Annotated in this window: 58 protein-coding genes and 3 pseudogenes; 22 read left to right on the forward strand and 39 right to left on the reverse strand. The window is 33.4% G+C overall.

Annotated elements, in window-relative coordinates:
- Positions 1–176: 176 nt before the first annotated feature.
- Both V6M85_RS07615 and V6M85_RS07620 read right to left on the reverse strand, forming a co-directional pair.
- Positions 177–452, reverse strand: a complete 276-nt coding sequence (locus tag V6M85_RS07615; protein ID WP_338598482.1) for a hypothetical protein — start codon at positions 450–452, stop codon at positions 177–179.
- Positions 453–478: 26 nt separating this feature from the next.
- A complete protein-coding gene (locus V6M85_RS07620; protein WP_338598484.1) occupies positions 479–1,081 on the reverse strand; it encodes a metallophosphoesterase family protein in 603 nt (200 codons plus the stop codon).
- A 41-nt stretch (positions 1,082–1,122) separates the two neighbouring features.
- Here V6M85_RS07620 and V6M85_RS07625 point away from each other — a divergent pair, with 41 nt between their 5' ends.
- Together V6M85_RS07625 and V6M85_RS07630 are read left to right on the forward strand one after the other, a co-directional pair.
- The gene (locus V6M85_RS07625) at positions 1,123–1,536 is read left to right on the forward strand and encodes a secondary thiamine-phosphate synthase enzyme YjbQ (protein ID WP_338598486.1); all 414 of its coding nucleotides are present in this window, start codon (positions 1,123–1,125) and stop codon (positions 1,534–1,536) included.
- A 753-nt stretch (positions 1,537–2,289) separates the two neighbouring features.
- Complete coding sequence (locus V6M85_RS07630) at positions 2,290–2,760, forward strand: hypothetical protein (protein WP_338598488.1); 471 nt, start codon at positions 2,290–2,292, stop codon at positions 2,758–2,760.
- A 7-nt stretch (positions 2,761–2,767) separates the two neighbouring features.
- Here the strand turns inward: V6M85_RS07630 and V6M85_RS07635 are convergent, their stop codons facing one another.
- The gene (locus V6M85_RS07635) at positions 2,768–3,919 is read right to left on the reverse strand and encodes an IS110 family transposase (RefSeq protein ID WP_338598490.1); all 1,152 of its coding nucleotides are present in this window, start codon (positions 3,917–3,919) and stop codon (positions 2,768–2,770) included.
- Between the two features lie 324 nt (positions 3,920–4,243).
- Here V6M85_RS07635 and V6M85_RS07640 point away from each other — a divergent pair, with 324 nt between their 5' ends.
- A complete protein-coding gene (locus tag V6M85_RS07640) occupies positions 4,244–4,951 on the forward strand; it encodes an RNA-guided endonuclease TnpB family protein (RefSeq protein ID WP_338598492.1) in 708 nt (235 codons plus the stop codon).
- A gap of 103 nt (positions 4,952–5,054) precedes the next feature.
- Here V6M85_RS07640 and V6M85_RS07645 read toward each other — a convergent pair whose 3' ends face one another.
- Positions 5,055–6,293, reverse strand: coding sequence for an FAD/NAD(P)-binding oxidoreductase (locus V6M85_RS07645; RefSeq protein ID WP_338598494.1), 1,239 nt, complete (start codon positions 6,291–6,293; stop codon positions 5,055–5,057).
- A gap of 399 nt (positions 6,294–6,692) precedes the next feature.
- Here V6M85_RS07645 and V6M85_RS07650 point away from each other — a divergent pair, with 399 nt between their 5' ends.
- The gene (locus tag V6M85_RS07650) at positions 6,693–7,088 is read left to right on the forward strand and encodes a SelT/SelW/SelH family protein (RefSeq protein WP_338598496.1); all 396 of its coding nucleotides are present in this window, start codon (positions 6,693–6,695) and stop codon (positions 7,086–7,088) included.
- On the opposite strand, the gene V6M85_RS07655 is transcribed toward V6M85_RS07650, so the two are convergent.
- The 4 genes from V6M85_RS07655 to V6M85_RS07670 form a co-directional block, all read right to left on the reverse strand.
- Positions 7,071–7,334, reverse strand: coding sequence for a hypothetical protein (locus tag V6M85_RS07655; RefSeq protein WP_338598498.1), 264 nt, complete (start codon positions 7,332–7,334; stop codon positions 7,071–7,073). The genes V6M85_RS07650 and V6M85_RS07655 overlap by 18 nt on opposite strands.
- Before the next feature lie 596 nt (positions 7,335–7,930).
- The gene (locus V6M85_RS07660; protein WP_338598500.1) at positions 7,931–8,446 is read right to left on the reverse strand and encodes a DUF1286 domain-containing protein; all 516 of its coding nucleotides are present in this window, start codon (positions 8,444–8,446) and stop codon (positions 7,931–7,933) included.
- 278 nt (positions 8,447–8,724) lie between these two features.
- Positions 8,725–9,813 carry a hypothetical protein gene (locus V6M85_RS07665; protein WP_338598502.1) on the reverse strand — a complete coding sequence of 363 codons (1,089 nt, stop codon included), beginning with the start codon at positions 9,811–9,813 and terminating at the stop codon, positions 8,725–8,727.
- A 412-nt stretch (positions 9,814–10,225) separates the two neighbouring features.
- The gene (locus tag V6M85_RS07670) at positions 10,226–10,801 is read right to left on the reverse strand and encodes a hypothetical protein (protein WP_338598504.1); all 576 of its coding nucleotides are present in this window, start codon (positions 10,799–10,801) and stop codon (positions 10,226–10,228) included.
- Positions 10,802–11,189: 388 nt separating this feature from the next.
- Here V6M85_RS07670 and tnpA point away from each other — a divergent pair, with 388 nt between their 5' ends.
- Complete coding sequence (gene tnpA, locus V6M85_RS07675) at positions 11,190–11,591, forward strand: IS200/IS605 family transposase (RefSeq protein WP_338598506.1); 402 nt, start codon at positions 11,190–11,192, stop codon at positions 11,589–11,591.
- Positions 11,578–12,860: pseudogene (locus V6M85_RS07680) on the forward strand (RNA-guided endonuclease InsQ/TnpB family protein); the annotation flags it as partial. The gene tnpA and the pseudogene V6M85_RS07680, both read left to right, overlap by 14 nt.
- Here V6M85_RS07680 and V6M85_RS07685 read toward each other — a convergent pair.
- Complete coding sequence (locus tag V6M85_RS07685) at positions 12,860–13,003, reverse strand: hypothetical protein (protein WP_338604858.1); 144 nt, start codon at positions 13,001–13,003, stop codon at positions 12,860–12,862. The pseudogene V6M85_RS07680 and the gene V6M85_RS07685 sit on opposite strands and share 1 nt — an antisense overlap.
- A gap of 520 nt (positions 13,004–13,523) precedes the next feature.
- On the opposite strand from V6M85_RS07685, the gene V6M85_RS07690 reads away from it, so the two are divergent.
- Together V6M85_RS07690 and ssh7a are read left to right on the forward strand one after the other, a co-directional pair.
- Positions 13,524–13,700 carry a hypothetical protein gene (locus V6M85_RS07690; protein ID WP_338598508.1) on the forward strand — a complete coding sequence of 59 codons (177 nt, stop codon included), beginning with the start codon at positions 13,524–13,526 and terminating at the stop codon, positions 13,698–13,700.
- 210 nt (positions 13,701–13,910) lie between these two features.
- Positions 13,911–14,105: a chromatin protein Ssh7a gene (gene ssh7a / locus V6M85_RS07695; protein ID WP_338598510.1), complete on the forward strand. Its 195-nt coding sequence runs from the start codon at positions 13,911–13,913 to the stop codon at positions 14,103–14,105.
- A gap of 299 nt (positions 14,106–14,404) precedes the next feature.
- On the opposite strand, the gene V6M85_RS07700 is transcribed toward ssh7a, so the two are convergent.
- Together V6M85_RS07700 and V6M85_RS07705 are read right to left on the reverse strand one after the other, a co-directional pair.
- Positions 14,405–15,574 (reverse strand): ATP-binding protein, encoded by a 1,170-nt coding sequence (locus V6M85_RS07700; protein ID WP_338598512.1) that lies wholly within the window; start codon positions 15,572–15,574, stop codon positions 14,405–14,407.
- Between the two features lie 416 nt (positions 15,575–15,990).
- Positions 15,991–16,431 carry a HEPN domain-containing protein gene (locus V6M85_RS07705; RefSeq protein ID WP_338598514.1) on the reverse strand — a complete coding sequence of 147 codons (441 nt, stop codon included), beginning with the start codon at positions 16,429–16,431 and terminating at the stop codon, positions 15,991–15,993.
- 132 nt (positions 16,432–16,563) lie between these two features.
- On the opposite strand from V6M85_RS07705, the pseudogene V6M85_RS07710 reads away from it, so the two are divergent.
- Positions 16,564–17,361, forward strand: a pseudogene (locus V6M85_RS07710) (transposase).
- A 283-nt stretch (positions 17,362–17,644) separates the two neighbouring features.
- Here the strand turns inward: V6M85_RS07710 and V6M85_RS07715 are convergent.
- The 9 genes from V6M85_RS07715 to V6M85_RS07755 form a co-directional block, all read right to left on the reverse strand.
- Complete coding sequence (locus tag V6M85_RS07715) at positions 17,645–17,737, reverse strand: AbrB/MazE/SpoVT family DNA-binding domain-containing protein (RefSeq protein ID WP_338598516.1); 93 nt, start codon at positions 17,735–17,737, stop codon at positions 17,645–17,647.
- A gap of 549 nt (positions 17,738–18,286) precedes the next feature.
- Complete coding sequence (locus tag V6M85_RS07720; protein ID WP_338598518.1) at positions 18,287–19,957, reverse strand: FAD-dependent oxidoreductase; 1,671 nt, start codon at positions 19,955–19,957, stop codon at positions 18,287–18,289.
- 229 nt (positions 19,958–20,186) lie between these two features.
- Positions 20,187–21,512, reverse strand: coding sequence for a hypothetical protein (locus V6M85_RS07725; protein ID WP_338598520.1), 1,326 nt, complete (start codon positions 21,510–21,512; stop codon positions 20,187–20,189).
- Positions 21,513–21,516: 4 nt separating this feature from the next.
- Positions 21,517–22,083: a hypothetical protein gene (locus V6M85_RS07730; RefSeq protein ID WP_338598521.1), complete on the reverse strand. Its 567-nt coding sequence runs from the start codon at positions 22,081–22,083 to the stop codon at positions 21,517–21,519.
- 186 nt (positions 22,084–22,269) lie between these two features.
- Positions 22,270–23,073, reverse strand: a complete 804-nt coding sequence (locus V6M85_RS07735) for an FkbM family methyltransferase (RefSeq protein WP_338598523.1) — start codon at positions 23,071–23,073, stop codon at positions 22,270–22,272.
- Between the two features lie 196 nt (positions 23,074–23,269).
- Entirely contained in the window at positions 23,270–23,962 is a 693-nt protein-coding gene (locus V6M85_RS07740; protein ID WP_338598524.1) for a class II glutamine amidotransferase, read from the reverse strand.
- Between the two features lie 37 nt (positions 23,963–23,999).
- Complete coding sequence (locus V6M85_RS07745; protein WP_338598525.1) at positions 24,000–24,800, reverse strand: PaaX family transcriptional regulator C-terminal domain-containing protein; 801 nt, start codon at positions 24,798–24,800, stop codon at positions 24,000–24,002.
- A 219-nt stretch (positions 24,801–25,019) separates the two neighbouring features.
- Positions 25,020–26,612 (reverse strand): benzoate-CoA ligase family protein, encoded by a 1,593-nt coding sequence (locus tag V6M85_RS07750; RefSeq protein WP_338598527.1) that lies wholly within the window; start codon positions 26,610–26,612, stop codon positions 25,020–25,022.
- Between the two features lie 69 nt (positions 26,613–26,681).
- Positions 26,682–27,386 carry a Phenylacetic acid catabolic protein gene (locus V6M85_RS07755; protein WP_338598529.1) on the reverse strand — a complete coding sequence of 235 codons (705 nt, stop codon included), beginning with the start codon at positions 27,384–27,386 and terminating at the stop codon, positions 26,682–26,684.
- A gap of 101 nt (positions 27,387–27,487) precedes the next feature.
- On the opposite strand from V6M85_RS07755, the gene V6M85_RS07760 reads away from it, so the two are divergent.
- From V6M85_RS07760 to V6M85_RS07770, 3 genes are all read left to right on the forward strand, one after another.
- On the forward strand, positions 27,488–28,258 hold the full coding sequence (locus tag V6M85_RS07760; protein WP_338598531.1) for a Phenylacetic acid catabolic protein: 771 nt from the start codon (positions 27,488–27,490) through the stop codon (positions 28,256–28,258).
- 14 nt (positions 28,259–28,272) lie between these two features.
- Entirely contained in the window at positions 28,273–29,076 is an 804-nt protein-coding gene (locus V6M85_RS07765) for an enoyl-CoA hydratase/isomerase family protein (RefSeq protein ID WP_338598533.1), read from the forward strand.
- Between the two features lie 333 nt (positions 29,077–29,409).
- Entirely contained in the window at positions 29,410–29,652 is a 243-nt protein-coding gene (locus V6M85_RS07770) for a sulfurtransferase TusA family protein (protein ID WP_338598535.1), read from the forward strand.
- Positions 29,653–30,025: 373 nt separating this feature from the next.
- Here the strand turns inward: V6M85_RS07770 and V6M85_RS07775 are convergent, their stop codons facing one another.
- The 5 genes from V6M85_RS07775 to V6M85_RS07795 all read right to left on the reverse strand — a co-directional run bounded on the left by V6M85_RS07775 (position 30,026) and on the right by V6M85_RS07795 (position 34,877).
- Positions 30,026–31,168 (reverse strand): peptidase U32 family protein, encoded by a 1,143-nt coding sequence (locus V6M85_RS07775; RefSeq protein ID WP_338598536.1) that lies wholly within the window; start codon positions 31,166–31,168, stop codon positions 30,026–30,028.
- A 368-nt stretch (positions 31,169–31,536) separates the two neighbouring features.
- A complete protein-coding gene (locus V6M85_RS07780) occupies positions 31,537–32,250 on the reverse strand; it encodes a hypothetical protein (protein ID WP_338598537.1) in 714 nt (237 codons plus the stop codon).
- A gap of 1 nt (position 32,251) precedes the next feature.
- Positions 32,252–33,295: a nitric oxide response protein gene (locus tag V6M85_RS07785; RefSeq protein WP_338598539.1), complete on the reverse strand. Its 1,044-nt coding sequence runs from the start codon at positions 33,293–33,295 to the stop codon at positions 32,252–32,254.
- A 658-nt stretch (positions 33,296–33,953) separates the two neighbouring features.
- The gene (locus V6M85_RS07790) at positions 33,954–34,397 is read right to left on the reverse strand and encodes a hemerythrin domain-containing protein (protein ID WP_338598540.1); all 444 of its coding nucleotides are present in this window, start codon (positions 34,395–34,397) and stop codon (positions 33,954–33,956) included.
- A gap of 30 nt (positions 34,398–34,427) precedes the next feature.
- The gene (locus V6M85_RS07795) at positions 34,428–34,877 is read right to left on the reverse strand and encodes a hypothetical protein (RefSeq protein ID WP_338598542.1); all 450 of its coding nucleotides are present in this window, start codon (positions 34,875–34,877) and stop codon (positions 34,428–34,430) included.
- A 175-nt stretch (positions 34,878–35,052) separates the two neighbouring features.
- Here V6M85_RS07795 and V6M85_RS07800 point away from each other — a divergent pair, with 175 nt between their 5' ends.
- From V6M85_RS07800 to V6M85_RS07810, 3 genes and pseudogenes are all read left to right on the forward strand, one after another.
- Positions 35,053–35,337 (forward strand): ferredoxin family protein, encoded by a 285-nt coding sequence (locus V6M85_RS07800; protein ID WP_338598544.1) that lies wholly within the window; start codon positions 35,053–35,055, stop codon positions 35,335–35,337.
- Positions 35,338–35,613: 276 nt separating this feature from the next.
- A complete protein-coding gene (locus V6M85_RS07805) occupies positions 35,614–36,774 on the forward strand; it encodes an IS110 family transposase (RefSeq protein WP_338598546.1) in 1,161 nt (386 codons plus the stop codon).
- A gap of 40 nt (positions 36,775–36,814) precedes the next feature.
- Positions 36,815–36,880 (forward strand): annotated as a pseudogene (locus tag V6M85_RS07810) (4Fe-4S binding protein); the annotation flags it as partial.
- 160 nt (positions 36,881–37,040) lie between these two features.
- Here V6M85_RS07810 and V6M85_RS07815 read toward each other — a convergent pair.
- The 3 genes from V6M85_RS07815 to V6M85_RS07825 form a co-directional block, all read right to left on the reverse strand.
- Positions 37,041–37,577, reverse strand: coding sequence for a hypothetical protein (locus V6M85_RS07815; protein WP_338598548.1), 537 nt, complete (start codon positions 37,575–37,577; stop codon positions 37,041–37,043).
- A 317-nt stretch (positions 37,578–37,894) separates the two neighbouring features.
- Positions 37,895–39,877: an acetate--CoA ligase family protein gene (locus tag V6M85_RS07820; RefSeq protein WP_338598550.1), complete on the reverse strand. Its 1,983-nt coding sequence runs from the start codon at positions 39,875–39,877 to the stop codon at positions 37,895–37,897.
- 394 nt (positions 39,878–40,271) lie between these two features.
- Entirely contained in the window at positions 40,272–40,898 is a 627-nt protein-coding gene (locus tag V6M85_RS07825) for a DUF981 family protein (protein WP_338598552.1), read from the reverse strand.
- A 216-nt stretch (positions 40,899–41,114) separates the two neighbouring features.
- Between V6M85_RS07825 and V6M85_RS07830 the strand changes: the two genes are divergently transcribed.
- Entirely contained in the window at positions 41,115–42,446 is a 1,332-nt protein-coding gene (locus V6M85_RS07830; protein WP_338598554.1) for an APC family permease, read from the forward strand.
- A 176-nt stretch (positions 42,447–42,622) separates the two neighbouring features.
- Here V6M85_RS07830 and V6M85_RS07835 read toward each other — a convergent pair whose 3' ends face one another.
- Complete coding sequence (locus tag V6M85_RS07835; RefSeq protein WP_338598556.1) at positions 42,623–43,312, reverse strand: class I SAM-dependent methyltransferase; 690 nt, start codon at positions 43,310–43,312, stop codon at positions 42,623–42,625.
- Positions 43,313–43,876: 564 nt separating this feature from the next.
- On the opposite strand from V6M85_RS07835, the gene V6M85_RS07840 reads away from it, so the two are divergent.
- Positions 43,877–44,431, forward strand: a complete 555-nt coding sequence (locus tag V6M85_RS07840; RefSeq protein WP_338604680.1) for a hypothetical protein — start codon at positions 43,877–43,879, stop codon at positions 44,429–44,431.
- A 34-nt stretch (positions 44,432–44,465) separates the two neighbouring features.
- Positions 44,466–45,653 carry an ABC transporter permease gene (locus V6M85_RS07845; protein ID WP_338598558.1) on the forward strand — a complete coding sequence of 396 codons (1,188 nt, stop codon included), beginning with the start codon at positions 44,466–44,468 and terminating at the stop codon, positions 45,651–45,653.
- Between the two features lie 456 nt (positions 45,654–46,109).
- Here the strand turns inward: V6M85_RS07845 and V6M85_RS07850 are convergent, their stop codons facing one another.
- Positions 46,110–47,300, reverse strand: a complete 1,191-nt coding sequence (locus V6M85_RS07850) for a metal-dependent hydrolase family protein (protein WP_338598560.1) — start codon at positions 47,298–47,300, stop codon at positions 46,110–46,112.
- 616 nt (positions 47,301–47,916) lie between these two features.
- Between V6M85_RS07850 and V6M85_RS07855 the strand changes: the two genes are divergently transcribed.
- Positions 47,917–49,947: an ABC transporter substrate-binding protein gene (locus tag V6M85_RS07855; RefSeq protein WP_338598562.1), complete on the forward strand. Its 2,031-nt coding sequence runs from the start codon at positions 47,917–47,919 to the stop codon at positions 49,945–49,947.
- Between the two features lie 129 nt (positions 49,948–50,076).
- Here V6M85_RS07855 and V6M85_RS07860 read toward each other — a convergent pair whose 3' ends face one another.
- Positions 50,077–50,823, reverse strand: coding sequence for a plastocyanin/azurin family copper-binding protein (locus V6M85_RS07860; RefSeq protein WP_338598564.1), 747 nt, complete (start codon positions 50,821–50,823; stop codon positions 50,077–50,079).
- A gap of 147 nt (positions 50,824–50,970) precedes the next feature.
- Positions 50,971–51,135: a hypothetical protein gene (locus V6M85_RS07865; protein ID WP_338598566.1), complete on the reverse strand. Its 165-nt coding sequence runs from the start codon at positions 51,133–51,135 to the stop codon at positions 50,971–50,973.
- A 305-nt stretch (positions 51,136–51,440) separates the two neighbouring features.
- Between V6M85_RS07865 and V6M85_RS07870 the strand changes: the two genes are divergently transcribed.
- The gene (locus V6M85_RS07870) at positions 51,441–51,707 is read left to right on the forward strand and encodes a hypothetical protein (protein WP_338598568.1); all 267 of its coding nucleotides are present in this window, start codon (positions 51,441–51,443) and stop codon (positions 51,705–51,707) included.
- 544 nt (positions 51,708–52,251) lie between these two features.
- Here V6M85_RS07870 and V6M85_RS07875 read toward each other — a convergent pair.
- On the reverse strand, positions 52,252–52,770 hold the full coding sequence (locus V6M85_RS07875) for a hemerythrin domain-containing protein (RefSeq protein WP_338598570.1): 519 nt from the start codon (positions 52,768–52,770) through the stop codon (positions 52,252–52,254).
- A gap of 356 nt (positions 52,771–53,126) precedes the next feature.
- Between V6M85_RS07875 and V6M85_RS07880 the strand changes: the two genes are divergently transcribed.
- On the forward strand, positions 53,127–53,402 hold the full coding sequence (locus V6M85_RS07880; protein ID WP_338598571.1) for a hypothetical protein: 276 nt from the start codon (positions 53,127–53,129) through the stop codon (positions 53,400–53,402).
- Between the two features lie 36 nt (positions 53,403–53,438).
- On the opposite strand, the gene V6M85_RS07885 is transcribed toward V6M85_RS07880, so the two are convergent.
- The 5 genes from V6M85_RS07885 to V6M85_RS07905 all read right to left on the reverse strand — a co-directional run bounded on the left by V6M85_RS07885 (position 53,439) and on the right by V6M85_RS07905 (position 56,372).
- Positions 53,439–54,053, reverse strand: a complete 615-nt coding sequence (locus V6M85_RS07885) for a helix-turn-helix domain-containing protein (RefSeq protein ID WP_338598573.1) — start codon at positions 54,051–54,053, stop codon at positions 53,439–53,441.
- A gap of 14 nt (positions 54,054–54,067) precedes the next feature.
- The gene (locus tag V6M85_RS07890; RefSeq protein WP_338598575.1) at positions 54,068–54,415 is read right to left on the reverse strand and encodes a DUF488 domain-containing protein; all 348 of its coding nucleotides are present in this window, start codon (positions 54,413–54,415) and stop codon (positions 54,068–54,070) included.
- A gap of 84 nt (positions 54,416–54,499) precedes the next feature.
- Positions 54,500–54,727: a C2H2-type zinc finger protein gene (locus V6M85_RS07895; RefSeq protein ID WP_338598576.1), complete on the reverse strand. Its 228-nt coding sequence runs from the start codon at positions 54,725–54,727 to the stop codon at positions 54,500–54,502.
- A gap of 248 nt (positions 54,728–54,975) precedes the next feature.
- The gene (locus V6M85_RS07900) at positions 54,976–55,917 is read right to left on the reverse strand and encodes a hypothetical protein (RefSeq protein WP_338598577.1); all 942 of its coding nucleotides are present in this window, start codon (positions 55,915–55,917) and stop codon (positions 54,976–54,978) included.
- Positions 55,914–56,372, reverse strand: coding sequence for a molybdopterin-dependent oxidoreductase (locus V6M85_RS07905; RefSeq protein WP_338598578.1), 459 nt, complete (start codon positions 56,370–56,372; stop codon positions 55,914–55,916). Before V6M85_RS07905 ends, V6M85_RS07900 begins: the two co-directional genes overlap by 4 nt.
- A gap of 344 nt (positions 56,373–56,716) precedes the next feature.
- Between V6M85_RS07905 and V6M85_RS07910 the strand changes: the two genes are divergently transcribed.
- Positions 56,717–57,052, forward strand: coding sequence for a hypothetical protein (locus V6M85_RS07910; protein ID WP_338598579.1), 336 nt, complete (start codon positions 56,717–56,719; stop codon positions 57,050–57,052).
- Positions 57,053–57,329: 277 nt separating this feature from the next.
- Here V6M85_RS07910 and V6M85_RS07915 read toward each other — a convergent pair whose 3' ends face one another.
- Complete coding sequence (locus V6M85_RS07915; RefSeq protein ID WP_338598580.1) at positions 57,330–57,563, reverse strand: hypothetical protein; 234 nt, start codon at positions 57,561–57,563, stop codon at positions 57,330–57,332.
- Positions 57,564–57,671 lie beyond the last annotated feature (108 nt).

Below are 57,671 nucleotides of genomic sequence, written 5' to 3' on the forward strand. Positions count from 1 at the left end.
ATATCAATACAGACTCCATTATAATCAGTTAAAAAGAGTGCTTGTGGGGGGTATTTGTAAAGCTATCTGGTCTAAACTCTCTTTTTGCTATGTAGATAATGTAAAAGGTAACATAAGATTTGGAAAAACCTCACAAAGTACAAAAAGAAAAGAGAAGAAAAAAGATGTTAGAAATTTTACCACCAACCCTTTCTGTGATGTAACCCCCTATGCCAGTCAATAATACCAGTTAAATAGCCCTTACCCAGATCAGTTATCTCTAAATACTCTACACCACCCTCAATACTTCTTTTAGCTAATCCAGTAGAGAGAAGAACGCTTATTGTAAAGTCGAAAGCTGATCCATATAGTGGCAAACTCTTCTTTAGTTCCTCTACGCTTTTCTTTCCTTTTGATAACTCTGTTAATGCTTGATAGGTCCACATTCTGAAGATTCCAAACAACTTCTTCACTAATATCAAATTCGATATCAAAATATTTAAACTCGCCTATTTACCACTCTAATACCGTCTCTGTCAATAACAACATATCCTTTATCGTTGTAAAGGTTCTGTAAACTGGTCAAAGTACCCGCATTTGCGCACCTTATACTTTTAAAATATCTTAAAGCATGTGAGTGCCCCAGAACTAGGGTATCCTTAAAGTTTCTTAGCATTACTCTGAAAAATACACAAAAGAGAAAAGGTGGAATATCTTCGTTTATTTTTCTCAACTTGTTAGCTATACTGTACTCCTTTTCCTCATTTACGAACTGATGTCCATGAAGAAGAGTATAATATTTCCCATTATTTTTTACCCTAATAATATCGAAATCGCCCCTACATTTATCCTCATCGCCTTTAACGTAAATTATGTTTTTTCTTATTTTTAAATTTGAAAGAAACTTTCTGTAATCTTCTTCGTTAGAAACTATTATATCTCCTAGAAGGATAATCAATGATGGTTTCTCATTCACTATAATCTCATTTATTTCATTAACGTCACAAAAAGGGTAATGGATGTCAGATAAGATTAAGATTTTACCATTCCATTCTAGTTCAAGTCGCCTCCACCTTTTACGTAATTTTCTAGTTCCTATCAAAGTTTTTATCCCCTCTATCTTATTTATTCGCGTGGTAAAAAATGAAAATTCACTTTGAAGAAATATACGTTTCCACAACGAAACAGTTTGAGTTAATTGATATAACTGATCAAGTTGAAGAGATAGTGAGGAAGAGTGGAGTTAATAATGGAATTTGTTTAGTTTTCGTAGCTCATTCTACTGCTGCAATTATTGCAAACGAGCATGAGAGGGGATTAATGGAGGATATCTTAACAAAAATAAAGGAGTTAGTAGAACCAAATAGAGGATGGAAGCATAATTTAATTGATGATAACGCTCACGCACATCTTGGCGGAACCTTATTAGGTGCAGATAGGGTTTTTCCAGTTAGAAACGGAAAATTAGTGAGAGGAACCTGGCAGAACATTTTCCTTGTAGAATTAGATGGTCCAAGAAGTGAAAGAAGAATCACTGTAGAAGTTCTAGGTGAATAGAGTACTAACGCTTTGTCTGGGATTTCAGAACTTATGTTAATTTTTAAGATCTCCCCAAGATAGCAGAAATGTAACGAACCAGACAGTTTTACAAATATCCCACTAACAGCGTCTTTGATTAAAGGGTTTAAATACTAAGAGAAATTTTCTTTTATGATTTATCTAAACTAAGCTATACTATCTCGATTTCGAATCTAGCTAATAATGTAAAAATTTTATATTATCTTTTGCGAATATTCACATATGAGTGATATTGTTGATAAGTTAAAGAATGATGCGGATTTCATTAAAAAGGTAGCTGATGCAATAGCCTAAAATATTATTGTTGCAGAATAGATCAGAACTTTTTGAGGAAAAATTATCATACCAATAATTTTCACTATGAGACCAAAATATATCGAGAAGGAGTGTAAAGAAAAAGGAATTTTCCTAACCGATGGTTATAATGACTATACTGAGTTAAAGGAGATAATGAAAATAAACAGTTAAATTAGGGGATAGACTGCGTTAATCTTCAACATAAATATTTGTAACCGTACTATACTTTGTGGAGTATATTCGTAAACTATCTTAATTTTGTACGTTATTTTTACTACGAAGAGAATATGAAATAGTAAGGTAAGTTTTGAAAAATCCCATAAAGTAACCGTATTATTCCTATTTACAAAAATGCGGGCAGAAAGCTTCGCCTTTTTAAGATGGAGATGAATACCCGCGTAATGTTTTTTAAACAGTTTCTTCAGAAATAAGCATGTGCTGAGGGCTTCAGAGCGAGCTGTCCGCGAGGACAGTTCCATCGAGGAGGAGATCGTGACAATCAAAATGAAGATCTCCTCCTCGGCTCTGGAGCCCATAGCTATGAATTATATGCAAGCTAAGAGGTTCGTTCTACAATGGTTATATGAACACAAAACCACTTCTCTAAAAGAAGTACATAATGCATTGTATGAAGTCCTCAGGGAGAAATTTGGTTTGAAATCAAAACTTGCTCAAGATTGCTATCGTGATGCTATTGCCGTGTATAAGAGTTGGCTAAAGAATCCCAAAAAAGGGAGATTTCCGATCTTAAGAAACGTTTCCTTATGGTTAACGCCAAAAGCTAGTTATACTGTTGATTTCAACACGATGACAGCTAAGATACTTGGAGAGGAAGTGAAAATAGTGGGATATCCTCACAATCTTTCACAGTACAAGGCGTTACATGCTTCGCCTCTAACAATTTAACTATTTTTCATAACTTGTCTAAGGCTGAAGACAAGGTTGAATCCCCATCAACACTTGGCTCCCTCCCTTTCCTAACCCTGACCACCTTCTTAGAATCACCTTTATAAACACCATCACGTAAAACGTGAAACACAATCCTAGCAAGCTTATTAGCAACAGCAACAAGAGCCTTCTTACCACTCCCACTCCTCTCCTTAATTCTAGTATAAAACTCATTAAACTTACCATCAACCCTAACAGCAGCAAGAAAGAAAACACGCCTCAAATACTTATTACCCGGAATCAACCCATTGTGGCTCAAGAACTCACCACTCTGCTTAGTTCTTGGAGAAAGGCCTGCATAAGAGCAAAAAGCCTTAGAGTTTGAGAATCGAGAAATATCACCAACCTCTCCCAAAATAGTTGAGGCTGTGGTAAAACCTATTCCGGGAATTTTGAGTAGTTCTGCAAGAGTAGCCTTGGGGATTAGAGTGGCAATCATGTCATCAATCTCCTTAACTTGCCCTTCAACCATATTCATCTCTTCTACTAGTTGTTTCAAAATTAATACTTCACCCTTGTTTAGTTTTCTCCCTAATAAGTTCTTTAGTTTCTCTTTCTCCTCATTGGTTAGTTCTTGTCCCTTTACTAGTTTGTCTAGTATTTGTCTTCCTTCTTTGTTGAATGGTTCTATCTTGTATCCTGCTGTTTGTAATGTTTTTCTTATCATGTTTTTTATTTGTGTTATTCTCTCCTCTAGTTGTTTTCTGTGTCTTTCTAGTTCTCTTAGTTCTCTTTCGTTTTCTTTTGGTATGTATGATGTTTTTATCGCTCCTATTGCGTATGCTAGTGCTAGTCTTTTTGAGTCTAGTTCGTCTGTTTTCTTTCCAAGTATTTCTCTTAATTGTAATGGGTTTACTACTCCTATGTTGTATCCTTTTTGTGTTAGCTTGTCGTATAGGTAGTAGAAGTATACTCCAGTTGCTTCCATTATTCCTTCCTTGTAGTCTCCTAGGAAGTTTATGAGTTGTTGTATTCCTTCGTTGTCGTATTTGAATTCTCTTGTCTCACTTTCTCTCTCTATTAATTGTTCCCCTTGTTGTTCTAGTTTTACTTTTGTCACTACTATTTTTGATTCTCCAACGTCAATTCCAAAGGTTTTTAATTTTATTTGTTGCACGTGTTATATTGTTTTTCCTCTCGTATTAGGTTTTCTATCATAATACTTCTATAGAATATCAGACTATTTTTCACTTGTTTTCCTAGTTATGACTACTTTTTGCTCCTTGTAAAAAAGGTGATATTCTCCTACACGGGGTTTTAACCCCATTTGTTAGATTATTGAGGGGATCGTGAGCCAGCCTTGTACACGGGGTTTTTAGCCCCTACTTCGCTTTTGGCTTATGTTGATTTTTTCTTGAGTGCTTATTTGTTTTTCTGTTATAATACTTGGAGTGTTAACCTTGGTGAATGCCTTGCGTGAAAAACGTAGGAGGACTTCAAAGTGAAAGAAGCAAGACTAGTCAAGAGAGGAGATGATTGGTATCTTAACGTGACAATGAAAAAGAAAGTACAAGTAGAGAAGCAAGTTAAAGGGCTTATAGCTGTTGATATAAACATGGACTTCATCACGTTAGGTAATGATAAACAAGTTATAGAAATTCCGACACGTCTAGATGATTCAGTGCATTATAAGAAACTTGCTGAGAATCTGCAGAGAAAATACCCCAAGAGGTGGAGGGAGAATAAGAGAATTCTCGGTAGGATTAGGAGTTTTCATATAAAGGCGAGGAATATTGTGCAGGACTTTGCTAAGAAAGTGGGGAAGTGGGTAGTTGATGAAGCAAGGAGACTGGGTGCTAACTACATAGTCCTAGAGGATCTGAATAAGATGATTTCTCACGTGAAGGGGTTGAAGAAAAGCTATAGGGAGAAACTATATTTGATGCAATACAGACGTGTTCAACAATGGGTTGAGTGGGAGGCTAAGAAACAAGGATTAAACGTAATATACGTTAAACCAGCGTATAGTTCAACTACTTGCCCTAAGTGTGGAGAGAAAATGGTTGAATCTGGGTATAGGATGCTTAAGTGTGGGAAATGTGGTTTTGAGGATCATCGTGATTATATAGCTGTGTATAATCTTTGTGCGAGGGGGTCTCTGACCCTCTTAAGTGCCCCTCAAATGAGAGATGTAATTCCGAATCGATGAGGGGAATCCTCGCCATTTTGATGGCGGGGAGGAAGTCAGATGCTTCTCGTTTATATAACAAATGATGTTTACCCAAACCAAAAATATGAAATTTAAAATATGGTTATTGTGTCTCGATGAGTCTTTTAAGGTCGAAATTCTCATCTTGTAACGAGCTTTTCTTATTTGAAACGTCAATACCTAGCTCTATCATTTTATTGAGCACTTCTAACTCACTATAATCCCTATTTATTGCTACATAGCCTTTTACTGCTCCTCCTTTTAAGTATATTACATTAAAATTCGGATTATTAACGTCAAATTTTCCTCTAATTACGTATTCATCATATCCCATTGTATCTCCAGCTGATTCTATATGCAGATCGAATATATCCGACCATATTGACGATATGAAGTTATATGACTCTTGACCTCCACTCATGTTTCTAGCTGATAATTTTCCAGTATATTCTGCGTTGTTCCAATGTTCAATTCTCTTTCTTCTCTTCTCTCTAGGATCGTATATGTTTGCAACATCACCTGCTGCGTAAACGTCTTTTGCACTAGTTTGCAAATATTCATTTACTACGATTCCGTTATTAACTTCAATACCGCTGTTCTGGGCAATTTCAACATTTGGAATTATACCAACTGCTATTAAAACGAGGTCAGTTTCGATATTCTTACCACCTGAGGTTTTGGCTATTAATCTTCCGTTATTCTTCAATATTTCCTTTACGGATTCATTTAATATGAATCTCACGCCTTTACCTTCAAAGTATTGTTGGATAAGTTTCGATATTTTTTCATCAACAAACGTATTCCAGATGTATGGTTTCACTTCAATTACCGTAGTTTTAACTCCCAGTGTAGTTAAACTAGACGCTACCTCAACTCCTATGAAACCTGCTCCAATAATTAAGGCTTCTTTAGCTCTACTAACGGCATTCTTTAACTTATCAGCGTCATCCAAGCTTCTCAAATAATAAGCGTGCTCCTCACCGGGAATGTTTAACTTTCTTGGTCTACCACCAGTTGCGATCAAAGCTTTATTGAATTTTATTGTGGTACCATTCTTTAAAATAGCTTCCTTGTTCTTAGTATCTATTCTCTCTACCTCGCTGTTTAATTTAACTTCAACGTTATCTGCTTTGTAAAAGCTAGGATCTTCAAAGAACAGCTTATCGCGTGGCATTTCTCCTCTTAAATAATATTTAGATAGAGGAGGTCTATCATAAGGAAACTGTGAGTCGCTAGATACCATTATTATCTTCGCCTTGGGATTCACGTTCAATAATTCCTTTAATGCATTATACCCTGCTATTCCACTTCCTATAATTAGGTATTCATAGGATTTCTCCAATGGCTACACCATATTCCTTTTTGATCAATAAGCTATAAACTTTCGTTTCTAAGTTTACCTAAACGTTATTATTTTTGAATATCTACGAATTCACAGTGCGAATTAGTTCAATTGCTAGAGGCAATAGTATGTAAAGTCTCGTAGTATCGTGTTTTGGTATAAATCATTGATTAAAAATACATTTAACGATTTGAGGGAATTACGTAACGGAATTAAAATAAAATTAGTTAAAAGCGTTTGTCTGTACATACGATGCAGAGTTGTGATGCCATATTAAGGTTCCACGTTTTTGTTAATATTCTTAGCTTCATGAAGATAATAATTGCAGTTCGTAACATAATCTACGTTACTAACTTATTATGGGAAAGTTTTAATATTTAACAGATTCTATTCTAACATATGCAAGATCCGGTATGTAAGATGGAAGTTGATAACACAACGAAATATAGGATAAACTATAAGGGTATAACATACTATTTCTGTTCACAAAAGTGCTTGGACGAATTCAAAAGTAACCCATTAAAGTATGTATCACCAGTGGATCTGAACAAAAAGATAGACATTAAAATAGTTTATTGTAGGCCTTGTAAATTCATGGATAGGGCATTAAACTTAGCAAGGGATATATTGTCTTACTTTGAGGAAGCTAATGTGGAACTGGTGCAAGGGGATAAGGGAATATTTGACGTCTATGTTAATGATGAGTTGGTGTTTTCAAGATATATAGAGAAAAGGTTCCCAGAGAGTGAAGAAATATTAAAAACTTTGAGTAATAAGTTACAACTTGCCAGCTAATCTTAGTATATCCATAATAATACTATCTATATTATTTATGTTACTATATCTCTTTTTTACATCCTCTATTGTCATTTTATTTTCGGTTAAATGCTTAACTAGTATATCGGTAGCTATTTTAGTTAAAGTTTCAATGCCTACCTCTTTATACTTATCCTTTAACTGTCTTACTGCTTCATCAACTGTGCAAGTCTTTACATCAGTTGGTGTAGATAATCCCTTTAAATCCTTTAATTTCCAGCTCATACAGCAATATTCTCTCCCTCATTTTTAAATATTAGCGTCTAAAATCTCCATAAGAGAAAATACGGTGTATAATGATATCGTTAAATAGTGTTATGTCAATCCTTTAGAAATCTACTAATATAATGATACCTTTATGGAAAGACAAAGTTAAGAAGGTAAGGAATAGATAACTCATTATTGAGAAGGTACAATTAATATGTGCAAGAAATAAATTGATCCCGTCAAAAATCAACACAGTAGAGGTACTAAATCATGAATTTGTATTAGGTGAGTTATAATAAGAACTAGAATGAATTAGTTTGTGGCGTATCTGAAAATTGAGATTCTTCTCTTAATCAGAACTATTCGTAGAATTAGCGTTAAGTATTCAAATGCTACGCACTATTAATGAATTAGAAAGACAAGCTCATTGTGTCACCATAAAGGTATAAAATAATTTTCTCAAAATTTTAAATACTATTTAGTAATTTTACAATATATATTATTTAGGACTATGCAAGGAAACTCCAATCCTTAAAATTTATACCTATCTGGCAACACTATGAGACAACTGATAAATAAAGTTACTATAAATACAAAATTAAAAAAAACAGTTATTAAATAATTCTCGCAGAATAGAGCAACATTATTATACCTGCTAAGATTGCTAGTCCATTTACACCAGGATTATTATATTTAAAGTGGGCTAAAGCATACCTAGCCCATCTTCCCTTCTTCTTCACGTAAATACCTCTTTCAGTGAATACGTCTAGCAACATATGCGATGGACCTACAATTAAACCATCTATTACTATGATAAAGAGTAGAGAGGTATCATAAATAAAATTATGACTCTCATAGTCATAAAATGCCAATAATGCTATTATTGGAGTTATAGATAATAAACCCCAGACAATGCTCCTAAACCATGTGTGCGTTAAAGGAGTTCTTACTGGAATATAACCATATCTAGTTATGATTTCTTTATGGCCTATCCTATCAATAAGTGTGTTTGCAATTACTGAGACTATGCCAGCAACTATTAATATATAGTAAAAATATTCGTGTGATAAAATGGAGTCTACTAAAGCTAACAAACCTATTGAAAAAATGTAATGTGTTCTAAGTAGCATGACTCATAAATTCTTTTATAACTTATAAACTTCACTAGAGAGTGTCCGGAATGAGAAAAATTCAGTGAATAATTATTTGAAATCTGTCTCGTTAACGAAAAACTGAATAATACTTAAGTTGGGCAAACTGATATCTAAGTTAGTCAATTTAACATTGGATCAAGGTAATAACTTGGAACATAGAGTTAATTTTATGCCATACATATATTAAAACAAGCTGAATTTTATACAATCTTGACACTCTAACTAGTTTAGAGCACAATTTCTCTGATAGTTGGTCATCTATGGGGATTCCTTACTCCATCGAAATTAAATACCTCATTACCATTTTCTCTTACTGCAATATCATCTCGTTTTATCAGTAAAATTTCGGGCTGAGCGATTATCATTAGGATTTCTCCTTCTTCTCCATACTTAACTACTTCCATTTCCTCGTTAATAACCGAGAAATTCGTAAATGGAAGGCTAGGATAGTACACTATTCCTTTACTATCAACAAATCCTATTGACGATTTTCCCGCAAAATGACCATATGAGGGAATCACTACAATCTCCTTTTCTTTAGATACTTTCTCAATAGTTTTGTTATCCACTTCAGTTCCGGAAATTTTCAAGATCTCTATGTGCTTAAGCATATCCCCTGGGAACATGGAAATAGCCTCTTTAGAGAGAGTCATTAGCCCTACTCCTCCTCTCTTTTGAAGATAATTTATCGCAATTTCATATTTAGGCGCAATTCTTCTGTTCATCTCTTCTCTTGAAGCTAGTTTTAATCCTGTAGTATCAAAACCTAAGTCCACATATTTAAGTCCCAATAAGTTGGAAAGATACTCATGCTCCTTTTGAAAAGCTCCTACGGGTCCAAAAGCTAACAGCCTTTTACCGTTTCCTTGATATCCATTAACGTAAAATTGTATTCCAGAATATTCATTAACTGCAGATACTGCCAATGGGACTTCACTATGGTAAATTATTTTAGCTGGGCCAGTGGTTCCAGAGGATCCACTCCTATAGAGCTTTAGTTCACTTAATCCTTTAGGCTTGTAGTATTCTTCATAACCATTCTCCCTAGTTAACAACGAATAATCACTTTCCCCTAACATATTAATTAACTCTGTAACTGAACTTATTCCTTCAATATCCTTAGCTTTTATATTTCTCTCTCTAGCTCTCTTAACCCAAAAAGGAGAACCTGTACTTTCGGAAATATTGAAGAGAACTATTTCTTTTAGCCATTCCTTATAGAATTCATTAACGTTCTTATTCCTTAAATTCTGTACTATGTAATTTACTAATTCCTTACTGTATTTATTATCGAAATCAAGTTTAGGTAATAATTCTCTTATATTTTCCTCATACTTTGCCATTTGGTCACCATTATAAAATTATTGGTTATCACAATATTCATATATATCTTAAAGTAGAATATGTTTGCAATTTTTTAAATAACCTTTAAGGATAATGATAGTTACAGTAACCCTTAAATGAGTTTAAAGTAGCTTGCACTTACGTGATACCATAAGGTCCTTCCAAGAATATTAAAGGACCAGAAATTGCAAGGGTAATGCTGATTAAGATGATAAAGAAAAACTTCAGACTGTTATATACCTATATTAAGACACTATGAATGATGGGTTTTTATCAATAAAGTTATGGAATCGTTTTTAGGGAGTACAATAGAGAAGCTTGCCCTACTTTTTATCAAATAACTCAAAGATATCTCAAAAAAGTCACCTTCTAATGTAATATTTTTTCTCATTTACGTAAAGTATTTATGATTCATTGTCTTAACCATTTTTTTGCTGAAACTCTTAACCCTAATTTAGTTGGCATATCATTGGGTAATGAATAAATCCCAAGTTTTACCTTGATAACGAATCCATAATTAATTAGAGTGTCAATTAACTCCTTTACTCTTCCCTCACTAACATTTTCCTTTAACAAAGTGGAAAGGTACGAGGTTATTTCTTTTAGCCTAGCTTTCCTCAATTCACTAAGAGAAAGAACAATACCAGCATATCTATAAGGTGAATTAGAAGTCTTCAAAAACCTTTGGAAATCTGAAGTAACTTGCTTAGATGCCTCCTTTACAATCTCCTTAATATCTGGGTTTAAGCCGTGTTTTAATGAGTACGTATAACTTCTTCCAAAGTATGCCAGCCAACCCGGAATACCGTCAAAATATTTTACCGCTTTTTCTACTACATCTTTACTTATTTCAATTCCTTCTTCCTTAAATCCTCTTATAAGGAACTCCTTAGATTTTTCCACCTCAAACCTATCGAGATAAATTCTGATAAAATTTCTTCCATAAAAAGGTTTTTCAGCCTCAACTTGCTTTAGAACTTCCTCCATAAGGCCTACAATACTCCCAGAAACTATAACGGTTGTATTATCACACCAATCAAATATATCATGAAGAAGTGAGGAATAATTTAATTTCACTTTTTTATATACTGAAATTCGTCAAAGAATAGAACGAAAGTTCTTTTATTGTCCTTACTAATCCTATCAAATTCCTTAATTATCTCGATTATGTCATCACTTTCAATCTTTTTAAGTGTTAATCCTACCTTTATCCAGTTAGTTTCTAATAAGTCACTTTCATTTAAACCGAGTTTATTTGAAATAAGCCTTGCTACTTTTCCAAAGAATGTGTAACTTTTAATGACAAAAGAACGGACAAGCCTCGCCTCTCTGAGACAGGGTAACGCTTTTAATCTCTGAATACTTTAAAGTATTCGTGAAATACAAATCAACCAGGCATGTAAAATACCTATGCAATTACCATTTCGTATGGATACCAAAATACCGTAAAGCTGTACTAGAGCCCATAGCAGAGGAACTAAAACAAACACTCATAAACATTGCTGAAGAACTAGGATGCGACGTTTTAACCATCGAAATCATGCAAGACCACATACACCTTTTCGTCAATTGCCCACCACGATATGCTCCCTCTTATTTAGCAAACTACTTCAAGGGCAAGTCCGCTAGACAAATCCTTAAGAAACACCCAGAACTCAAGATAAAAGACGGTCTGTGGACTAGAAACTACTTCGTTGCAACAGCTGGCAATGTAAGTACTGAGACGATCAAAAAGTACATTGAAAGCCAGAAAGTGAAAGAAGATGAAGAGGAGTAACATCGTTAGACTAGTAGTAGACAAAAAGACTAGAGAAACGCTTGAGAAACTCTCTGAAGTATACAAAGCTTGTTGGAATACTGTTAATTGGTTAAGAATGCAACAGTATAAGAATCATGAGAAAATAGACTTCAACACAACAGAAAAACAAGTTTATCAGCAATTTAAAGACAAGCTTAAGGTTAATACACAACAAGTATCTAGGAAAAATGCTGAAACATGGAGATCCTTCTTCTCATTATCTCATGATAAAAAGGAAGGGAAGTTACCTAGGTGGTTTAAGCCAAGACCACCAGGGTACTGGAAACAAGGGATAATACTCGCAAGAAATGATAGATATGTGATAGATGAAGACAGTAGAACGATATATCTCAAGGATTTCAAACTTTCATTAAAGTTCAGAGGAATGCTGAAATGGAAGGGTAAACAAGGTAGACTAGAAATTTTCGAAAGGAATGATAAATGGTATGCGATGATACCAGTAGAGGTCGATTTCACACCGAAACAGCCTAAGGGCGATTTGAAAGCTTCAGTAGACTTAGGTATTGTTAATCTTGCCACTATCTATGTTGAAGATGGCTCTTGGTTCCTATTCAAAGGAGGTAGTGTGTTGTCTAGGTATGAATATTATTCCAAGAGGATTGCAAGAGTTCAAAAGATCCTCTCTATTCATAAGCAAAGGAGGAGTGAGAGACTCTCTCGCCTTTACGAGAAAAGGAGTAGATTTCTTAGACACGCTCTGAACTCCATGATTAGAAAGATAGTAGAAATCGCATATGAGAAAGGTGTTTCAGAGATTGTAATTGGTCATCCCAAAGACATTGCTAGGAACAGAGGAAATAAGCTAACTGTGAATTTCTGGAACTACTCTTATATTATACGTCGCTTTAGTGAGGTTACTGAAGAATACGGAATCAAAGTCAAAGAAGTAGATGAAGCATGGTCTTCTAAGACGTGCTCCCTATGTGGGGAGATTCATGAAAATGGTAGGGTTAAAAGGGGTTTGTTTAAGTGTCCCCACATAGGGGTAATAAATGCTGATTTAAACGGAGCAATGAACATTTTACATATTCCCGAGTCCCAAGGAAGTGGGAGTGGGGGGCAACTCCCACTGAGGGATAGGGGTAATGGGCTTAAGACTAAGCCCGTGGTCTACCGCTGGATGAATGGAGCGGGGTGGGGATTTTATCCTCTACCAGCAATGAAGTGATGAAAGTGAAGGCGGTAAACCACAAACCAATGATCCGCCCTAGGGGAACCCTTTCCCTTCAGGACGGGGAGGAAGTCAGTTCTTTTGCCCCTTCTAGAAAAAGCTTAGTGAACATATCAGTTGAGTAGTTCCTCTTTCCTTCTAATCTTGCTAGATTTATGTTAAACGATATAATCTCCTCTCTTAGCTCATTTAGTCCCACCTTGACTAAACTCGTTTTTCCAATTCTCCTTATTCCTACTACCGCTCCGAAATCCTTATGTCTAATAACGTCTATTAAGCCTTCCAGCTCTTCCTCTCTGTCAAACAGATCCTCCCTTTTACTTTTCGGCCTTGTGTCAAATAAAATTTTCCGCCACCGGAATCATTCCGCCACCGGAAAATTTAAACTTCTCTTAAGTCCTATTAAAATGTATGACTGATAAAGGAGTTGTAATTGAGGTGTAATCATCTCCTCCTTACCTAAAGGATGAGAGTCTCCTTAGGGTTATCATAGGTTTAGTTAATTATCTTCCCTTACGAGGACACTTCTTCGAAATAGAGTTGTTCTTTATAGGCCTTGATGAGAAAGGCTTGACTACTTTTTGTCAGTTATCTTTATTTAGCGTATTATTCATTTAGAATTGGAAAGTATTCCTAAGGTTTTATTTGTTTAAGCCCTTATAACTTATGTTAGATAAATTTATAAAATAGGAGTTATATATATACATAGGGTGAAATATATGATAAGTCTCAAAATTGGTCACAAGAAGGAACAAAAACAAAATGTTACCTTTAACATTCCCGTTTATGATATATCAAAGTTACCTGAAGAATATTTGAGGAATGAGTTCCCGGAAGAATGGAAAGCATTACAAAAGGAGAAGAAATCATATTATGGATGGATTTGGTATTCCTAACCTAAATTAAAACCTTTTTATACTATTGTATTCTTCTATATCTTATCTATTAAACACTTGTTATCTATTTTATTTATCTCTAAAAAGGAGTTATAAGGTTAACGTTAAGGAATCAACTTTTTCTAATCTTATGATAATACCTTAAGTTATACTTATCTAAAAACCGTAAAGTATATTTAAGAGAGTAACATAAGGATATCTTGAAGAAATATGGTAACAGTAAAGTTCAAGTACAAGGGAGAAGAGAAACAAGTAGATATCAGTAAGATAAAGAAGGTTTGGAGAGTTGGCAAGATGATAAGCTTCACCTATGACGAGGGTGGAGGAAAGACTGGTAGAGGAGCTGTGAGTGAGAAAGATGCTCCAAAAGAATTGTTACAAATGTTAGAGAAACAAAAGAAGTAAATATTAAGAGAGAAGGAAGTGTCTTAATTTAAAAGCTATTGTTGTTTTTCTTGGCTAATATCTGTTTTTTCCCATTTTATGACGATTTCTGAAATATATAAAATTTAGCTAATTTCATATTAATAAATAAAACGGATTTTGCTAGGAAAGTAGGTAAATGGATTATTGGGAATGTCGTCATATAGGCATAAATTATTTCTCTAGAGCATTTCAATAAAGCATTAATTTCCATAAACTAATGATTTAACTTTAACTTTAATTCCTAAGATTTCATAGCATATAATAAAAATTCCTAGTATTTATTTCTCTTCTTTTTTCTTATTTAACTCTTTGGAAATTTCTATCAGTTCCTTAGGACCTATTGAAACATCACCAATTTCTGGGGGTTTATCTTTCAGGCTTATCAACCCTACTTTTTCTGCAACTTTACTCATTTTCTTTATTGCTTCCTTAGCTTCTGATGTTGTTATTTCTCCCATTTTAACCTCAAATGCTATAATTCTTTTCTTTCCCTTCATAACTATCATATCAATGTCTTCTTTTGGAGAGTAAACGAAATCTCCTCCATAATATTTACTTATCATTTCACCTACAGAAAATTGGACCTCTAACCCTATGGGTAATTCGTATATTTTGACGTCTCTTTCTGTGATTAAATATTTTGATTCAGCATATAAAGATAAGGAAATTACTGGGGAAACATGTCTATAATAATATTCTTTCCCTAAAGTTCTAATCTTCTTTATCAACCCCATTTTGTTCAGTTTATTCATTAAGGAAGAAACAGTGGCTTCTCCTCCTTTTACTTGTAAAATTCCAGCCAATTCTGAAGTTCTCCAAATTCCTTCTGCTACTCTCAAAAGTAATTGATAATATGTTTCTGTCAAACTTCTTTCTTCTTCTTTAAATACTTCTCCTATTAATCCCTTTGAAATTAAAGAGAATTCCTTTATCCTGTTCACAAATTCTTCATAAGAGTTTATAAATGGAATAATCCAGGGATCTCTAAAAAGAGTAGAAAGTAATGGATCTTCAAGTTGGGATAAAACTTCTTCATAGCTGATAATTGGAATTTCCTTTGGGGTTATCAACCCTAAAAGTGGAGAGTTTCTATCAAAGACTTTATTAAGAATTCCATAACTAGAGCCGGACAAAATTAAAATTCCACTCTTATCAAAAGTGGAAATGTCTACGTAAAATTTTTCCGGTAATCTTTGAAATTCATCAATAACTACTTTATTCCCCCTTTTAAGTTCAGAACGTACTTCTTTTAATAGCTCTTCTATCTTTATCCTTTCACCACCTTCTAATAATCCTTCTGTTTCGTTTGCTATTGTTACAAAATAATCATATTTAATGCAATTTTTTATTAATGTAGTTTTACCAGTTTTTCTTCTACCGTAAAGCAATAACCAATAATCAACATTTTTTAGTTCTTCACATTCTTTTCTTTTCAGGACTAGTCTCATAGGACTAGTCTCAGCAGACTATAATATATAAAGTTATTCATTCCGAAAACGCTCAAAGAAATTATTCTTTAAATACCATTACGGCTTTTATTTCAGTGAGAGCAGAAGCTTATTGTATCTAAGGGAATATTCTACAGATAAGCGCTAAGCTTTCTCTTGTTTAGACAATTTATTAGAAAGACTTAAATATTTCAAGACTTTCAGCTCAAATTCATTTTCAGGCTACCTAATTCCCTCGTCATTAGAATCCTTTAACTTAAAGTGGAATTACATAGAAAAAGGTCTTTCAGAAGCTTCAATTCCAGCGAAGGGAATAGAATAAGGAGCAACTATCGGAGGATTAAATGCTATTGTTAGGAGAGTAGGAAAAAGCCATAGGGAAAAGGATAACAACAATACCTAGCTGTGCGAAACTATTAACTTAAAATATTTTCTCTTATCCTTTTTATTAAAGGCAATAATTTATTTTCTACAGTATTTATACATATTTCAGCATCTTCTTTCGTTATATCAGAATATTGCCCTAAGTTTCTAGAGTTTTCTACTATTATAAATTCTTTTCTATTTTCTCTTATTATTTTTCTTATCTCCCCTTCGAAACTTGGAATATGAAAGGACAAAGATGAAAGAATTTTTCTGATATTATGAAAAGAATAATACGGAGGATCCTTCCTTATTAGACTATAAACTGATCTTATCATTAATTCTGCTGAAATTGCGCAATTAGTGGAAGAAACGTCATAAAATGATTTTTCTAAAGCAGTCTTAGAAATAATTAAGTATCTTAAAGATCTTTCATATAAGTCCATGCTTATATTAAAGGAGATAAGGATAGTAAATCTATTGCTGTTCCACATAATATTCACTCTATTAAATTAGTTACTGGAGTTTCTGAAGAGTTAACGTTAAGATGTCATAATACCAATGATAATCATGTCCTCTGAGAAAGGAAATAAACTAGAGATTGGTCAAAGTACGACGAGAACCTCATAACTAGATACGAGATGATATTCCCTTACTACGTGTTCGAACATTGGTACGAACTTCTAGAGGAGGACAATAAGAAGGCTAAATCAAGACCCTACAAAGCACCACTCATGTTAAACGAATTCCTAGCCTTCCTCTGGAGGGATTCTAAGAGCATTCCACGAAGTGAGAATAATACCAGTCTACCTCGACTACAAGACCATCCACCTAAGACTAAAAAACATGCAACTAGACTACAACAAAGTCAAGGATGAAGTAGAACTAATAAGCGACGGCACGGGAATAAGCGTTGAACAAGGAGGTAGGTACATAAGGGCAAAGTGGAAAAAGAGTGAGAAGAGGAAGTTCCTCAAAATAGTAGTTCACGTTGATGCTAATTCCATGAAGGTTTTGAAGGCTGAGGTTGAGAACTCTGAGGTTAAGTCGGCAGTTAAGGAGGTAAGTGAAGAGGGCGGGAGGTTACGAAGTTTTATGGGGATAAGGCTTATGATTCTAATGCTATTTATGATCTAGTTCCTGAGGTTGTGATTCCGCCTAAGAGGTCGGCTAATGTGGATAGGGCTAGTCCGAGGAGGCGTGATACAATTCTAGATAAGGAGTCGTCACGTGATTGGAGGAGGGGTTGTGGTAGGAGATGGTGGGTTGAGGTTGTGATATCTGCTGTGAAGAGAATTTTTGGTCATGGGATTCGTGCTAGGGGTGTTCTTTAAGCTACTTTTTTAAAGTTTTGGCTTTATCACGTTATGAGGGAGATGGCTGATTTCTTGGTGGGTGAGGTTCACGCGGTTCGCGTAGCGTAGTGTGTAGTCTAATGAGTTTAGTTTAGAGGAAATTTAGTGAAACAAATATATACTTTATGAAGAGATAATTCAGATACCACACACTAAAACTTTTCTCATGATATTCAGTATCTTGAAACATTGAGTAGACTAGAATATTTGTATCAACTATTATAATCATCAGTAAACGCCTTATTCACTATTTCATCAATCTCCTCAACACTTAATTTTCTACCCAAACTTCTAACAATCCATGGTCTTCTCATAACCTTCATAACTACCTCCTCTCCTCTTACTTAAAAAATCACGTAATCGCCTTTTTTATTCCTAGCTTCTCTCTTATTTCTGCAGGGATAGTAATTTGATAATTCCTTGTGACTTTGGTGAATGCTTTCATAGTAATTTTACTGTTAACTATATATGTAAACTTTTCTAGTAGGAAATAAGATTCACGTATTTAGCCTGACGTTTTCACTCTACATTATGATAAAAGCAGAATTCATCATTTCATAATGTCATTATGAAGTTATGAATTCAAATAACTATGATTTCTACTCATAACCCTATATTGTGATATTTACTTGTTATCGAATTATGAAATTTCAGGGCGATTTGTTTCATATCTATACGACTGCACTGTGGATATACTCACTTACAATAAATGTAAAAAACTGCAATTTTCTACACTTCTACATTACTTATAAAACTAAAATTTTAATAATTATCTATTCGATATATTATGCAAATTATCTATAAAAGCTATTTATTCAATTTTATACAAATTTGACGCTCTCGAGAATAGTGGTTAAGATTAATACTTTGACTCTCACTAACTTCATCTCTTTTACCCCCATTAGAGTTAAAAACTAGCAAAAAGTGATTTTTAGTCAGATGATTAAAGTGGCCAGGGCTGAAAGAAAAAGTGATGACATGTTTTTAAGATGAACTAAAATTGTAATTTGTATGTTCTACCTATCCAATAGCCTCTTTGAATTGCCTTACCTATAGTTGGTTGGTCATCCACAATATTGTGTATCTCAAGATCGAATTTCATACCATTACTTTCTTCTATGAATTTAACTCCTGCTTGAGATAATGAGTTTCTTAACAAGTACTCTCTAGTTCTATCCAAACCCTTAAAAGACCTTTCAGTCATGTAAACCTCATTATATTTGGCTAACTCGAACGCATAGTCGTGATATGCGTATATATTGGAGTCTATCAGGATTCTCTCTCCTTTAACTTCTGGCATTTTAGGTATTTCATAATCTGGTACTGCTAATATACAGTCCGAGCATTCCATCTTAGTGTTAAGTTTTATCTCGACGTTAAGTCTTCTTAATTCCCTTTCATAATACTTTATCAGTTCATTAAACTCATTAATTTTCCAAGGATCCTTAAGTAATAAGAATTGTCCACCTAATTTGTTGTTCTGCTCATATAAAGTTACGGTGAAACCTCTTAATGCTAAGACTCTAGCAGCCTCTAAGCCCATTACACCTCCTCCCACTACCGCGACCTCACCTTTTCCTTTTTCAAGAGGAGGTAATAACTCCCAACCTAATTCTGGATTAACATCGCATCTAACTTCCTTATACACTACACCTCTGCACGATTGGTTACACCTAATGCATGGCCTTATTGGTAAGCCCTTAATTGCCTTATTTAACCAATGAGGATCTGCTAATAATTGCCTTCCTAATACGACAACGTCAGCTACATCCCTAACCTTTAAGGCTTCCTCTGGAGTTATTATTGACCCTACAAGGAATAATGGAACCTTAATAGCGTCTCTTACGACTTTAGCGTATTCTAGGAAAGATACTCTTTTGTAATAATAAGGCATGCTTGAACCCAAAGGACCATCTCTACCGGCAGATAAGTGAATGTAGTCTATCCCAGCTTTTTCCAATCTCTTACTTATCTCAGCTACCATTTCAGGGGTTAAGCCTTCATTGTCAAACTCAGTTACGCTAATCCTTATACCAACGGTAATCTTAGCCTTCTCCTTTATACTTTTAAGAATCTCCTCAGCGAACCTAACTCCATCTTTATACTCATCCGCCCTTTTATTAGTAGCTGGTGAGAAAAATTGTGCCAATAAGTAACCATGTGCTCCATGAAGTTCTATTCCATCAAAGCCTGCTCTCTTAGCTCTTATTGACGCATTTACAAAATCGTTCTTCACTCTCTCTATATCGTCTTTTGTCATTTCTCTTACTTCATCCATTATTGGAATAGGTGAGGGAGCGATAGGTGTATTTCCCCAGATGATATCCCTTCTAGTTTTCCTACCAACGTGAACCAATTGTACGAAAATCTTACTTCCTAATGCGTGTATCATCTCAGTTAATCTCATAAATTTTGGTGTCAATTCATCAGAATACATACCTAGTTCATTAACTGATCCTCTGGCATCTGTGCGATTAACGTAGGTATATTCAGTTATTATTAATCCAACTCCTCCTTTAGCTCTTTCAGCTAGATATGCTATATGGGCATCGCTCGGGTACCCCTCTGGAGTTCCTAAATTACTTATCATTGGTGACATTGCTATTCTGTTCCTTAAGATGACCTCACCAACCTTAATTGGCTCCAGTAGCTTTGATAGGTCCATGAAGGTAGTTATATCGTAATAGTTAAAAAGTTAACTATATTCTATCCCTTTTTTAAAATATTAAATAAACGAAATCAAAGATAAGCTCATAGTACAAGCATCTAGGTAAAATTTTGCACTATTGCTATCTTTCTTCAGAGACCTAAGATAAGTCTAGTTTAGTTATCATCCTTAAAATTTCTATAAAAATAATTCATACCTTCATGGTGACACTATAGATAAGCTTAAGTTATGTTGGTGTAACTTCAAGCTCTTTCAAGATTCTTCTAACCAATTCATTTCTTTTCTCTCTGTTACTATTCAAGATGTCTTTAATGGTTCTATTATCAACTGTAATGATTTTAAACTCATTTAAGTCAACATTAGTAGAATTTGTAACTATGAACTTTCTTACTTCGTATGCTCCATCTCTATTAAATCCGATTAACTTCTTTACATTTCTTATATTTTCAACTGTGTTCTCATTAGTCAACTTTATATCACCTAGATACTCGATATTACCTCTTCTGAAAAATATGTCAATAGTTATTCCTACTTGTTCTATTCTCTTCCCTCTATCATGAATATAATCTATATTATATTCCTTTTGTAGTTCAAGTAAACCTTGCCTAATTTCAGCTTCTAGCATCTTTGAGGCATCTTCAATATTTTCTATCTCAAATTCTCTTTTTAGTTCATTCTTTATGCATTCCATTTTCTTATACTCATCTTTACAACTTGAGAGAGCTTTATTGTAAGCTTCTCTTGCAGAGTCTAACAGCTTATTCACAGTATCTGAGCTTTTAATCTCTTTGATATTTATAAGATCCTCAGCAAATTCCTCACAGTATGTTTTTAAAATATCGAGTTTATCCTCGTCTCTTAGTTTAAGTTCTATTTTGAATTCATCAAGCCTTCGCCTTAGTGCACTATCCTTTATTTGACTGATTACATCTGGTACTAAAGTGATAACTATTGGTATTTTAGTCTCATTAATTATCTTATGTAGCTCTAGTAGTTGTCCTTCATTATTCTTAAGTTCGTCTATTAATAATCCAACAGGACCTAAGTTAATAAGATCGTTAAGAAACTCTATAAATCCCTCTACATTCTCTTCATATGCCATACAATATAATCTTTCTGCATATACGTAGTTGCCACTCCACTTTCTTTTCTCACATAGGTGTCTCATCCAATTAGTAAACTCTTTGCTCATTTTCTCTAAAAGTCCGTAACCTATCTCTTTCTTGTGTTCATATAAGATCTTAAACGCATTATTTCTTATCTTTTCAAAAACTGTTGTATTTCTTATAGTATACCAACTTGCCTTTGATAAACTGGGGCTACTCACTAGATCTAAGTATAGAATAAACGCTTTTTCATTCAATTCTTTCTTCACGGCATTTAAGATGAGTGTTTTTCCCATACCTGGTTGTCCTAATATAGTAATTACTGCATTTTTTCTCGACATTATGGCATTCTCTATAATTTTTATTGTTTCAGTCCATACTTTACCTGCAACTCTTACATTTTCATCCCCATATTTAGATACAGTGTATTCCTCAAACTCACACATTAACTTACACCTTTTTCCTAATTATCCCATATCTTGTCCCGTGAATCACAAAGCCTTCCTTCCCTCCAGCAATTAACTCATAGTGTTTTAGGATATAATCTCTAAATTTTGACATAAATTGTTCAAGCGACATTCCTAATTGCTCTCTTATATCATTAATGGAGGCATAACCAATATCATCCTTAACAGTTTCATATACATTATCTAGATCCTGAAACGTTTTAGGCTTCCCAAAATATTCCTCAAAATATTTCCTAATTGCCTCATCGACGATTTCTCTTATTACGTTTTGGATGTCAGAATTAACATTTTCAGTAGTCTTTCCCCTAACTTCCTTTGCTATTTCTTTTTCCTTCAGATTCTTCGATAATACGTAATACTTGGCCTTCCCCTTTGTTGTGGCAAGACTTATGACACCTTCATTTACAAGTTCCTTAAAAATCTTATCTATAGTCTTATTAGAGGACTTCTTTCCCAAAATATTTAAGATGCTATTTTTAGTAAATTTTCTACTTGTATCTCCACCAGTAAACTTCATAATTGCGTTAATAATATCATCCTTAGTTATCATTTTGATAATAATTTACCTATTACCTTATTAAACTTTTATGTAGATTATAATCGTATCTTTAAAGAATTTTATTTGCCCTAAATTATTTGGATTACCTTAAAATAACCCTAAATAGTGAGAAATCTCAAGGATTCTTAGACACTCTATTATTAATATGTTTACGATATCTAATTTCTGTTACTATGATCATCTATTTTTCTCATAGAGGTAGTTCCCAATTTTTTCATAAGTCATATCACTTCTTACAAGTCTAAATCCCTTATTTAACAAAATCTTATTTATTTTACTGAATAATTCCTCCCTTATTTCAATTAATATAGTTTCAGTTATTTCCAATGTATTGGTTGCTCCCTTGATAACTTCCAGTTCTACACCCTCAACGTCTATTTTCAGTAAGTCAATCTTATTGAGATTAAGTGAATCTAGAGGTATTGCCTCTACACTTACCTTCTTTTTTCCTCTTACTTCGCTTATTGATGACATATCATTATTTAGATAGAAGTCAAGCTTGCCATAAGTTTCCCACACAGCCTTATTGTAAATTTTAACCTTTTCCTCTAATCCGTTTTCCTTAACGTTATTTTTTAATATTTTGAAAGAAATTGGATTTGGTTCAAATGCTATTACATTAGCTCCTTTCTTTCCTGCTCTAATCGTATATGAGCCTATATAAGCTCCTACATCTACGAAAATCATATTCTTTTTAAAGGTAATCCATTTACTAACCTCGGGTTCATTATATAAGAGAATAATCCAGATATCATGAATTAGATTCTCCTTCCTAACGAACCAATAAATATCATTATACTTAACCTTAATTAATTTAGAATAAGTCTCTTTTATTGTGGGAAGCTTTCCAAACAGTTGAAAATCGAGATAAGCTTTCAAGTATTCGGAATATAGAAATAAGGAATCAGGGAAGTTTGTAGGTTTTACTCTTAAGAATTCCTTTAATGATGGAGGTTTAGGTTTAAGTTCAATCCTTCTCAAATTTTGCTCTCCTCAAAATACTTGTATGAATCAATCACTGGAATTACTATTAGTTTTAAATAGGTTGCTTGGTTTATAAAAATGATATCACCCTCTATCACAGTATAAGGAAAATAGAATACAAATTCAAATATTAGAAATGTTCTTATAAACCACTAGTTAGCTATCCTATTTCCTTATTTTTCTAATGTTAACCTCATGATAGCTTCATTAATTTCCCAAACTCAACTTCTTCGCCTTTTTCACAACCAGTATAAGCTAAAGATGAAGAATAAACCGCCCCTTTATTATGATATAATTTATAGTATTCTTCGTTCTCAACAATTATATCTTTTCTATAGTAATTATGAAAATATATTTGTGAACTTTTACTTTTTCGATCTATCTCTAGAATAAGGAGATTTAAGGCTGATTTTGTAAACTCTCTTAACCTGTCTACTTCTTTTAAGCCATGAATAGCAATGTATCTTGCAATTAGTTCTGAATCTACCATGAGAGAAGGGTCCAATCCTAAAGTCTCGCCTAATCTATACTTATCAACACTCCCATTGTGCGCTAAAAAGAATAAGTGCGTGCTAGTAGTTTCTAAATAGGGATGTGAATAGAAAGAGGAAACTAGAACTTTTTCACTTGCTTTCCTAGCGTGGATAATTACCTTCAATTCACCATCTAAAGAGTTAATGACATCATTCAACGTATTAATGTCTTGGAAAATAGGGTTAGAACTTCTATAATAAATAATTTTATTGTTATTATATGCAACAATTCCCCATCCATCTGAATGACTCTCATTAATTAAAGGATCATTCAATGATGCTTTAACCAAACAGTTCGCCATCTTTCTTAAGTAATCTTTATTTTTTCCGTAATATGCTAACATTCTACACATTCTAAATACGGATTATCTTAAGCTGATTAAAAACATTTCATGGTTCATACACACTATAAAAGAATTCGTTAGCCTTAGGTGTCAGTTCTTCTCTTAATTTCATGAAAAGCTCATATGCAGTGTACCCAATCCAATTTTGAGGTAATAAATCCTCAGGTAAGTCAGGATCTATGTTTAAGAACTTTCTATATTCATGAACTAATTCTATTCTTGTTACAAAGGCTTCATTATTTTTTAGGTAATTTACTTTTTCAGTTACTTTCTCCCATTTTTCTAAAAAAGCTTTGTACGCTTGTTCTACTTCGATTAGATTCCAACACTTCTGTACTAGACGTTTAGGTTCTCCTAGATAATCAGCTAAGAAGATATCCACTTCTATGTTATTAGTCGAATTATAAAGATCTTTAATGAACTTCTTTAAAGTATCTTCAATGGGATTTGGAGATATCCAGGTTGATTGAGCTAACATTCCAAATCCTAACCATTTAAGCTCTCTCCTTAGTCTATCTCTCAACTCTCTATTGCTTTCAGGAATGTTGTAGACTACTAGTCTCCATTTACCATCCCATTTTCTTCTAATTTTCTCATAAACTCTTCTGGTCCCTTCCAATAATCTTAACATGCCTTTTTCAGATAATTTATAGCTAATCTTCTTATCCTCTCTTTTTATAGAATCTATTAAACCTGCTTTCTTCATTCTATGTAAACCCGCTCTAATAGCACCTTCTGAAAATCCAAATTCCTTGAGAATAACAATTATACTTTTAGAGCTAATAGTTCCACCGGCGTCCTTAATATAATCCCCGTAAAGCGTAAAGAATAACGATTGTATCTTCATTAATAGTAACCTCTGAATTGATACTAAAAAATTTTCCTAAATGTAACGAGTGTTACAGCTATTAAGTTCATACTCTCACCACATAAATAAAATTTTTTATTTAATTAATATATAATGGATATCTTTATGGATACTCAAGGTAAACTGACTTTTTAATTATACTTAAAAAGTATATATAGAGATAATTCATAGTTACATCACTACATTATGTTAAGTTAATTATTTAATTTCTCCTAATCTGAATTTATATCTCTGTATTTTTCCAGTAGCAGTCTTTGGAATCTCATTTACAAATCTTATCTCCCTAGGAACTTTATAGTGATCTAATTTGTCTTTTAGAAAGTTCCTTAATTCATTAGATAGTTCTTGACTTGGTAAGTATCCTTGTTTAAGTGTAACAAACGCAACTACTTTTATCAATCCTACCTCATCCGGTATACCAACGACAGCAGCTTCTGAAACTGCTGGATGCGCTAAAAGTGCAGCTTCTACTTCTATTGGTGAAACCCATAATCCTGAGGTTTTGATCATGTCATCAGATCTTCCAACATAGTAATAATAACCTTCCTCATCTCTATAGAATTTATCACCAGTTCTGAACCAAATGCCCACCATATTCTTTCTAGTGCTTTCATAGTCGTTCCAATAAAACATCGCAATACTATCTCCTTTAACGTAAAGATCTCCTACTGTTTTAGGAGGTACTTCCTTACCCTCTTCATCTACAATTTTAACTTCATACCCTGGAACTACCTTTCCAGTACATCCTGGTTTACAATTTCCTGGAATATTAGAAATGTATATGTGTAAAGCCTCTGTTGAGCCAATACCATCTACTATTTCAATTCCATATCTCTCCTTCCATCTATTAAATATTGCTGGAGGTAAAGGTTCTCCTGCGGAGACACAGAACCTTAAACTACTCAAGTCGTAATTTTTCCAATCCTCAACTTGTAACATTGCATTGTACAATGTAGGAACTCCAAAGAAGATTGTTGGCTTATATCTATGTATAGTCTCTAGGACTCTTTTAGGTTCCACTCTATCTGGCATTAGAATGGTTGATGCTCCATTTCCAAATGCAAAATAAGAGCCATTTCCTAATCCATAAGCAAAGAATAACTTAGAAGCAGTGAATAATCTATCGCTTTCTGTTATTTTAAGTACGTTCTTTACATAGGTATTAAGTACAACTAGAATATCTTTATGTAGATGGACTGCAGCTTTAGGATGTCCCGTAGTTCCAGATGTGTAAAGCCAGAATGCCATATCGTTAGGAGATGTAGGTTCTGGTTCTAAGTGTGTTGATTGGACTGAGACGAGACCAGAGTAAAAGGCCAATTGAGCCTTATGTTCAAAAGCCTCAGTCTGCAAGCTAACCTTTTCTATACCAGGTAATATTATAATATGCTTAAGTCTTTTAGCTCTATCCTTGAGGTATGGGGATAATTTATTCCATATATCTGGCTCTACTACCAATACCTTAGCTGCAGTATCTTCTAAAAAGAAGATGTAATCTTGCGGTTTAAGATATGTATTAACTGGTACTGGAATTGCACCTATTTTCATAGCACCATAAAATACGGATATAAAGTAAGGAGTATCATATGATATCATTAGGATTCTATTCTCTTTCTCTACTCCCAGTTCCCTTAATCCATTCCCTACCTTATTTATTTCATCTATTAACTTGCGATATGTCCATATTTCATCCCTATAAAAAATGGCTACTCTCTTATCTGCATCACTATTATCCCATTTTGAAAATAATGCATCTGTTATATTTAAAATACTTCCATACTTGCTAGACATTATTATTTTATTTTTTAAACCAATTTATATAGTTTACGCTGTTAAAGTAGTACGTAAATATGTCGCAACTTACTTTGTTACAACATTATAATGAATACTCTTTGTGGGATTTACCTCATTATATCCTAATCTCTTCAGTTCCTCATTAGTCATTTTTATGTAATCATTAATTAGATCGTCTTTAACCAATTCGGAAATATTGAGATCATTAAGGTAGATTTCATTTATGGATCTAAATCCATATAGCATTTCAACAGCTCTAGGGAACCAAAAGTTAATTGCAGCTTGCATCTTACTTTTATTTTGATAGTTTTTTAGTTCATTTTGAGAGAAAAATAGATGTGCTTCTTCCTCTTTAATCATGGTAGATGCTAAATTGGAAAGTGGTTCAAATGAGCTGTTCTTAAGCACCCTTAATTGATGTAACCCAGCTCTATCTACTAGGAACGTAAAGGAGATCACATCTTCCCAATTAAATAAAGGTAAATTAGAAACTTCTAATTTATGAATTCCTAATCTTGCATTCTGGATTCTTTCTATACTATCTTTGGCGTTAAATTCTTCTAAAATTCTCAGTAGTTGCCAACTATGATTTAGCTCATCGGAAACTAATTTGGCTATAAATAATCTTCCGTCCACAGTAGGTGCATTTACTAACCAAGGGGAATATTGCTCAACCATACCTAATTCGAAATCTGCTCTTAATTCAATTATGTCTATAATAGCTTTTCTTAAATCCTGTGGAACTTCCTTTACACTACTAATTTTTCGCATGTTCTCATCATTTATAACTAATTTTTAGAAACTTTTATCTTTTTCGCTTTTATCTACCTACGTACAGAAAACGTTATATACTTAAAAGTATAAACTATAAGGTGATGGTACTTCCAGAATACAAAAAGCCTAAAAGGGTTATTGGATGGGGAGAGTATAAGGGATTGAGGAAATTTGAATCAATTTATGATCTACCTCCAGAAGCAATTGATATTATATTGAAGTTACTTACAGTTCAAGGAGATACTGAGTTTGCATCAATAGAACAGCATATGCCTTGGCTATTTCACGCTCCCAAATTATCTGATAGGGTTACTATATCGAGAATTATGGTGGATGAGATGAGACATGGATGGCAAGTCATTCAAATACTAAAAGAATTTGGAGAAGAAGGCAAAAAAATAGCTGAAAATCTTTTATGGACTAGAATGGGTAAACATAAGCTTGATGCCTTTAATATTCCATTCAATATGTGGGAGGATACGTTAGGTTTTACCTTTCTAATAGATAGAGTTGGGTTGTACCAATTATTGGCCTTTGAGGATTCGAGTTTTGGTCCGTTATCTAGAATAATCCCTACAATGCTTATGGAGGAAGAATTTCATATAAATTTTGGATATTCAGGAATTAAGAAGTTAGTAGAGGAAGGTAAGAAAGATTTAGCTCAAGCTCTTATAAATAAATGGTTACCCAGAGGGTTAGATATGTTTGGGCATTCCAAATCATATACTATAGATTTAGCATATAAATATGGAATAAAGAGAATGAAAAATGATGAAATGAGGGAACTTTACATTAAAGATGTAAAGGAATTAATCGAACCATTAGGTTTAGAACTCCCCGATGTAAATAGAAATAGGAGAATATTTTGATAGGTGAAAAATATATGGGTTTAAGGGAGTTAAGCCCTAAATATTTTAAGATAGAAGTAGAAGACGGAGTAGGAATTATAAAACTAAACAAACCTCCAGCTAATGCTCATAATCTTGAAATGTTAAGGGAGTTAGACAATATAATTGTAGAATCACGATTTGATAATGATGTAAAAGCTATAATAATAACTAGCGCTATACCTAGATTCTTTTCAGCTGGTTTTGATATTAATGAAATAAAAGATAAATCTCCGGAATATATTGGACTATCAAGTCAATTCAGTAAGGAAGTTATGCTCAGAATGATGTCAACGAAAAAACTGATTATAGCGAGTATAAATGGGCACTGTATGGGTGGTGGGCTAGAATTGGCACTGGCTTGTGATCTGAGATTCGGAGCTAACGATGAAAACATAAAGTTTGGAATGCCAGAAGTAGCTAATTTAGCCTTAATACCGGGAGAGGGAGGAACTCAGTTCTTAGCTAGATTAGTAGGGAGATCTAAAGCTATTTATCTAATGGTTACCGGAAAAACACTTTCACCAAAAGAAGCTTACGAATTAGGTATTTTGGATAGATTAGTTGAGCCGGAAAAGCTATTCCAAGAATCCTTTGAATTCGCCAGACAAGTTGCTAAAGGTCCATCATTAGCTGTAGGTTTCGCAAAGCTAGCTGTTAATGAAGGTATGGATTTACCATTATATAACGCATTCGCTTTAGAAAGAGAAATGCAAAATCAAGCATTAGCTTCAGAAGATGCTAAAGAAGGAGCTAGGGCATTCTTTGAAAAGAGAAAGCCTATATTTAAAGGAAAATAACATATAAATTTTACCATACACGTGTAAGATTAAAAATTTTTATTCACTATTTCTTAGGTGAAATAATTATAATTTGGATTAAATACATGGATGTTATTAAAAAATATACTATTAATATTCTAATTAGTGAGTAACATGTACAGCCTTACAGAAATACGGGCAGAAAGCTTCGCCCTCTTTGGACAGGGAGAAGTCAGGTTTAAGTTTCTTCTTTTTTAAGGAATCTTACATATGATGAAGATATCTCAATTTAGAATATTGAAAGATTGTTTACATCACTTTTTAATTTGCATTGATAAAAAGTTTTAAAAACCATAGGAAAGATTTAGTATTATGTCTCAAGAGGTTAGGATTGCTAAGACGTTAGATGTTAGGGGTATGTATTGTCCTGGTCCAGTTTTGGAGACTGCTAAGGCTATAAAGCAGATTAATGTTGGTGAGGTTCTTGAGGTTTTGGCTACTGATCCAGCTGCAAAACCAGATATTGAGGCTTGGGCTAGGAGGACTGGAAATCAAATAGTTGACATACAACAGCAAGGAGGAGCAACAAGAATATTAATAAAAAGAATGAAATAAAATTTTCCTTCTTTTTATTTTTTTATAATACAAAAATCTTAAAGAGGGTTTTGAAACGTCATCATTAGCAAAATTCACTTATTACGAGACTATAAGGTATTATCAGATTAGAAATGACGAGAATATAAGTCTTATAATATTGATTTTAGTTTTTCTCTTTTTTCGAATCTCTCTTAATTTATCTATGCACTAGTTCAAGGGAATAAAACTGTTAATACAATACATAGTATAGTCAAATAGGTAAAATTTTAAGGAGATCGTCTATTCTACGCATAAGCTTATATTTCTTAATTGGTAAATTATATGAAAAATTTTCATAGTCTATTTTCTACCTATATGACGACACTATGAGATAATCAGATAGTTTATTAACTTAAGCTGAGTTTGTCCTAAATTTAGGTATTAAGTGGATAGGGTATTGTTGTTTAACATTCCACTTATCCCTTTTGAACTGCGTATTGTTAATCCTTATAACTTTCTCTGCGACTATATCACAATACCTACAGTCTTCACAACTTCTAGTGTCACAGTCATTGTGGATGAAGAACTCCAGCCATTTCTCCGGGAATTTTGAATTATCTACAGAGATATCCCTTAAAACCGAATAGGTTTCAGGTCCGTTGATTTTCTCTATAGCTTTTGCTGCAGCTCTCCCTTGAGGATAACTAACGATATCTAAAAGATTTCCATCGTATCTTCTACTAGTATAGGCTTTTACGGCTTTTACTATCCAATCAGTCCTTTTGTTTCTTCCAGCAATTTTGAATCTTTCTATTCCAATACTCTCATAATATTTCAAATCTTCTGGTCTTATCCACCTCATACGTACTATGTTAGCAGGATCGTTAAGAACATCAGTAGCACATAATAGAATTGGATATTCGAACCATATATCATCTAGGCCGTTTGCCATTGAGGAAATAGAAGATATTTCATCATGCGTAAGCCTAAATGGACAGCCATAAAGACAAGAGTTGTTTAATATCAATTCCACATCAACGTTTTTTCTCTTTGAAATTTTGGCTAATTCATTGAGAAGTTTAAAATTTCTATTAACGTCTTCATGCATGATAATAGTATTAGCACCTAATCCAATGTATTCTTCCACCTCTCTTATTATGTGAACTCTGGAATATGATGAGACGGAGATTTCTAGATTTGGATACTCACTTCTCACTAACCTTATGATGAAGGGTAGGCTTATTATTAGGCCATCTATTCCTAAATTGATTAACTTATCCACTTCTCTTATTAGGATGTTAACAAATTTAGAATCGTACTCTCTTCCTAATAGTGTTGCAGTGTTCATTGTATATAGGAACTTAATGTTGTGTGAGTGGGCTAATTCAATGTGAGACTTAAAATCTTCTTCTGTTACCTCTGGAACTATGAACCCTGCTCTACCATGTCCCGTTAATGTCTTTCTAAAACTACCAAAAATATATTTAACTTCGGGAAACTTTTTCAGTTCCTCTATAAGAGAATCATCGAAATTCGTCCCGACAACTAGTTTCATATACTTGTTTACTCCTTTTCCTAAATTAACATGGTTATGATAACTATAAAGGAGTGCCATATTAACGGGGTTTTCTTTTTCCAGGTGGTATCAACAATCTAAAATTTACGACAGAAATTGGGGATGATACTCCCTTATTACAATAAAACCCGTTATTGGTAAAAATTTGCTTACGCTTTTTATTACTAAAATTTAAGGGTTTCATTCAAGATTATTAAGACTACAAAGGTTATCTCGTTTTTTATGAAAAATCTATTATATCATATCATAGAGAATTGGGAAAGGATGGATTTATGAATAAATTGATAGATTAACTGTTAAATAGGCAAAAATATCACAATCTCTTTTATTTATTAATTTCTCCATTACTAGATGTGTATCATAGTCGACATTATGAAAGTTATCGCTAGTAGTATTATGAATATTATGTCCCTTCTAGACCCTCTTTTTCCTAAATCTTTGATTTCCTTAGGAGACTTTAATTTTTCACCGGGTTTAAGATATCTTATAGAAGGTTCTATTAGAGTTAATAAGGGTAAGGGATTTTTAAGGCTTAAGAGCAATAAGACAATTATTGATATGATCCAGCTAATTTGAACTATCCTTTTATCTAGTTTCCTAAATGGTATCTTATACTCAACGTATAACGCTCCAGTAAATATGTAGAGTATCCAATAAATAGCTGGTAAAAGGAAATTATGATTTTCAATAAACGTCCCCCAAACTATAGATAAGGAGACTTCAAATGTAGTCCCTAAAACGTTTCCCCACATGGTGTTTTTTGTGAGATATAAGCCAAAGGTGAGAATTAACAGAGATGCAGGTATTGCTAAGTAAACATTGAAAGGCATGAAGATGTATGGTATTAATGTAACAATTATCAATAGTATGTCCTTATAATCAACTTTCACAGCCATAATTCTAGGCTGTATGTACTCCATAATAGGTAGAGTGTAAGCTATAATCGGTATGAGTATGATAGCCCTAACTATATTGATGTTAAAAAAGGGTATTAACGCAAGTATGTAAGTTAATACTCCTAAAAAATATAATGCATGATTTCTAACTTTACTCCTACTCATTTTAACCACCTACCCTAACGACTTGCCTTAATGTGAGAACGAAAAACGATAAAATGCCTATACCTTGAAGTGGAGCTGATAACAATAAGATGGGGAAATTTATTCCGAAATCATATATGAGCCTCATAAGGAGGCCTAGATTCAGAATAATGAAAGGTATATATGATGGTTTAACAGCAACCCTCCTCTGAAAGGCATTTATAAACAAATCCATTAGTACTACGTCAACTCCAAACACAGTATTGAAAAGAAAGCCAACTGCAATTGTGTGAATGTATATGTCGTAATTCGAAACGAATATTGAACCTACTAGTAAATAGAGCCAAGCGGTAAGCAAATGAATTATCGGATATTTTCTTCCCTTAAGTTTATAAAGTCCAGATGCGTGAAAAGAGAGAATCCAGGCTAGAATCATGAGTATGTTCCCATGAGGGTAAACCGATATTCCTATTATAAGAAGTATAAACGCTAAGGAATTTTCCCATCCCCTTGATACTCTAATTCCAGTAACTAACCCTATATCCCTAGACATCACTGCTAATATCATACTTACAGGAAATATTAAATTAACGTAAGGAATTAAATAACCTAAGCCTACTTGAATTGAGATTAACGCCACTGTAATGATAAGAGAGAAGAAAAGTAACCAATTGTATGTTGTAGGATTTAGTCCTATTTTAGACCGACCTAAATATTCTTTAGAGTAGTATAGCAAAATTGTCATTGAGAAGAGAATAAAGATTAGCCCCAAAGTTTGCTTAAAAATAAAGGTGACTGATCCTAAAACTGTAAAGATAATGAATAAGATAATGAGTTTATTATCGGCAGTTCTTCCAGTCCACTCCACACTTAGGGCAACTAATATCTCATTACCTATTAGAGAGCCAAAGAAACCGTATATCATTATAAACCAGTGTGAGGGAAACAAGGTTTCTGTGGGATCTGTGGGAAATCCTTGTATACTCATGAACTCAAAGACTGCAGGTACTCCTCCAAGTAGTAATAGCATGATACCAGTCAGCATTAAAACCAACGGTAATCTCATACTATGTTACGTATTTAAAAGTGAGATATTATACGGCATCCCTAATAAATTAGGTGATTTAGGTCAACTTCTTAGACTCTGAAAGGTATTATAAGATCTTTCATGGTAGATGATCTCATTAGCAGATCAGTGTTGGTCTACAAGACTCGCTAATTATTTTACTGTTAATATATGGTCTATCCTATTTTATTTACTAGATATTAAAAGTATATCCCTAATTATCTATCTATCTTTCTATTAATCTTAAATCACCTCTCTCACACAAATGATAATTTTAGTATTTCTTCTCTTTATGTTCTTCATCCGTACTGTTATCTCACCTTTCATGTTATACATTTTCTTGACGTTTTGAATTAATCTTTTTATTTCCGAGAAGCATATGACGCTGAGGGAATAATATAAATTGCTATAATGATATTTTTAGTATCAAGATAGTCTACGGGAGAATCATTTGCCATTACGTTATAAGCACTGACTTCTTCCCGCCTCAGTGAGGCTTTCTGCCCGCTTATTTGAAAACATATTCATTTTAAAGGTATAAGGCGATACATCATTAATCTTATCAGTCGTAAATTTGAAGACCAAGTGTTAATCTGACTGGAAACTAAATGGAGAAACCTTAACTTATTTTTGTTCCACTTCACTAGTATAGTTTTATCTAATATTGTATTAACGCTCTACATTTCCAATATGGCGGAGGATTCGCCAATTTAATTTCTTCTAATATTAGATTAGCCTGTTCCTCATCTGACAAGGTTTCTAATTGTTGATATACGCTTCCTTCTTCGGCACCGTCATGCTCTAAGAGGACTCTGAGGAATTCCATCATCTTCTCCTTAGCGATTTCAATATCTCCATTTAGCGCGTTTTTAACTTGATCTAACAAAATCCATAAACTGCCATGTTCGGTTTCTAAACCTCTAATTATAGCTAAAGAAGTAGTATCTTGAATTTTCTTAAATAGAAACTCTTCCTCCCAATATATGTGATTAATAAAAGAACGTCTTACCTCCTCATAAATTAAATTGTTTGGATTATTGATAAATTCCTCGATCAGATTCTCCAATCTCCTATGATCCAATGTTAAAATAAGGGATAGCATATTTTAACTTATGAAAATCATTCCTTATATCTAATCATGATATTGCTTATAATAGGGTACTATCTCTATAATACCATTCCTTTTTCCATCTGGAAGATATAAGTTATAATAGAATCCTACCTCTATCTTATTATCTAATAGAATGTAAAACTTTCTTTTTTCAATAAGTTTTTTGTTATCTACTTCTACTACCATATCGTCCATTTTGCTAACATTTCTCCCCATTGCCTTTGACAGTTGGAGGGTTTGATAAACGAATTCATCTTTTAAGTCCTTTAGCATGTATAGTTCTGATTCCCAATATGATGATCCATTTATATATAGCACTCCATTACTTTCGCTGACATAAACCATTGGATTGTTTGGAATGTCAAAATAGAATATTGAACCACCTATGGGAATTTCTAGTGTTTTGGCAATTATCTCCTTTTTCCTTTCTTCTATCCAGAGAGGGATCTCATATGTTTGAACTGCTATCATTTTTCTATCACAATCTAAACGTTGATTAACGTCAAAATAAAGCAATAGCCTAAGCTATTAGTCTATAATATGATTATACTCTTAAGACGTCTCTTAAGAAAAACCTCTCTTCTACCTTAAGCATTAGGTACGTATCTTTTAAAAATATGGTATAATTTGTTATCAGGCGAGTGTCATGGGCATAGATCCTAACTATAGACAAAGTAGACAAGTAGTAGGTGAACATGAGGGGCATAAGGTTTATGGACCTGTCGACGAACCTAAGGTTTTGGGAATTCATGGAACTATAGTGGGAGTAGATTTCGATATATGTATTGCTGATGGTTCATGCATTACTGCATGTCCAGTAAATGTTTTTAGATGGTTCGACACCCCAGGAAATCCGGTATCTGAAAAGAAAGCTGATCCGTTTAATGAACAAGCTCCTACGTTTTTCACGCAAGACATTCACCAAGGTTAACACTCCAAGTATTATAACAGAAAAACAAATAAGCACTCAAGAAAAAATCAACATAAGCCAAAAACAAACTAGGGGCTAAAAACCCCGTATACAAGGCTGGCTCACGATCCCCTCAATAATCTAACAAATGGGGTTAAAACCCCGTGTAGGAGAATATCACCTTTTTTACAAGGAGCAAAAAGTAGACATAACTAGGAAAACAAGTGAAAAATAGACTGATATTCTATACAGTATTATGATAGAAAACTTGATACGAGAGGAAAAACAGTATAACACGTGCAACAAATAAAATTGAAAACCTTTGGAATTGACGTTGGAGAATCAAAAATAGTAGTGACAAAAATAAAACTAGAACAACAAGGGGAACAATTAATAGAGAGAGAAAGCGAGACAAGAGAATTCAAATACGACAACGAAGGAATACAACAACTCATAAACTTCCTAGGAGACTACAAGGAAGGAATAATGGAAGCAACTGGAGTATACTTCTACTACCTATACGACAAGCTAACACAAAAAGGATACAACATAGGAGTAGTAAACCCACTACAATTAAGAGAAATACTTGGAAAGAAAACAGACGAACTAGACTCAAAAAGACTAGCACTAGCATACGCAATAGGAGTGATAAAAACATCATACATACCAAAAGAAAACGAAAGAGAACTAAGAGAACTAGAAAGACACAGAAAACAACTAGAGGAGAGAATAACACAACTAAAAAACATGATAAGAAAAACATTACAAACAGCAGGATACAAGATAGAACCATTCAACAAAGAAGGAAGACAAATACTAGACAAACTAGTAAAGGGACAAGAACTAACCAATGAGGAGAAAGAGAAACTAAAGAACTTGTTGGGGAGAAAACTAAACAAGGGTGAAGTATTAATTTTGAAACAACTAGTAGAAGAGATGAATATGGTTGAAGGGCAAGTTAAGGAGATTGATGACATGATTGCCACCCTAATCCCCAAGGCTACCCTTGCAGAACTACTCAAAATTCCCGGAATAGGTTTTACCACAGCTTCAACTATTTTGGGAGAGGTTGGTGATATTTCTCGATTCTCAAACTCTAAGGCTTTTTGCTCCTATGCAGGCCTTTCTCCAAGAACTAAGCAGAGTGGTGAGTTCTTGAGCCACAATGGGTTGATTCCGGGTAATAAGTATTTGAGGCGTGTTTTCTTTCTTGCTGCGAGAGTTGCTGTTAGGGTTGATGGCAAGTTTAATGAGTTTTATACTAGAATTAAGGAGAGGAGTGGGAGTGGTAAGAAGGCTCTTGTTGCTGTTGCTAATAAGCTTGCTAGGATTGTGTTTCACGTTTTACACGATGGTGTTTATAAAGGTGATTCTAAGAAGGTGGTCAGGGTTAGGAAAGGGAGGGAGCCAAGTGTTGATGGGGATTTAACCTTGTCTTCAGCCTTAGACAAGTTATGAAAAATAGTTTAAATTGTTAGAGGCGAAGCATGTAACGCCTTGTATATTCTGCATGGCATGTGTTAATGTATGTCCAGTAGCTGCAATAGATGTTAAGCCACCATAAAATATTGAAGTCAAATTTGTCACTGTTTTTCTTATTTATTTATTTTTCTCAAAATCTATTTAGGAAATAAACTAAGCATAAGATTCCGTTAAATCTATGAAGTTGTGGATAGTGTAGTTCCTAAAGAATAACAAGACTTTTTCCATTAACTACACGAATATCAATCTTTTTTGCTTATGGCTGTAGGTTTTTTCACCATAACTACTATTAGCATTACTATTCCTATCATTTTTACTATATCACCCAATATTGCAACTATTCCTAGATTAACTAGAAAAAGCGGAAGACCTATAGTAAATATAACTGCTCCCCAAAAGAATAATGACGAATATAATTTAGCTAATTTTAACGTAGTTAAATAAATTGATATTCCAGCTATTGGTTCGAAGATATAACCCAATACTATGAGCTCTATACCTAAAAAGTCTCTCATATACGCAAATATAAGACCTATAAAAGTGATTACTATAGCAATTAACGCAGAGTACTTCAATATAAATGGCTTATCCAGTTTGCTTTTCACATAACTGATGAATGACGGGATTGACATTACCCATATTATTGTCATTATCACTATAAACGTGTCTGATAACGCGAATGATATCCCATTTTTTAAAAGAAGAATTAACGCGTACAAAATAACTAATGATGCTATCAAACTAATTATGTTTCCTTGTGTTAAATATTTCTTATCCATAACTAAACATTAACGTACTGGCGTAAATATTTTTTTAAAGGTTTTCTGAACAGTTTGGATAGTTCGTTTGCGATAAAATCTAAGGTAAATCTCATCTCTTTGTGATGGACCCAAAATTATCTATTTAAAAATAAGTCTAGATAATTGAGAGATTGTTTTAAAATTTTACTATATACAAATATAAACCTATTAATAATCTTTTCCATTAAGGAAAATATATGGAAGAAACCTAAACAATCTTTATCTTCACGCTACCCTTATATGAGATTATTAACAAACAAATTTTGAATATACCATTAAGACAAGGAATGGTTAATTTAACTTATCACTATTCTTACATCAGTTGCAAATGCGCCATATTCGTTTACAAATACTGGATTTATGTCCATTTCTTTAATATTAAGATCAACTATCATTCTTGAAATGCTCACAATTGTTCTAATGAGCGAGTTTTCATCATAACCTCTTTTCCTAGCTGTTAGCATATCATGTATTTTACTCTCTACTAACAATTCTTGTGCTTCATCCTCATAAACTGGTGAAAGCGCATATGCAACGTTTCTGAGTACTTCAACGTATATTCCCCCACTTCCTACTAGTACTACATGGCCGAATACCGGGTCTTTCAATCCTCCAACATATACTTCTAGCCCACTTAACTGTTGTTGGATCATTACTCTCTTAGTTATTTTAGATAATTGGGCATAAACTTTCTTAACATCCTCTTTCTCAACATTTACCACAACCCCCTTCAGCTCAGTCTTATGCAACGGTTCATCTGGAGATATCTTCATTACTACTGGGTAGCCTATGTTATCAGCAATTTGTTGTGCTTCATCCTCACTTAAAGCTGTCCCCCATTTAGGCGTTTTAATACCATATATTTCCATTAATTTCATAGCCTCGTAATCTTTAAGACTCTTTTTCTCTTTTATTAATTCCATTGCGGACTCTATTGGTTGAACAGTTCTTATTTTCTTTCTTGGTAATGGCCTTGAGGTGTAGTATCTAATAGCCCTTACTGCATCTTCAGGAAAAGTATACGCTGGAATACCGGTTGATTCTAAGATTTTCAATGCCATATCTTCATCCAGTCCCATAGTAATTCCAATCACGCCTTTCCCCTTAAAATTAGAAATGGTTCTTGCAATATCTGTACAGCTAACCATTGGTAACGCTTGGACAATTACCAATTTCGTACAATTCAAACTATTTACAATCTTCAGTGCATTATAGTATCTTTCTCTATTGGCATCACCAGTTAGATCTAACGGATTTTTAGGAATGGAGGTTGGTGGCAAGATCTTCCCCAGTTCCCTTTTCATCCATTCTGGTATTTCAATCATCTTTAGTCCATTTCTTTCTATTTCATCCGAAACTAGGACACCGTGGCCACCAGAATTAGTGATTACCAATATCTCATTACTTATGGGCTCAGAGTACATTAATATTTTTGCGAGATTTAACATATCATGAAGATTATCTATTAGAATACCTCCCACCGTTTTCACAGCAGCTTTAAATACTTCAAAGGAGCCAGCTAAGCTACCAGTATGGGTTTTCGCAGCAGAGGCACCTTGACTAGTAGTTCCACCCTTTAGGAATACTACTGGCTTCCTTCTTACTGCATCTGGCAAAGTCTCTAGAAACGAAGTGCCATCTGAAACACCTTCTAAATAAACGAAAATTGCCCTAGTTTCCGCGTCCCTAGATAAGTAATCAATTACTTCATACTCTTTTACATCCGCCTGATTACCCAAACTTATCATATAACTTATTCCTACTCTGAACTTCTGAGCCCAATTTAACATGTAAACTCCTAATCCACCACTTTGGACTACTAGGCCGATATTACCTCTCTTTACGTCAGTATAGGTGAATGTTGCGTTAAATTCTGGAGTGATTATGCCGAAAGTATTAGGTCCAAGGACTCTTATCCCTCCTTTTCTAGCTATGTTTATTACTTCATATTCCAATTTCTCTTCTCCTACTTCTCGGAATCCCGCTGTGATTATTATTGAGGCTTTTACACCCTTCTCAACGAACTCTTCCATTACTTGAGGTACCACTTCCCTAGGTACTGTAATAATACCTAAATCTATATTATCTGGAATATCTTTAACGCTTTTATAAGCTTTTACTCCTTCAACGTCTTCAGCTTTTGGATTGATTGGATATAGTTTACCATTAAAAGTAGAGAGTAAATTTCTAAATACCACATTTCCGACCTTTTCCTTATATCTTGATGCTCCTACTACCGCGATACTTTTAGGCTTAAATAAGAATTCCAAATTATCCATATACCTTATTCACTTATTGCGCTAAATATATTTTTAGCCTTTAAGGAAAAGTGATATGACGTTTCATAAATCTTATTTTGATATAAATGAAGCCGTAGTAAATTTATCCAAGACTCTTCTGCCAGCTCAGTATATACTCTTTTTTTAAAATCTTCTCATCATAGTTTTATCTTATACTCGATTTGTTGAGGTTCTCAGAAAGCTTCAATTCTATTCAAAATGAAAGTAGCTCTTGGATAATTCACAGATACCTCAAAACTAGCTACTATATTCTTTAATTAAGCTTACTATCACAAGCAGATAGTATATAGATAGAACAAAAGCCAGAAAACAGAATAAAATAAAAAATTTAAATATTATAATAATAGTTTAAAAAACAAATTAATAAAAAATTTTATGGAGGACTTGCTAGATGTGCTGGAACAGTTTCTACGGCAATGAATGCTCCTATTATACCTGCAATTATGACAAATATCCAGAATAATATGAAAAATGCTAGCATCCAGCCTTTTAAGGGTGGATCTTTAACACTCTGTGCTCTAAGTGTATCTAATGCAAGTGTTACTGGATAACCTAGAATACCTGCTATTCCATAAGTAACGTATAATGCTAGTAGAGCTAATGGTTCTTTAGTTAATCCTAAATGATATCCAGTGACGCCGTAATATATTGTAATTAGTCCTACAAATAAGGCGAAAATGCCAGTTGTTTGTAATCTTTTGCCCATGTAGACAGCGATGGAATAGGATAATATGATTACTCCTAGTAATAGGTATACATCATAAAACAGTATATTATAGCTCCCTGGTAAAGTCCAAGTAAATTCTCCCCACAAGCTAATTATTAAAATTACAATTCCTAAAATAGCAGCTGGAATAATGGAGTCATCGAGACTTCTTTTAATTGCTTCATACCCACTTTTTCTAAATCCTATAAAGGCCTGAACAGTGGTGTAAGCGATTAATACTGATACTAAAGGTAGTATAAACAACATTAAAGCTAAATCATCTATGAAAGCCATTTTATCACCAATATTAATTTATGTTCTTACTAATTTAAATTATGTATGTTAAAATGAACTGGTTAATTAAAAATTGTGTGCATTCATGTTCAAAACCACATTAGATTATATAAATTAATATTAGTGTTCTCGATAGGTGATTGGTTTTCATTGCTATAAGTGGATTCTCCACTGTTTTTAATTAACTTTAAAAGGAAGAAATGAACTTTCTTTCATATGGTTAGTCTATCCAAAAGGTTAGAACCCAAGGAAAGCTCCATTTCACCAATCTTAATTTACGCACAATCTCTGAGTTCAATAGCACCGTTAGGTTCAGCCTCAGCATATTTAACTTATGCGCTAACCTCTTCCTTATCCTCAACTTTAATAGCAGGAATTTTAGGAGCTCTAATTTACTTCTTATGGGTCTTAATAGGGTATCGATATTCCAAAGTAATAGCCTCAACTGGAGGTACATATGAGTTCGCAAGAGCCGGAGGAGGAGAGTTAATAGGAAGAATTGCAGGCTGGCTTTATTGGATCAGTTATATGATTTATTTGCCTTCAGCAATCACTTATCTCTCTAGTGTAGTTTTACCTTCAGAACTTAATTTGAGTCCTATGGTAGTTGCCTCGATAGAGATTTTAATTCCAATATTACTTACATTACTCTTATTAACTGGAATAAAACCACCACTATTTTATGGTCTAGCAACTTCTACCATAGAGATTATTTTAATTCTAGTTCTCGGTATTAAGGTGTTAAGCGTAACTGGTCTTTCACTAGAACCTCTGAGTATAAACGTTTCTCTATCAAATTTCTTTACGGGCGCTCTAGCCGTAGGCTTCACTTTAGCTGGAGGTGGAGCATCATTTTTCTTAGGATATGAAGCAGTGGGTAAAGGAAAAACAGTTGGAAAAGCTTATCTTACTGCATACTGGGTAGCATCAGCTGCAGTATTATTTGCGGCCTACTTTGAAATAGCTGCAGCAGGTTACTCTAATAGTGGCGTTGCCAATCTATTGAATCAAACATATTACCCTGGTTTTTTCATAGCACAAAGGTTCATGGGAGGTCTATTCTCATTTTTGTTTTTCATCTTTACTGCAAATAGTTTAATTGGTTCGGTAGTTGCGGCATATGTAGCGCTTTCCAGACTTTCATATTCATTATTGAGAAAAGATATGCTAAAGTCAATATTTGTTGTGGCTATACCATTTATTGTCATCAATGTAATAGCCTCATTTACGGGGCAATATTTAACGATATATCTAATTACAACTGAAATATCACTTATAACCCTTTATGCTTCACATGCTCTTGTATCTTTAGTATTTCCCTCTTTTACACGTAAGTTGTCAAAGTTTAAATTTTATGATCTACTCCTTGCATTAGCATCTGCCATACTAATGGGCTATGGTATATATAACTACATAATACCTTATGCCTTTCCTACTTCGCTAATTGGTTCACTTTCACTTGTATGTGGACTAGCAATAGGCATACTAGATTGGATAATACAAAAAAGAAGAGGAAATAAGATAGACAGATTAGGAATAAAAAAGTGACTGATTCATAATGCTCTGTAAAATTTTTCTAAATAGTGTTAATTATTTCATAACCCTAAATACTATAAGGATCTACAGCACTTTCTCAACTTATTAACTCATCAACTATCTAATACACATTTTAGTATGAAGGATTTCAAACCGATTATTGTTAGTATATAACGAGGTAATAGAATTTACTTTGGATATCCCACAACGAAATAAAACAAGTTAAGTGCTTTCTCTTCATAAACCTTAATGTCAAGATACTTACTGAAAATTTGCTTGTGGAAAGAATTGGTATTTAATCTCCTATAAATATAATAAATGTATTTGAAGTCCCTAGCTCTAGCTCCTGCAATTGCAGCTATATAAGGCATTATGTATTTTAAATAAATGCTTAGATATGTTCTCTTTATCCAACTATCTGGTTTTCCCATAGCTATAAAGCCAACTATTTTTTTCGAGACTCTGCTCATCTCCTTTATGACCTCTTCTATGTTATCCGAAGCATGTAAAGCAAAACTACTCATCACAATATCAAATACTTTCTCTCTAAATGGAAGGGCATCGAATGAACATAATACTTTATCGTCTTCAACTATTGCCATTTTAAGCATGTTTTCCGCATAATCTGTGAGTATTATCTCGTAGGAATTCTTATAAAGCCTTTTAAACACGTAAGAGAGTTCACCCTTTCCTGCAGCTACGTCTAAAATAAGTTTTGGTCTCTCACAGAATTTTAAAATAGTTTTAACTAGATCGGCTCTCCATCTGACGTCTTGATTGAATGAGATAAACCTATTAGCTCTGTCATAAGCTTTAGGAATATCATTATAAACCTGCATTAATTCTTCGTTAGTTGCTTTTATAGTTTCAGTTGCCATATTATATAACGTGTCATAGATAAGAGAATTTAAACTTTTAGCTAACTAAAGTATACTCAATGAGACTGCCGAATATTTAACGCTAAAACTTAGCATAACTGGACTTAGGATAAGGTCAATGGAGACTCTGGGATATACTTCAACTAATTTAATTATTTTATAAAGCTGATTCATTTTTTGTAATAAATTCTTCTAAAATGGTGTCTAATTTACAATGTCTTATGTAATTTTTAAAATCACCCTTGTATACTATTTAGAACGTAACTTTTCATTTATGAAAATGAGTAGAAAATTGACGATAATAAGACGCCCTTTCAATTTTAGCTAGTAAGTTAATTTCGCATAGATATCATATATTCTATGCGAGATTTAATATTTATTCAAAAATCAATAGTTGTTTTCAACTTACGACTACTTATATTTTAGATAGTTTACGCTTAAATCTTAGATGGTTTGCTTAAATCTATCAAGTAATTTATTATATTAACGTTTTTTCCCAATAAATCTCAGAAATTCATGGTAAAATTTAATAAATAGTTTTACTAATATTTAATTGTGGGAACGATGATTAAAGCTGATGTGATTAGTGATGCAAGAGAGAAACTACAGAAATTCTTAGGATTCAGCTTTCCATTACCCATTGTGATTGAAATAAGTACTCCATACCACGCTTATTACAAGAGTGGAATTATCTTTGTGGGTTACTTTGACGAGGAATATACGTATGAATTAGAAAGAACTATTATTCATGAAATGGTTCATTATGTGCAAGACGCAATATGTAGACCCAAGTTCCCATATTTACATGTAATAATTGAGAGTATTCCATTAGCTTTTGGAATAGGAAATGGAAAACTATTAAGATACTTAAGGTTCGTTGAAGGATTCGCCACATGGGTGGATGAAGAAATAATGGGGTATAGGGGAGATGATTATTGGTTTAGTTCGCCAAAATATTACTTTAGAGTATATTATGAAGGAGCACAAATTTTCAGAAAAATAGCTCGTGAACTAGGAAAGGATAAAGCTATAGAGTATGGGTTAATGAACAAAGAATTCTGTAAGAAGCCCGAAAACTACGAATCGATAAGGAAGAGAGTTATTGTAGCCACGAGTTAATAGCTTTTTAAGCAATGTCTTAAAAAGAATGAGTATGAATACTTTAGACTTATTTTGGCTCGCATATAGAGGTCTAACTGCAAGAAAAACGTTAGCCTTGATATCGATTATCGCAATTATGATTGGTATAACCAGCGTCTCCTTTCTGGAGGCATTTAGTCAAGGTATAGAATACTCAGTAATATCAACGCTTTTTCAGCTCAATCCCACTAATATTTACGTTTTTAATGAATTAGGTTTTGTTTCTCCTACTGACGTAGCCTTTATGAGTTCATTGCCTAATATTTACGCAGTATATCCAGTAATTGAGGCACATGGTATAGTTCAAATAGGAGGAAGAGTAATTAACGTTCTAATAGTCGGTGTGGATAATATTTCATCCCTATTAGGTAAAGTTAGCTTAGAAAATGGTACAGTATATCCCCCAATAACAGCTCCATATGCGGTGATAGGTCATGATATAGCACATCCTATTCCGAATATAACTATTCAGCCTGGTTCCACCATAATTTTAAAACTCTCTAACGGGAATACAGTACCTCTGACAGTATATGGAATATTACAACCTACGGAATCAGTAGTAATAGGTGATACTTCAGACGTAGTATTCCTTCCATTAAGTGAGGCAAAAGCGTTAATAAACCCTCCAGGCTATTTTCTCGTGGTTCTACAAGCAGATAATATAAACGATGTTAACACTATAACCACTCTATTAAACTACATTTACGGAAACTCCTTAACTGTTACCACAATACAGCAAGCTATATCCTCTGTTCAAGTCATAATAACTAGCTTAACGTTTCTGATAATATTAATAGGTTCCATATCACTTATAGTAGGTGCTGTAGGAATAATGGGAATTACGTTAGCTAGAGTCTATCAAAGAACTAGAGAAATAGGTATTATGAAAACGCTTGGCTTAACTACCAGAGACGTTTTACTTGTCTTTCTGTTAGAAGCGGTTATTGTTGGGTTAATTGGAGGAATAGTTGGGCTATCATTAACGTTAATCGGGACGTATTTATTAGATGTTAATGGGATAGCGTTCAGTGCAGGCTCCAGTAATGGCTCTAATTTAATTATAGTTATAAGGCCTATACTTTCAGTAGGTGATGTCGCACTCGCTATGGGCATTGCGCTAATAACCAGCATTGTTGCTGGAATATATCCAGCATTAAAAGCATCTAAACTAACTGTAATAGAAGCTATTAGGAGAGATTAATTGTAAAGACAAAAATGGGATAAGTCTATAATATTACCTACTCAGTTTTCTTGTAATTATTATTATAGTTTTATAACCTCTTGGGATTAAGCATTGGATCAGTGAGTTCTTTTTTGCAAAAATGAGGGCGAAAAGCTTCACCTCTTCGAGATAAGGGTAAAAGTCGTTAACACGATAACTCCATTTTGAAAAATAAAAGTCTTCTTAAGGGAAAATTCCACATAACTCAAATTCCCAAGGAAGTAGAGGTAGATGACCGCTAAGGAATAGGGGTAATGAGTTGAAGATTTAGCCTTTGATATATCGCTAGACGAATGAAGCGTGATGTAATAAGCTAATAGCTATAAAGTAGGGAAGATGAAGATGTAAAACATAAACTTATGAATCACTATAAGGTAACTCTTATTCTTTTGTGGGAAGAAGGTTAACTTCCCCCACTTATATTCTTATTTTATTTTACGGTTGATATAATCCATACCCTCTATAGACCTTTCCTTCCTTTATTACGTAAAGGATATTTGTTGGTTTTAGATTTTCAATGTCCTTAGTTGGATCTTCTTTAACAACAATTAAGTCAGCCTTATATCCTTCTTTAATATAACCAGATTTTACGCCTAAACATTCAGAGGCTATGGATGTAGAGGCTTTTAGTACTTGCAAACTACTCATATATTTCGATAGTAATACAGCTTCCCTATAGTTTTGTCCGTGTGGTCTTTTTCTAGATCCAACGTAATCAGTCCCAGTAGCGATTTTTAGTCCATAAGAAGTTGCTATTTTCATATCCTCAGTGAAATGTCTTTTAACTAACTCTTCTCTATATACCTTAGCTTCTGGTTCAGATACTTCAAATGGTATTTCATAAGTTGCAAGTGTTGGAATGTAACAGATCCCCTTCTCCTTAATCATATTTGCTGTCTCCTCATCTAATCCCAATCCGTGTTCTATAGTATCAACTCCAGCTAAAATGGAATTCATTATCGCATCTTTGCCATATGCGTGAGATGCTACCTTTAGTCCTGCTCTATGAGACTCTTCAACTATAGCCTTTAGTTCGTCTAGCGCAAATCCCGGCATTATTTTACCACCTTGGGAAAACGCTCCAGAGGAATACACTTTAATTACTCTAGCTCCCTGTCTTATGGCCATTCTGACTGCTTTTCTGCACTCGTATGGAGAATCACAATAAAATGAGTAGGAAAGCCTTTGAGCAATGTCAATTGGAAGATCCTTAGGATCATCGTTACCCCCAGTAATCGCTAAAGAATACCCTGACGCAATTACAGTAGGGCCAATTATTTCTTTCCTTCTCTGAAGTTTATCTAGCCTTACAGCTACCTTACTTCCCAGATCCCTGACTAAAGTAAAACCTGATCGCAGTAATACTTCCATATCTCTTGTGCTTCTTATTGCGACGTCTATATCATTTACTATATTCCATGAAAGAACGTTATCTTCTTCTACTCCAAAGAAGTGCAAGTGAGCGTCAACCAAACCGGGCATTATGAAGTTACCTTGAATCACCTCAACTCCTTTTGGGATTTCAACTCCTTCAATAACTTTAGAAATTCGATCTTCTTCTATGATTACAGTACCCTTATCTATTATTTTTTCTCCATCAAATATCTTTCCTACTAAAGCTAACATATTTTCTTTACCGCCTATTTAATTTTAAAACTTATTGTAGACTCCTTGGTATTTCTCAAATAGTGTTAAGTTTTTCCGTTAACTTATTACTATGTACAAGTTAGAATTATAAGATTCAAATAAAGAAAATGAGAACATATAGAGATATCCCAGAAAGGATTGTATCTTAAATCTACAAACTAAAAACTTTAATTTTTCCGTAACACGACATAGACAGATTATAATACCTTGCAAATACCACCACATAAACCTCCTTGTAATGTTAGTTTTTAATTTTCTTTAGAGTAGAGATTTTCTAAATAACTAATTTTCTTTAGATGTGAGAAGGGGAATTTCCATATTAGTCTGTTATTGTAATACTGCACGTTCGTCTCTCTATTTAGATTAACTAAAAATAATAAGTAGCATCATGCAATTTTGTTTTTGCTATAACTACTTGATCTATAACAATATCATAAGATATTCTATAGAAAATGTTAAATTTATAAGGCAATAGAATAGATTGGACAATAAAAATTAACTTTAAACTATGATAACTTCTATAAATATTGTATATAATTTTTGAACGAAATGCTTATTATTTAGTTTTTTGATTAGAGTGCGCGTGGTGTAGTATATGAATAAGAAGGTAAAATTAGCCCTAAGCACATCATTAGTTATCGCTATAATAGTTATAGTCCTTATAGGTGCTATCGTAGGTGGAGTCTTATATTACCTCAGCTCTACTCATCCGAGTAATCATTTATCCACTACAACCTCTACTTTCATATCTACTACCTCTTCGTTTACTACAACTTCTACTACCTCTTCTGTAACCACCACCTCGTTAGCTCCCTCAAATTCCTCAGTTTTGGTAGATGTAAGTCAAACCGTAGCTCCAGATTCACTAGATCCAGCAACTGACTTTTTGGATCAAGTTGAGCCGTTATTTTATGCGATATATCAAGAGCTTGTGGAGCCTAATGGCAGTAATTATTTGCAAGTTGTGCCAGTGATTGCTAGTAATTGGAGTACTAATAATTACGAGAATTGGACCTTTTATCTAAGACCATATGTTCACTTTTCGGATGGAGTTAGCGTTAATGCAAGCACGGTTTGGTTTTCTTTCTATAGAACGATATTGATGGGTCAGCCACCTGGAGTTGCAGATTATATACAAATATTGTTTAATGCTACAGTATACACGAATACTGGTTATGCTATTCCTTGGGGTGTTAATAATGCTATTCAGAACGTTACTGGATTACCCACTGCTAATAATTTCACATTAACAGCACAAGTATTAGCATCAATACTTTCACACTTCAACGCAGCAAACAAAACAATACAAAAGATAATGGAATACCCATACCAAGCAGTAGTAGTAAAAGGACCATACGAAGTACAAATAAATACGCTTGAACCATATAAGTATTTTCTTCTTGATATAGCAAATTCTTGGGGTGCAATAGTTGACCCAGTATTTATAGATGCGCATGGTGGAGTTCAGCCAAATACTCCAAATAATTATATTAATCTAAATGGAATGCCTGGTACGGGACCTTATGAGATCAGATCTGTTGGAGTAAGCTTCAGTAGTATAGTTCTAGTTGCTAATCCTAATTACTGGGCTATAAATCACACCGTCCCCCTCATAGCTGAACCTCCTCACATCAAGGTAATAGAGATATATTATGGATTAAGTCATACTGACAGAGTAGAGGAATTTCTATCTAATGGTGCTCAAATTACTTATGTGTCTATTCCATTCCTCAATCAAATTCTTGGAAGGCCACCTTATACTAACATAAGTAGTGTTTTCTATAATTTTGGCGTATTGCCTGGTGTTCAATTTATTTCAATGAACACAGAATTATATCCTACTAATATAACAGATTTGAGGCTAGCAATAGTTCATGCAATTAATTATAGTGAACTTTTGTCGCTGTTTAACTATAATGGGAAGATTTTAGCGATACTTCCTTTAGGCCCAATTAGTCCTCAGTACGGTCAATTATATAATCCTAATAATTTGCCCTTCTATTCATATAATTTATCATTAGCATTGCATTACTTAAATGAAGCTGGGTATGAAGGAAATTTCTACGTAGTATTGCCTAATGGTACAACGGTAGGTAATCCTAAGGGAAGTCAGCTACAAACATTACAAATTGTAGCATTAGCGCCAGTAACTCAATTAGAACAAGAGGAATTCAATATTATCACTCAAGATTTATCTCAAATAGGAATTTCAGTGTCTGTAAAATATGTTACATTTTCTATAATTGAGTCATACGCGACTCCTCAGTCTACACCAAACATGGTAGCAATAGGATGGACTCCGGATTGGCCCGATCCAGTATTTCAACAGCTAATGCCTTTGACTGACGTACAATTTGGTGGGGCTTCCGGAAATTTTGCGTGGGTTAACAATTCTCAATTACAGCAAATATATGAGAGTTTGCCGTTTATAACGAATACTACAGAACAAAGTAAAATTATAGGTGAAGTTTACAATATTATATATAACGAAGCACCATATATATGGTTGCCAGTACAATCTTCTTATTATATTATTCAACCTTATGTTAAGGGCGTAGTATTCACTGATGTTGATGGATACCTAATTTACTTTTACAATACTATGTATTATGCAAATAACAGCTAATCAATTAATCTTTTTTTATTTTTTAATATTCTTCCAGATATATAGTAAATTATTCACAATCTTTATTAAGTCTTCCGCGTTTTTCTTGAAATAGAGCTAGCTTCTGCTTTGCAGGCAACCTCACAATTTTCATGTAACTATAATTTCTCCATACATTCCCATTTCTGCATGTCCAGGATATTCGCATACGTAATAATAAACGCCGGGCTGGTTAAAGACCGTAGTGAAACTGAATTCGTAAGCTTGACCAGTATAATAATTCGCATAGGGTAACATGGGTGTTACACCCATTATATTCATCCTAATGTACATCATAGGATAATAGGGATATGGCGGAGGAACTGGTGTTATCGCTATGTTGTGAAGCATATCATCATCTAAATTGATGAAAAATACTTGAACCATGGAATCTCTTGGGATTATTAATGTCGGGTTAATCAGTCCATAAATTACAAATACGTCATGTTGGGCATAAGTAGGGGGAGATTGGCCAGTTAGATTTATGGCCCTTTCATGGCCCATTGCCAAGACAATTAGCACTATATTTGAGGATGTAAAAAGTAAAGTATTGTTATTAGGAAACACCTTAATGTAGCCTGGAATATTCCTCATCATTGAAATTGCGTCATTTATCGAAATGGTTCTTTCGTACATCGTTGCATATCCACCATAATATCCCATCATGTGATACATGCCAGGACCCATCATTCCTCCATATATTCCATAATATCCCATATATTGTAGTTGCTGATTGTAATATGTAACTGCGCTTCGTTGATATTGTAACGGAAAGTAATAAGTGTAATACGCATATCCCACAATACTTCCTACTATAATTGCAATGATAACTATTATTAGGAGTCTTTTAACTTCCATAAATCTTTATCTGAGCATAATAATAAAAAGTTTGTGCCTATTAAGGTATATTATCAAAAAATAGCTTGAATTACTAGATTATATGAAATATTACAACTAAATAAAATTAACTGAAAAACTATTAAATATAAACTTATTTGTTTTCTTTCAAACGTCATATAGGCTACACTCCACTAAAGATTGAATATAATGATACTCTTGTAGCAGTTCCCTGAAAATCCCTTCCAAGTTCATATTTACTGAAACTTTTTCGGTTCCACGCCAATAGGCTGATTGCTGAATTTCCCTATTAACGTAGATGACGTCGCTCACTTTCGTTTAAATTAATGGATGTCTCATTACGTTGAAATCCGTAAAGGCACTATTCTTAATAATTAACAACTTCGCTATAGTTTACCTAAAATTTTGGTATTATTAGTAGTAATAATGAAAATTGCATTATATTTCAAATAAAACTCATCATATCATCAAGTCCTATGTTATGATAATATTTGAATTTAACCTTTTGGATGTGAACTCGCTTCTTGATCTAGATAAACTATAAATTTTGCAGATTTATCCAACTCAAGTTAATTTAACAGAAATATATTAAAACAACTTTTAAGAAGTAGTAGCATATGGCAAATGTCAATATACTAAAGAACATTGAAAACCTTGTAATGTCGAAAAGGAATTTATTTCAGATTAAAAGTGAAGTTTATGAGGGCATAATAAAGGTTGACAGCTATGTCTTTAAAGATTTGAAAATAGAGTTCTATTATTGTGATGAAAGATTACGTCATGTTGTGATAAAAAGCCAAGATTTAAATATAACAATCAGTGAAGATACTACAAAAAGCGTAGATGAAGTTATAAGTTATCTTAAGCAAAAGTTAGAAAGTTAAACGTCTTTTTCCCTAAATTATCCACTTTTATCAACTTAAGAAATTTCAAAACTACATATGACAATTAAAATATTCATTTCTGAATCCGCGATTTACTAACTTATAGCTCACTTTGAGAGGGTATTTATAAACTATTGTATTTTAATGCGAGATCATTAAAATAGAAAGAGCACAATAGTGTGGGCATCATTTGGAAACTAGACGATAATTCTATGAATAGTCTTGATAATGAGAATAGCCTCAATTTTCAGAAAATCCACAAACTATGAGCACAATGTAAATTTTGAAAAAATACCTATTAACCTTAGAGTTTACAAATGTAATGCTTTTCATAGTCAGAGGAAACATCGTTTACAATTACTTAACGAGAGAAAGTATGATGGAAATTAATCGGTCTCAATTTCAATGAAAAAGACTATAACAAAAACCTATCCATCATCAAGTACTTTGTGGAGTTTTTCAAAACTTACGTCAATTTTTTACATCCTCTCAGTAGTAAAAAGAACGTTCTAAACAGATATCTTACAAATACCCCACAAAACAATCATAAAGACGTTTTATTGTATTTAGTGTAAAGCGAGTTTACCAGATTAACATATTCTTTATGTCTCTCTAAACCAAAATTTTCCTCTATTCTTTCGAACTCTTCATATATTAAATTATCCTCTTCGATAGTTATCAAATTTTCTGTCATGGGGAATAATACCGTATTCTCCTTATCGATATGTTCAGCTAACAGGGAAATAAGACTATCTAAACTCTTACGTAATTCATCGTATTCCTTATACCTCGTTTCAATTTGAGCTATTAAATCCCTTAGCTTATTATGTTCATACACCATTACGTGAATAGGTCCTCCAGCTAGGCCTTTTTGTTCCAGAAAATAAAATAGAGCTTTCTCTTCCTTAACATGGTGGCAGTCATCAACGAAATTCTTTATGAAACGTATTATACTTTTAATATCATCAATAGTATCATCTTTAACTTCAATCGTATTTAGAATGTTCAATGCTTTTAGTATTACTTCATGCTCTTCCTTTAACATTTTTATTGACTTGAGCATCAAACTACCTTATTTATTGAAATTATTATATCAAACCCCTAATAATTAAGGTCAATAATGAGGTAGTAGAAAAGATTATACAAGGTTTTCAAATATAAAAAGATACAAGCAGCTACAATAGCAGTTACGTAAATTTAATAGGTCAGGTAAGATGACGAATACCTTCACTAAATAATGAAGCAATCGTTAGCAGTGAGGATTCTTTAACACTCTGTGGGTTAAGGGGATGAAAATATATGCAAGGTGGGGATGCTCCTTCCTTGAGGATAGAGTAGTTCACCGAACAGTTCTAAGAAGTTAAGTAAGATGAAAATCAACAATAAAATATAAATACTACTTTTTTCAAAAGAAATAATATGAAAGTAACAGTAATCCACCAATGGGAAGATAATCAGAAAGATATGGTATCGAATTTCTTCAATCAATTAGTTAGTATGGCAAAGAACAAGAAACTTCCTAAAGGAATGAAACTGGAAAAAGTAAGTATTTCTCATGAATCTAAAACTGCAATCTGTGAGTGGGATGTTAACAATTTAGATTTACTTATACAAGCTGCGAAACAGTTCAATATAACGTGGAAAATAACACCTATACAGTTACAAACTCTATATGAGCATAAATCATTTTTCTAAATATTTTTATTTTATTTCTTTCTTTTTTTAATAAATTTATCCTATTTTATCCAAATAATATTTGACAACTTTTCTTAGTGCCCTACGTAATATCTCCTCTAGCGTTGGTGTTGAAATGCCTAATTTTTCGGCTAATTCAGTTAAAGATATCCCTCTCTCGTCATTAAAGTAGCCCAACTTATAAGCCAGTTTCAGTATTTCCATTTGTCTTTCAGTCAGCTCGTTGCTAGGTATCTCTGATGTATCTAATACTGTTACCTTAATACCCTGGCTTGAAAGCTTAGCTAGAAATTCCTTCAATGAAGAAGTGTTAGGAACTAAAAGAGTATAAAGTAGAGTCCTCTCTTTAACAACTTTTATTTTCTCTACAACTACATCTGAATTATAGAGAACTCTACAGACAGCGCATCCATTAGTCCTAACCCAAACTTTATTGTCATTAAGTCTTAATACTTTAATACTGTTTGATTTAAGCTTCACTATATCTTCCTTTTTTATCTCATTCTCAAATAATACTATATGATCAGTAGTACTATCTCCTAATTTAACATTTTCGACATTAGCCTTAAGACCGGTCAACGATATTATTTTCATTACTTCACATGGATGGTCCTCTACTAAAATTGTCGCTTCAAATGGTGTCTTAAACATATACTAAGAATTCGTTACTGAACTTTTAATATCTTTTCTATAAACTCCTTTAAAGCGACTGCATTATTATATGGAGATTTAGAAGCGTAAAGCAGGGTTATGTTACCACCTTTTTTAATTAGTTGTAATAGCACATCTATCTTTGGGTTCTTACTAAGTTCTTCAAAATATTTTCGTTTAAATTCCTCCCATTTACTTTCATCATGATTGTACCACTTTCGTAATTCCTCACTTGGAGCTAAGTCCCTAAGCCATAAATCTATCTGATCCTTTCTAATACCTCTAGGCCATAACCTATCCACTAGAACTCTTATTCCATCATCTCTTTCTATAGGTTCATAAACTCTTTTTACTTTTATCATATGATTATGTTCCATTATCACTTTAAAAATAGATAGGCTAATAGATTAGGTAGAGAAAAAGAATTTAATTACGTTTCTATAACCCTATGCTTCTACCCTTATAGGTTTATTAGATAAGTGATGCAGTCCAATGTGAGTAAGTAAGCTTTCTACTCTTTTTCTCTTTTCATGACAGATAGGACATTCGTAACCATCCTCTCTTACTAATGGCTTATAATCAGAGTGCTGAAGGACCTTATGCTGATAATATAGTGAATTACTAGAAAATACTTGACTGCAGATTTCACATTTTAATAATACACGTTTTTGCATAAAAATGATATTCGTGTCATATTATTTAAACTTTCTCCCTAACTTATTTTTCACAATTTATGTTTAAGCCAGTAGAGCTTAATGGGAAAACTCTAAAAAGTAATTATCCGTTGCGCACATGAAATATCATGAAGATTAACGCTTAACTTGTAAATAATATATAAAGTGATTCTGGGACAAAATAACTTACTTTTCCTCCAATCTACAACACTTTTAAACTATTCAATCTATATAAAGCAATAAGGATATTATAAAGAGAGAGAGGTGGGATTCTTAGTTTTCAAAATACCCTTCTCCTCTAGACTTGCTAATAGCAAGTAGAAGTATACAAGACCTTTATAGTTCGACCAAGGTTTAAGCATTTCATCTATTTGCTTATCGTTAGGAGTGTAACTCAAATTAAAGAATTTTCTAATCTTATTTTGAGCTCCCACATCCCCCGTTGGAAAGACGTTTAATTTTCCATACCCTCTAAGTAAAATGTAGTCTAAAGACCACTTACCTATACCCTTTAATTTGCTGAAAACGCTTATAATGTCATCATCACTGAGAGTATTTAGCTTCTCTTCGCTTAGCTCGTTATCTGAAAACTTCGTCGCAATTTGCTTAATGTACCTAATTTTTGGCCTACTGTAACCTATCGACCTTAATTCTTCCTCACTGGACTTTGACAGTTTTATTGGGTCTGGAAAGCTGTAGAATATTTTATCGTTTTCCTTTATCTTCTCTCCTAATTTTACCACTAATCTACTCAATATGGTTAAACATGACTCTAATGAAACTTGCTGGCAAGTTATTGCGTTAACTAACGTTTCGAAAATTGTTGGAAATACTACAGGTTTCGCTCCAATAAACTTGTTTACTAGGAATTTGAGTTGATTATTATTTGTTGAGATATTATAAAATCTGTACAAATCAACGTACATTCCAACCATTTTTTCAATTGTTTTGACAACCTTTTCTGCCTCGTATTCAGAATCAGCATGTAATTCAATATTTATAGAAGAACCTCGTGAAAGATTAATTTGTGTGACCTTTACTAAGACTGGAGTAGCGTCTATCGTTAAACTTCTTATATAACTATTGCCCTCTATATGTTCCAGTAGATTTTTACTACTCCTTTTAAGCAACCATGCAGTATAAACTAAATTAAATGGAGGTATTGGCTCAATCTCGATTGTAAATTTCATGGGCCTTTACCTATTCTACTCAAAGCTATCCTCTTTCCTGTAGACTCTCTATATTTATCAGTTATCTCTATTTCCGACAACCATTTTACACTTTCATAACATTGTTGGAATGGAAACACTAACCTTACTGGACCACCTCGTTTCTCTGTTAATAACTCTCCCTTGTATGCGTAAGCTAATATGACATTATCGTTTAATGCCTTATTTAACTCTAACGTTATAGTATAGTCTCCGGACTTAAAGATACTATATTTAGCATTGCTAAGGGGTTTAGCTAATGATAATACGTCCCTTACCCTTACTCCTTGCCATTCAGAATTTTCTATAACCCAGCCTTCAACACATCTGAAATCGAAAGTAATAGTAACTACTGGAAGTTTACGTATATCATCTAACGATAAATTAAGTTGCTTTTCAACTAATCCGTAAATTTTCAATGACCAATTACTAGCCATTTTCAACTTTTTCTCTTCCTAAAATAAAAGCTTTAACCTAACGTTTTAGGTATCAAAGGTAATGAATTTAAGCCTCAGTCCTTCACTTCGTATATAATTTCATGGAATAACCTATGATGTAAGGAGTAACCGTTTTATATGATTTCGTAAATTGGTTAGATTAATACAATGTTCTTACAATAACGAGACTGTAAATATCAACTTAAATTTTGAAAAATCCCGAAAAGTAAATGATACCAATGGGTATTCATAAAACAATAAAGCATTAATGGATTAGAAAATCTTAGATACCCTAATATCTTAGGCAAACGCTCTTAATAGTTTAAATTATATGAGTTATAACAATGATTTTGCTTTACTTGACGCTTGCAATGATAATAATACACTTAATAGGTTCCATAATATCCTTTTTAAAGAGAACGTTTCCCAGATCGATTGGGAATTTCGTAGCATTTTACGAGATGGTTTTTTACATAATCGTAGCGGTGTTTTATTCACATATAATATTACCCTTATTGGTAATACTCTATTTCTACCTTGTAGTACATATTGCCGGTGGAATTCTTTACATCATAGGGTACTTGGGCAAACTATATTCTACAGAAAGGATAAAGTATTATGGAATTTATGAAGCTTTTGAGATGCTCTACTTATTGGTATTGTTTGTCAGTATGATTTAGCGTGATCTAGGATAAAGTACGAGATTTATTGTAGTGAATATTAGAAAGAAAATTGCGACACTGAATGCTATGTAAATTAGGTATGTAATTATAATACTATGAAATACCGTATTAACATCGATTGTTGTCCTAGTTTACGTGCCAGAAACGAATACGGCACTCCAGAATAATGGATCGTACTTCAAATTATACTTATGTATAAAATGTCTCCAGAAACCAAAAGCTAGTATAATGATATACCACCAAGTTTCCCATCCCCATAATAGTATGGAAACACCTAAAAGAAAAGGCGAATATCAGATATAAGTTGTATTTTCGCTTGGCTTAATAATTCAAATCCAGCAAAAGTTGAAATTGCGCCAGCACCAAAGTTTATCCAGTAAGAGGGAACGAGCTCTGATGGACTTATTTTGTATAATGATAGTCTAGCCATTATTAAAACTGTTATTATAACGTAAAGCATTACCAATATTGACCATAATATTAGACTTAACATAATTGATTTAGGCAATTATTTCTAGTGATCCCCTAATATAAATCGTGTAGGATCATAAATATTTTTGAATTTTAAGAAATTAGTGAAGGTATGATCACCTTTATGTACAAGATACTATAAATG

Source organism: Sulfolobus tengchongensis (assembly GCF_036967215.1).
GTDB classification, from domain to species: domain Archaea; phylum Thermoproteota; class Thermoprotei_A; order Sulfolobales; family Sulfolobaceae; genus Saccharolobus; species Saccharolobus tengchongensis_A.

Bases quoted from the DNA above. Each gene is read 5' to 3' on its own strand.
- V6M85_RS07795 (WP_338598542.1), bottom strand. From the start codon at position 34,877: ATGATAGCAGTTCAAACATATGAGATCCCTCTCTGGATAGAAGAAAGG.
- V6M85_RS07905 (WP_338598578.1), bottom strand. From the start codon at position 56,372: ATGGCTAGTAATTGGTCATTGAAAATTTACGGATTAGTTGAAAAGCAA.
- V6M85_RS07880 (WP_338598571.1), top strand. From the start codon at position 53,127: ATGAAAGTAACAGTAATCCACCAATGGGAAGATAATCAGAAAGATATG.
- V6M85_RS07770 (WP_338598535.1), top strand. From the start codon at position 29,410: ATGTCTCAAGAGGTTAGGATTGCTAAGACGTTAGATGTTAGGGGTATG.
- V6M85_RS07855 (WP_338598562.1), top strand. From the start codon at position 47,917: ATGAATAAGAAGGTAAAATTAGCCCTAAGCACATCATTAGTTATCGCT.
- V6M85_RS07775 (WP_338598536.1), bottom strand. From the start codon at position 31,168: ATGAAACTAGTTGTCGGGACGAATTTCGATGATTCTCTTATAGAGGAA.
- V6M85_RS07655 (WP_338598498.1), bottom strand. From the start codon at position 7,334: ATGAGCTGGAAATTAAAGGATTTAAAGGGATTATCTACACCAACTGAT.
- V6M85_RS07720 (WP_338598518.1), bottom strand. From the start codon at position 19,957: ATGGACCTATCAAAGCTACTGGAGCCAATTAAGGTTGGTGAGGTCATC.
- V6M85_RS07745 (WP_338598525.1), bottom strand. From the start codon at position 24,800: ATGAAGATACAATCGTTATTCTTTACGCTTTACGGGGATTATATTAAG.
- V6M85_RS07785 (WP_338598539.1), bottom strand. From the start codon at position 33,295: ATGAGATTACCGTTGGTTTTAATGCTGACTGGTATCATGCTATTACTA.
- V6M85_RS07625 (WP_338598486.1), top strand. From the start codon at position 1,123: ATGAAAATTCACTTTGAAGAAATATACGTTTCCACAACGAAACAGTTT.
- V6M85_RS07650 (WP_338598496.1), top strand. From the start codon at position 6,693: ATGCAAGATCCGGTATGTAAGATGGAAGTTGATAACACAACGAAATAT.
- V6M85_RS07900 (WP_338598577.1), bottom strand. From the start codon at position 55,917: ATGAAATTTACAATCGAGATTGAGCCAATACCTCCATTTAATTTAGTT.
- V6M85_RS07750 (WP_338598527.1), bottom strand. From the start codon at position 26,612: ATGTCTAGCAAGTATGGAAGTATTTTAAATATAACAGATGCATTATTT.
- V6M85_RS07875 (WP_338598570.1), bottom strand. From the start codon at position 52,770: ATGCTCAAGTCAATAAAAATGTTAAAGGAAGAGCATGAAGTAATACTA.
- V6M85_RS07850 (WP_338598560.1), bottom strand. From the start codon at position 47,300: ATGTTAGCTTTAGTAGGAAAGATATTTGATGGAGAAAAAATAATAGAT.
- V6M85_RS07780 (WP_338598537.1), bottom strand. From the start codon at position 32,250: ATGAGTAGGAGTAAAGTTAGAAATCATGCATTATATTTTTTAGGAGTA.
- V6M85_RS07800 (WP_338598544.1), top strand. From the start codon at position 35,053: ATGGGCATAGATCCTAACTATAGACAAAGTAGACAAGTAGTAGGTGAA.
- V6M85_RS07700 (WP_338598512.1), bottom strand. From the start codon at position 15,574: ATGAGACTAGTCCTGAAAAGAAAAGAATGTGAAGAACTAAAAAATGTT.
- V6M85_RS07765 (WP_338598533.1), top strand. From the start codon at position 28,273: ATGGGTTTAAGGGAGTTAAGCCCTAAATATTTTAAGATAGAAGTAGAA.
- V6M85_RS07870 (WP_338598568.1), top strand. From the start codon at position 51,441: ATGGCAAATGTCAATATACTAAAGAACATTGAAAACCTTGTAATGTCG.
- V6M85_RS07790 (WP_338598540.1), bottom strand. From the start codon at position 34,397: ATGCTATCCCTTATTTTAACATTGGATCATAGGAGATTGGAGAATCTG.
- V6M85_RS07670 (WP_338598504.1), bottom strand. From the start codon at position 10,801: ATGGAGGAAGTTCTAAAGCAAGTTGAGGCTGAAAAACCTTTTTATGGA.
- V6M85_RS07755 (WP_338598529.1), bottom strand. From the start codon at position 27,386: ATGCGAAAAATTAGTAGTGTAAAGGAAGTTCCACAGGATTTAAGAAAA.
- V6M85_RS07895 (WP_338598576.1), bottom strand. From the start codon at position 54,727: ATGCAAAAACGTGTATTATTAAAATGTGAAATCTGCAGTCAAGTATTT.
- V6M85_RS07715 (WP_338598516.1), bottom strand. From the start codon at position 17,737: ATGAAAGCATTCACCAAAGTCACAAGGAATTATCAAATTACTATCCCT.
- V6M85_RS07835 (WP_338598556.1), bottom strand. From the start codon at position 43,312: ATGGCAACTGAAACTATAAAAGCAACTAACGAAGAATTAATGCAGGTT.
- V6M85_RS07845 (WP_338598558.1), top strand. From the start codon at position 44,466: ATGAATACTTTAGACTTATTTTGGCTCGCATATAGAGGTCTAACTGCA.
- V6M85_RS07665 (WP_338598502.1), bottom strand. From the start codon at position 9,813: ATGGCAAAGTATGAGGAAAATATAAGAGAATTATTACCTAAACTTGAT.
- V6M85_RS07690 (WP_338598508.1), top strand. From the start codon at position 13,524: ATGATAAGTCTCAAAATTGGTCACAAGAAGGAACAAAAACAAAATGTT.
- V6M85_RS07730 (WP_338598521.1), bottom strand. From the start codon at position 22,083: ATGATAACTAAGGATGATATTATTAACGCAATTATGAAGTTTACTGGT.
- V6M85_RS07660 (WP_338598500.1), bottom strand. From the start codon at position 8,446: ATGCTACTTAGAACACATTACATTTTTTCAATAGGTTTGTTAGCTTTA.
- V6M85_RS07820 (WP_338598550.1), bottom strand. From the start codon at position 39,877: ATGGATAATTTGGAATTCTTATTTAAGCCTAAAAGTATCGCGGTAGTA.
- V6M85_RS07825 (WP_338598552.1), bottom strand. From the start codon at position 40,898: ATGGCTTTCATAGATGATTTAGCTTTAATGTTGTTTATACTACCTTTA.
- V6M85_RS07725 (WP_338598520.1), bottom strand. From the start codon at position 21,512: ATGTGTGAGTTTGAGGAATACACTGTATCTAAATATGGGGATGAAAAT.
- V6M85_RS07830 (WP_338598554.1), top strand. From the start codon at position 41,115: ATGGTTAGTCTATCCAAAAGGTTAGAACCCAAGGAAAGCTCCATTTCA.
- V6M85_RS07840 (WP_338604680.1), top strand. From the start codon at position 43,877: ATGATTAAAGCTGATGTGATTAGTGATGCAAGAGAGAAACTACAGAAA.
- V6M85_RS07885 (WP_338598573.1), bottom strand. From the start codon at position 54,053: ATGTTTAAGACACCATTTGAAGCGACAATTTTAGTAGAGGACCATCCA.
- ssh7a (WP_338598510.1), top strand. From the start codon at position 13,911: ATGGTAACAGTAAAGTTCAAGTACAAGGGAGAAGAGAAACAAGTAGAT.
- V6M85_RS07705 (WP_338598514.1), bottom strand. From the start codon at position 16,431: ATGTGGAACAGCAATAGATTTACTATCCTTATCTCCTTTAATATAAGC.
- V6M85_RS07740 (WP_338598524.1), bottom strand. From the start codon at position 23,962: ATGTGTAGAATGTTAGCATATTACGGAAAAAATAAAGATTACTTAAGA.
- V6M85_RS07860 (WP_338598564.1), bottom strand. From the start codon at position 50,823: ATGGAAGTTAAAAGACTCCTAATAATAGTTATCATTGCAATTATAGTA.
- V6M85_RS07890 (WP_338598575.1), bottom strand. From the start codon at position 54,415: ATGATAAAAGTAAAAAGAGTTTATGAACCTATAGAAAGAGATGATGGA.
- V6M85_RS07815 (WP_338598548.1), bottom strand. From the start codon at position 37,577: ATGGATAAGAAATATTTAACACAAGGAAACATAATTAGTTTGATAGCA.
- V6M85_RS07910 (WP_338598579.1), top strand. From the start codon at position 56,717: ATGATTTTGCTTTACTTGACGCTTGCAATGATAATAATACACTTAATA.